This is a genomic window from Gemmatimonadaceae bacterium, from assembly GCA_036504815.1.
Classification (GTDB): Bacteria; Gemmatimonadota; Gemmatimonadetes; order Gemmatimonadales; family Gemmatimonadaceae; genus PNKL01.
This window is the reverse complement of the sequence record DASXUN010000010.1, coordinates 1-57,671: the sequence shown is the minus strand read 5'-3', so window position 1 is coordinate 57,671 and position 57,671 is coordinate 1. Positions and strand designations below refer to the sequence as shown.

The following is a 57,671-nucleotide window of genomic DNA, read 5'->3' as shown; positions in this document are numbered from 1 at the left end:
CCTCCGCGCGCATCACGCTCCCCACGCCCATCGCGCCGCGCAGCACGGCGACGCTCGAGGCGGAGTGGAACTTCAAGGCGCCCAACGCGGAGAACGGACGCGGCCTGCGCATGGGCGCGTGGGGCGACAGCCTGGTGCAGGTGGCCGAGTGGTACCCGCGCGTCGCGGTCTACGACGACCTGAGAGGCTGGGACACCGACCCGTATCTGGGCCCGTCAGAGTTCTACAACAACTTCGGCCACTTCGACGTCACCATCGATGCGCCCGCCGGATGGCTGGTGGCCGCCACGGGTTTGCTGCAGAACCCCGCCGAGGTGCTGACGCCCACGGCCCGCGAGCGGTTGTCGCACGCGCTCGAGTCCGACAGCATCCGGCCGGTGGTCACCGCCGCGGAACGCGGCCCCGGAAAGTCCACCGCCGATGGCACGCGGCTCACCTGGCACTGGGTCGCCGACCTCGTGAGCGATTTCGCCTGGTCGAGCTCCGATCGTTTCGTCTGGGACGTCACGCGCGCGACGATTCCGGGCAAGGGCGTGATCCCGGTCCATCTGTTCTACGAGCCGGGCCACGCCCCGCAGTACGTGCAGGCCGGTCCGCTGGCCAAGCATGCCCTGGAGTTCTACTCGAAGCTGTGGATTCCGTACGAGTTCCCGCAGCTCACGCTTACCGACGGTCCGGACACGGGAATGGAGTTCCCGATGTTCATCGGGTCGGCCGCCGGCGCCGCCGATCATGAGACGGGCCATCAGTGGTGGCCGATGATGGTCGGCAACAATGAGACGTGGTACGGCTTCATGGATGAGGGGTTCAACCAGTACATGAACATCCTCTCCGGCGCGGATCGCAACCGGCAGGCCGCGAACCTCGACGGGCTGGGGCAGTCGTACGGGCGCACCAGCGGCGACGAGACCGAGGCGCCGCTGATGTGGGACGCCAACTACGGCGGCCCGATGTATCGCTTCCAGGCGTACAGCAAGGCGCCGCTGATGCTCTCGATGCTCGGCGGCCTCGTGGGCGACACCGCGGTCTGGCGCGCGCAGAGCGAGTTCGCCAAGGCCTGGCTGTTCAAGCATCCCGCGCCGTGGGACTACGCCTTCTTGATGAGCCGCGCGCTCAAGAAGGAGCTGGGCTGGTTCTGGTACTACTGGCTGTTCACGACGGAATCGGTGGACGGATCGATTACCGGGGTGCGCAGCGCCCACGGCACGACGACGGTGACCGTGCGGCAGGACGGCCAGATGCCGTCGCCGGTGGTGCTGCGCGTGAAATTCGCGGCGGAAGGGCCGGACATCCGGCCGATGAAGAACGCGGTGATGACCGACGGCACGACCGCCGTGGTGACGTGGCCGGTGGACGTCTGGTTCAACGGCAATCGCACGTTCAATGCTGTGCTCGACTTCGGACCGCGCCCCATCGAGAAGATCACGCTCGATCCGTACTGCCGGTTCCCGGATCGCGATCCGTCCGACAACACGTGGCCCAAGCCGACGGTGCAGGCGGCGCCGGCCGCGGGCGGTCCACCCGGATTCGGACGGCCGCGGTGCGAGTAGCGGTTCGGTCGGCGCGGCGCGTCCGCTTCGTCCTGCTGCCGGGAGTTGTCGCGGTCCTGGCGACCTGCACCTCCTCCACCTCGCCGTCCGGTCCCGACACTTCGCTCCTGCCAGACACTGCGAAGGTACCTCTCACTGACTTGGGCGCGCGCACCTATCGCGGCTTCCAGGGCGGACTGTATCCGAATGGCGCGAACACGATGCCGAGCGTGCATGCCGCGCTCGGCGCCACGTTCGCGCGGAACATCCGGCCGCTCAACGCCGCGGGGCAGCCCGACGCCAACGGCAAGATCGTCCTGCTCTCCGTCGGCATGTCCAACACCACGCAGGAGTACTGCGGTGGCGGGCCCACCGCGTGCCAGTCCTTCTCGTTTGTGGGGCAGGCGCTCGCCGATCCGTCGTTCAACCGGGCGCGCGTGGTGCTCGCGGATGGCGCGCAGGGCGGAATGGTCATCGTCAACTGGGATGAGCCGACCGACGCCACCTATGCCACCGTGCGCGACCAGCGCCTCGCCGCCCTCGGCGTCACCGAGGCGCAGGTGCAGGCCGTCTGGCTCAAGCAGGCCACGCCCGGACCGAGCGTCTCGCTGCCGGCGGCGAATGCGGACGCGTACGCGATCGTCACGGGCCTCGGCAAGCTCGTGCGCACGCTGAAGGTGCGCTATCCGAACCTGCAGATGGTCTTCCTCTCCAGCCGCATCTACGCGGGGTACGCGCAATCCGGCACGCTGAATCCGGAGCCGTTCGCGTACGAGACGGGCTACGCCGTCAAATGGCTCATCGAGGCGCAGATCAAGCAGGGGACGGATGGGGTTCCTGATGCGCGCGCCGGCGACTTGCGCCCTGGCATCGTGGCGCCGTGGCTGGCGTGGGGACCTTACCTGTGGGCCAACGGCGCGACGCCGCGGTCGGACGGCCTCACGTGGGTGCCATCGGACTTTGCCACGGACAACACGCACCCCGGCACCGGCGCCCGGCAAAAGGTCGGGGCGATGCTCCTCGACTTCATGAAGGCATCGCCCCAAGCCAGCTGCTGGTTCGTGGCCGGCCGCGCCTGCTAGCGATCTCCGATCGTCACGGCAACAAGCGCTGTCAGGTGCGCCCGCTGTTCCGGCGTCGCCTCGGGGAGCGGCTCCAGTTGCCACTCGCGAACGGCATCAGCCGTCACAAAACGAAGTCCGAACCACTCGAGCGCCTCGGCGTAGTCGAGCTCCTCCGTGGAGAAGACCGCGCGACGGAAGAACTCGCGCAGCGAGTGTCCGGCGACCGACTCGGCGACGGCCACGAATTCGTCATGCGTGAAGCCCCGCGCGCCCGAGTACTCTGCGTACGCCTGCCGCATCACGTCGTCGAGACTCCGGGCGCCGCGGCTGGATCGACGGATGTGCGCGTCGAGCAGGAAACCGACAATCGGTCCCTTGTCGTAGTAGCTCACCGTGGTGGCCGGATCCTGCCCGACGCCCGACGTGCCGGCCGTCCAGACCTGCTGCGACGACTGCGCGAGTGTCTGCCGCAGCCGCCCGGGTGAGCGCTGCACGCTGCGGATGTGCGACGAGAGCGTCGCCAGAAAGTCGCCGGGTGAGCCGAGGCCGGCGCGCGCCACGAGCAGTTCACCGTAGTACGAGGTGAGTCCCTCCGAAATCCACAGGCTCTCGGTGCTCGGCGGATGCTCGTAGTCGAACGGGCCGAGTTCCACCGGGCGCAGGCGCTTCACGTTGAACGCGTGGAAGTACTCGTGGCTCACGAAATTCAGCCAGCGCAGGTTGCCACCCGGCGCGTCCGGACTGACGCGCGAGGTGAGCAGCGTCGAGTTGAGGTGCTCGAGGCCGCCGCCACCCGGCCGGAACAGGTTCAGGAAGACGTAACGCCGGAAGGGCAGGGATCCCCACAGCGCCGAATCCGCGCGCACGAACTGCCGAATGTTCCGGGCCGCGAGCTCACCGTCCCAGCCCGCGATATTGCCGGCATCGACGAGCACATGCCGGCTGCCGGCCACGGTGAATTCGTGTGTTGACAGCGATCCCGCGACGATGGGCGAATCGTTGAGCGTATCGTAGTCGTCCGCCCGGTATTGATTCGCCACGCCGGGTCGAACCCGTGCGAGCGCCGTCGCCGACGCCGTCCACTGCGGTGGCAATTCGAGGCGCACCTCGTGCGGGCGCCGTGCCCGCTCGGCAAGCGTGATGTACGTGGCGCTGCCATTGAAGACGCCAAGATCGTCGCCGACCCAGTTGGTTGTCACGGAACGGCTGGCACAGAGCAGCGTGTAGGTCACCGTCACTTCGCGGGCGCCTCCCGTCGCCACCCGCCACCGGTTCGGCTGCGGATGCGCGACCGCGAGCGGCGCTCCGCGGCGACCAATGGCCGCGAAGTCTTGCACCTTGCCCGCATAGTCCTCGACGCGATAGAACCCGGGGGACCAGACGGGCATCATCAGTTCGAGGGTGTCCTTGCCACGCGCCGGAATGCGAGCTTCGATGCGCGCGAGATGCGAGGCAGGATCTGGGACGCGGATCGTGAAGGTGATGGGCGGCAACTGCTGCGCAGCCAGCGAGACGGTGGCGGCCAGCAGCAAGCTGGCGACGGCGCCGGAGCGGGTCAGCGGCGCGAACCCCGTCGGGTGAGGCGAAGTGGACATGCGACTAAGATGGCGGGCGCCGGCGCGGACCCGCCACCATTTCGCGTCCTGCTGTACTGGTTATGGCGGATGCTCCGTAGGTAGCTTTCAGCGCATGGGCGCCACCCTTCTGACCACTGACACCCGCGCGGAACTCGTCTCCCGCAGCCGTCGGCTGAACCTTGCCACGCTGGGCTACAACAGTCTCGAGGGCGTGGTGGCCATCGCCGCGGGCACGGCGGCCGGCTCGGTGGCGCTGATCGGATTCGGCATCGACAGCGGCATCGAACTCACCGCCTCGTGCATCGCCCTGTGGCGACTCGGGGCCGACGCCGATCACGCGCGGCGGGATCGGGCCGAGCGCACGGCGCACCGCCTCATCGGCGCCCTGTTCATGGCGCTCGCGCTCTATGTACTGGTGGATGCCGGCCTCGCGCTCTGGCAGCGCGAAGCGCCGAGCGAGAGCCCCGTCGGCATCGCGCTGGCCGCCGCGTCCGTGCTCATCATGCCGCTGCTCGCGCGCGCCAAGCGGCGCGTGGGCATTGCGCTGGGGAGCCGGGCCCTGACCGCGGAAGCCACGCAAACTTCGCTCTGCATGTGGCTGTCGGTGATCCTGCTCGCGGGGCTGCTGCTGAACGCGGTGCTCGGCTGGTGGTGGGCCGACCCCGTGGCCGCGCTGGCCATGGTGCCGATCATCGCCAAGGAAGGTTTCGAAGGGTTGCGCGGCGAGCCGCCCTGCACCGACTGCTGTCACGACTGAGCGAGGGGAGTGATGCCAAACGCCGGGCCGGCGCGAGTTCGCGCGAGCCCGGCGTTGGTCCATCGCCCGGCGCCCATCGCCGGGTGGCCGCGAGCGCTTACGGCGCCGCGGGCTCCGCCAGCAGCTGCTTCTCGATGGACGCCACCACCGCGGCGGCCGTCGCCGGAATGGCGTTCGTCGCTTCGATGTCCTTCCCGAGCTTCTGCGCGTCGGCGATCGCCTGCGCCTGCTCGGCGTTCGGCTTCTTGCCGTTGAGCGTGAACGACCGCTCATAGTGGTACGCGAGACGATCCAGGTCGCGGGCCGTCGGCGGGATATTGTCCGCGCGCGGCCGCTGCAGCACCGCCTTCACGAGGAGCAGGTGATGGCGCGCAAGGTTGCGATCGATCTTGGTGAGCTGTGCGTCGAGGACCTTGACGTCCTTGAGGCTGCCATTGCGCAGGTCGCCCGCGAGTTTCTCGAGATTGCTCTCTGAATTCAGCAACTCGGTCCCCACCGTTTCATCTCGGCAGCGCCCCACCTGTTGGCGGACGCCAAGGCTGGCGAGCACGAGCGTATTGGCGGCGGCGCGAGGCTGTCCGGCGACGAACTCCCGCCGCGCCTTCACGAAGTCAATGTCCTCCTCCTGCGCCCGGAGGGTGGCCGGGGCCGCCAGGAGCAGGACGGCGAAGGCCGCGAACACTGAACGATTCGACATGGATTCCTCCCGATGCCGGGTACCGCGACGCATCCCGCACGGGCGCGCCCACGCGCGCCAAGACGGTGGGGAACGCCGGACCCGTACTGAAATTGTGCGGTCAGGCGGTACGAGCCGCAGTAAGGAAAGGCCCTAGAAATAGTACGAAAGAGGGACTACAGAGAGAAACAACAGAGAGACAACAGAGAAACAACAGAGAGACAACAGAGCGAGGGAGGTGGATCCCACGAGTACTGTTGTCTCTCTGTTGTATTTCCGTTGTTTCTCTGTTGTTTATCTCTTCCCTACCAGTTCAAGGATCCCCAAGCTCATCCACGGCAGGTACGTGATCAGCAGCACGCCGATCCCCGTGATGATCAGGAACGGCAGCACGTGCCGGTACAGCGCCGTCAGCGGCTGGTTGAAGCGCGACGAGCTCAAGAACAGGTTCAGCCCCACGGGCGGGAGCAGGAAGCCCATCTCCAGATTCGCGAGGAAGATCACGCCCAGGTGCACGGGGTCGATGCCGAAGGCCGTGCCCATCGGCGCGATGAGCGGCGCGAGGATGATGATCGCCGAGTAGATCTCGAGCACGCTGCCGAGAATGAGCAGCAGCACGTTCAACGCCAGCAGAAAGACCACCGGCGAGTGGATGTGCTGTTGCACCCACGCGAGGATCGCGTCGGGGATCATCGCGTCCACGAGGTAGTTCGTCAGCCCCATCGCGACCGCGAGCAGCGTCAGCACCGCGCCCATCAGCGCCGCGGACTTGAGCAACACCTCGGGGAGCGCCGAGAAGACCTTGATGTCGCGGGTGACAAAGCACTCGATGATGATCGTGTACGCGAGCGCCGCGGCCGCCGTTTCGATCATCGTGGCAGTCCCGGTGACGAACAGCGAGACGATCAGCACCGGCAGCAGCAGTTCCCACTTGGCGCCCCACGCCGAGGCGCCCACCTCGCGCCAGGCGAACGGCTTCCGTTCCCGCACGATGCGCCGGCCCACGATGATGCCGTAGCCTGCCGTGAGCACGACCAGCAGGAGCCCCGGCAGCAGGCCGGCGAGGAAAAGCTGGTCGGCGGGCACCGACGCCTCGCGGGAGCTCGCGACCACGCTGTACAGGATCACCGGCAGGCTGGGAGGGAAGAGCAGGCCGAGTGAGCCGGCGGCCGTCACGAGGCCGAGCGAGAAGCCCTCGGAATAGCCGTCCTTCTTCAGGATGGGATACACCAGCCCGCCGAGCGCGATGATCGTCACGCCCGAACCGCCGGTGAATGTGGTGAAGAGCGCGCAGACGGCGGCCACCATCACCGCGATGCCGCCCGGCATCCAGCCAAACACCGCGCGGAAGAAGCGCACCAGGCGTTCGGCCGCCGCGCTCTCGGCCAGCACGTAGCCCGCGGCGGTCAGCAGCGGGATGGCGGGGAGCGTCGGCGACGCGATGAGGCGGTACACTTCCGCCGAGACGGCGGCGACCGGCGTGCCTTCGGTGAAGAAGAAGACGAGCGCCACGCCACCCATCGCCACGAAGACCGGTGCGCCGAGGAGCGAGGCGGCGAGCACCAGCAGAGCCAGCGGCCAGACGTAGTGTGCGTGCTCGGCCGGGAGCAGGCCGACGGCGAAGGCGCCGCCGACGCAGGCGAGCGCGATGGCGCGTCCCCACCACTTGTCCGACGCGAACCACGTGAACTGCAGGGCCATCACGCCCATCGCCACCGGCATGATGATCTCGCTCATCCATTCGGGAATGCCGATGGAGAGCATCTTCGGCTCGAGCCGGTTGGCGATGACGACCTTGGCGCTGGCATATGCGAGGATGCCGACGACGGCCGCGGCCACCGAATACGACAGCAGGCGCGTGACCTGCCGCCAGATGCCCTCGCCGAAGAACTCGGCGGTGGAAAGCGTCAGGTGCTTGGCCTGCCCCGTCGCCGCCATGCCGCCCACGAAGGCCAGCCAGAGCGTGAGCTGCTGCACGTATTCCGCGGTGCCGACCAGGTGAAAGCCGCCCAGCGGACGGCCAAGCATGTCGATCAGCGGAAGCGTGGTGGCCAGCCCGAGCGTGACAACCAGGATGGCCTGTTCGGTGCGACGGAACGCCGTGAAGACGCGGCTCACTTCTTGGCCGCGCCCTGCTGCCGCCGATACTCGTCGCGGAAGCGCAGCGCGTCGTCAAACGCGTCCGCCGGCATCACGCCGCCGCGGATGATGGGATAGCCCGCCTCCACCGAGCGCCGCCACTGGTCCCGCGTGCGCGCGTCCACCGGCACGACGGTCAGGCCCGTCTTCTTCATGGCATCCACGTCGCGCTGATAGCTGTCGCGAATGGACCGCTGCAGCTTCGCCCCCGCGCTGCGCGCGGCGTCCAGCAGCTTCGGACGCAGGTCCGCCGGAATGCGCTCCCACGTCTCCTTGCGGATCACGGTGGCGCCCATGAGGATCTGGACCTTCATGTCGGTCATGTACTTCGTCTGCTCGTAGTAGCGCGTGATGAGCGCCACTTGCGGCGGGGCGAGGAAGGCCTCGAAGAGGCCGGTCTGCAGCCCCGTCACGAGTTCGGTGGACGGCGCGGGGCGCGGATCGAACCCCATCTTCTTGTACGCCTCCGTCGTCTTGGTATCGCCCGCCCAGCTGAAGAGCTTGAGCTTCTTCATCTGTTCCGGCGTCGCGGCCGCCGACTTCGTGAAGAAATGGTTCCACCCGCCGTCCGCCCAGTTGAGCACGACGAAGCCCTTGGCCGCGAACGTGGCCTCCAGTTCGGGGCGCATCTTCTCGAGCACCGCGTAGACCTCTTCGTAGTCATTGAAGGCCATCGGGATGCTCAGGGCGTAGATGCTGCGGTCAATCTCTCCCAACCCGGCGGAGGTCAGCACGCCGGCGTTGAGGGTGCCCAGGTTCATCTTGCGCACCACATCCGGATCGTCACCCTGGCGACCGCCGGGATACAGCAGCACGCGCACCTTGCCGCCGGAGATCTTGCCCCACTGATCGGCAACCTCCTTCAGGACGAGGAACCAGGACGAGTTCTCGGGAACGAGCGTGGCCATCTTCACCGTCACCGGCGCCTGCGCGCGCAGGGGCAGCGCGAACGCGGCGAGGAGGGTGAGGACGAAGACGATGGGACGGTATGTGCGAATCATTGAGTAGGCAGGTTAGTCGACGAACAGGTCGTCGATGCGGCTGAGCAGCCAGCGGGCACGCCGCTGGTTGATGACATTGGCCAGCCGCTGTTCGGGGGCCTTGTTGATGTCCACCGCGAGCGCCTGCTTGAGCAGGGACTCGAATTCCTTCTTGTTGTTCTCGGTGATGGACACCGCCTCGGCGAGGCCGACATACGGCGCGGCGCGCCGTCCGTCGGCGAGCTGCGTCGCTCGCGCGAAGTGTTCGCGGGCCTTGGCCACCGACCCGCCGGCGCTCGCGTGCGCCGCTTCCCACGTGATGAAGAAATCGTGCAGTGCGCCCATCTCGAACGACTCGTCGAGCACCAGCGCGCGGTGCATCATCTTCTCGATGGCCGTCTGGCGGATGGCCAGTTCTGCATCATTCACGTCGATCGCGAGGGCTGCGCCCCACGCGGCCGCCGTCCAGTAGAGCAGGGGCACGTCCTTCCGGGTCGCCTTCGCCACGGTCGCGTCGGCGTCGCGGATGATGCGCTCGCGGAAGCCGGGGATGTCGAGCTCCAGCCCGCGCAGCCCGTAGTCCGACGCCCGCAGGTACAGCCGCTTGGCCCGCTGCCGCATCTGCGTGGCGCGGTCCAGGTCCTGGGCCTCGGTGAAATCGGCTTCCTGCTGGATGAACGCGAAGCCGTACTGCGTGAACCCGCTGGCCGCCGCGGTCAGCAATCCCTGATGCCGCGGCGAGGCGTCAATGAGGCTCTCGATCGTCTTGAGGGCAAACGGAATCGCGTCCCGAACCAGTTCCGGGTCGTCATCCTTCGCAAACGTCGACGAACTCCCCGAAGACAGGGCGTCGCCCAACGAGTTGATGGCCATCCGCTTGATGGAGCACCCCGACAGGGTCAGGGTCATTCCAGCGAGCGCGGCCGCGCGGAAGGGTGTGCGGAACATCGCGGGTAGGTGTCTCCAGCCGTGAATTCGTCTGCGGCCCTTAAGTATGTCTGCGTGAAGGCCCTAAAGCGACCCGGGAAGGGCGGGAAGGGGCACAGGCACGGACTGCAACTGGCGGGCCCGAATGCTGCGTAACGTGCGATACAGTACGCATTTCTACACCGCAAGGATTCAGACGTTCGCGTCGAGCATCTCCATTTCTTAGAATAGGTTATGCCCGCACTCCAGCCATCCATCATCGCCGGCCTGGCGCTCCTGCTCTGGCCAGCCGCCCCCACCGCCGTCGCCCCCGTCCGCCGCGATGCGACCACCACCGCCTCCGCCCCGCGCCGCGTCGAGGCAGGGCCCCGCCAACGCACCCTGTTCGACTTCGACTGGCGATTCCGCGCCGGGGAGGTGGCGAGCGGGCAGCAGAACGGCCTCGACGACGGCGCCTGGGAGCGCGTGGACCTGCCGCACGACTTCATGGTCCTGGGCAAGGGCGACCGTGAGGTGGCGACGGCCGGACACGCCCCGAGCGGCCAGCACTTGCCGGCAGCTGTCGAGGGGCCGTTCGATGCTCGCAGTCCCGGCGGCTCGTCGCACGGCTACCTGAACGGCGGCATCGGCTGGTACCGGAAGTCGTTCACCCTCCCGCCGGCGAGCGACGGCAGGCGGGTCTTCCTCGAGTTCGAGGGGGCCTACATGAACGCCGAGGTCTGGCTCAACGGCCAGTCGCTCGGCGTGCGCCCGTACGGGTATTCGACGTTCATCTACGACGCGACGCCGTATCTCAGGCCGGCGGGGTCGGCGAACGTGGTGGCCGTGCGCGTGCAGGTGAAGCAGCCGTCGTCGCGCTGGTACTCGGGGGCCGGCATCTACCGGCACGTCTGGCTGACGATCACCGATCCCGTGCACATCGACCAATGGGGCACCGTGGTGCGCACCGCCAGCGCGTCCGGCGAACGCGCCGACCTGTCGGTGCGGCTCGACGTGCGCAACCAGTCGCCGGTGGCCGTGACTGGGCGCGCCGAGGTGAGCGTGCGCGATGCGGCGGGACGCGTGATCGCCACCGCCGACACACCGGTGGCGATCGGCGCGGACGGGCGCGCGCGCGCCGAGGTGGCGCTCGCGGTGCCGCAGCCGCGCCGCTGGTCCGTGGCCGATCCGTACCTGTATGAAGTGGAGGCGCTGGTGCGGGTGCGCGGTCGCGTGGTGGACGCGGAGCACATTCCGTACGGCATTCGCACCATTGCCTTCTCACCCGACAGCGGCTTCCTGCTCAATGGCGCGCGGCTGCCGCTGCGGGGCGTCTGCCTGCATCACGACCTGGGGCCGCTGGGCGCCGCCGCCTTCGACCGCGGCATCGAGCGCCAGTTGGAGATCATGAAGCGGATGGGCGTCAACGCCATTCGCACGAGCCACAATCCGCCGGCGCCGGCGCTCCTCGACCTGGCCGACCGGATGGGCTTTGTCGTGATGGACGAAGTCTTTGACGAATGGAAGATCAACAAGACGCGGTTCGGCTACGGCCTCTATTTCGACGCGTGGAGCGAGCGCGACGCGCGCGACATGGTGCGGCGCGACCGCAACCATCCGAGCGTGGTGATGTGGAGCATCGGGAACGAGATTCCCGAGCAGGGCGACTCGCTGCGGGCGGAGGCGATGGCGACGCGCCTCGCGACATTCGTGCGCGAGGAGGATCCCACGCGGTTCGTGACCGCGGGAATGGACAATCCCAACGGCGCCTTGCGCACCGGCTTCGCCAAGCCGCTCGACCTGTTCGGCATCAACTACCACCTGAACGTCTACCCGACGGTGCGCGGGATGAAGGCGTTCAGTTCGGAGTCGTCGTCGGACTACAGTTCGCGCGACCAGTACAACCTGGTGCTGAACCTCGACACCCTGCAGGTGGTCAACCGGCTGAACCACCATGTCACGTCGTACGATTTCGAAGGGCCGTCGTGGGGGAACAACGCCGAGGCGCAGTTCAAGGCGATGCGCGAGTATCCGTGGATCGCGGGCGAGTTCGTCTGGACCGGGATCGACTACATTGGCGAGCCGACGCCGTTCGAGTGGCCCAACCGCAGCTCGTCATTCGGCATTGTCGACATCACCGGCTTCCCGAAGGACCGCTTCTTCCTGTATCAGAGCCAGTGGCGCGCCGAGCCGATGGTGCACCTGTTGCCGCACTGGAACTGGCCGGCGACGTATGAGGGAAAGCCGATTCCGGTCTGGACGTACACCAACGCCGATTCCGTGGAGCTCTTCCTGAACGGCCGCTCGCAGGGCGTGCGCACGTGGCGCGGCGTGACGGATTTCCATCTTGCGTGGCAGGTGCCGTACGCGCCGGGGGCGCTGCGCGCGGTGGCGTGGCGCGGGGGCCGTGTGGTGGCTGAGGATCGCGTGGAGACGACGGGCGCGCCGGCGAAGCTTGAAATGACGGTGGACCGTCCGATCATTCGCGCCGACGGACAGGACCTGGCCTTCGTGACGGTGCGCGTGCTGGACGCGCAGGGGCGGCTGGTGCGCGCTGGGGGCAACAACCTGGTGCGCTTCACGCTGACGGGCGGCGGTGCGATTGCGGCGCTGGACAACGGCGATCCCACCAATCACGAGCGGTTCGTGGGGGCGACGCCGGCCGCGGCGCAGCACCGCGCATTCAACGGCCTGGCGCTCGTGGTTCTTCGCGCACCGCGCGCCGGCGCGCTGCTCACGCTCGCGGCGACGGCCGACGGGCTGGCGGGGACGAACGCGGCGGTGAAGGCGAGGTAAGCTGGCGGAACACAGAGGAACACAGAAAGCACAGAGTGGCACAGAACAACGCGGATGATGCCATGGGTCTTGCCCAGGGCGCCATCCGTGTTGTTCTGTGCCACTCTGTGTTCTTCTGTGTTCTTCTGTGTTACTCTGCTTTTAGCGTCTCGGCTCCCCGGAGCGGTGACGCGTCGGTCTTCAGCAGGTCGAGCACGATCACCTCGTTGCGGCCCGTCTTGAGGAACGACGCGGGGCAGTACAGGCGGAACTGCGGCCCGATCTCCCAGTAGCGGCCGAGGTTGTGCCCGTTCACCCAGACGACGCCCTTCTTGTAGCCGCTCATGTCGATGAAGGTGTCGGCCGGCTTGTCGAGCGTGAACTCGCCGCGAAAGAAGAGGCCGGGGCGCGTCGCGAGGGACGCGACGCCGGCGTCCGCGCGCGGCGCCGATTGGTCGCGCCGGGTCGCATGGTCGCGCAACGACGCCTCGTCGCGCAGCGCGGTCACCCACGACGACGCCAGCGGGAGCAGCTGCACCTCCCAGTTGAAAAGCGTCATGCCGGAGAGCGTCACGCGGTCGGTGATCCCTTTTCGGTCGATCATCGCCTGCGCGAAGTTGATGTGTCCCATTCCCTCGACCAGAATCTCGAGCACGGGGTTTGGTGCGCTCACCTTCGGGAGATCGAGTCCCGTCTCACCCAGTCGGCGGTCGATGGTGCCGACGAAGGCGCCATCGACGAAGACCGTCGCGTAGTCGTGCAGTTCGGTGACGACGAGCCGGCCGCTCTTCCGGCCGACGAGCGTCGTGCGATAGAGCACCAGCCCCTGATTCTGGCCGTAATGCTCGAACGGACGGGGATGCACCGCCGCGATGGGACGGGGCATGTTGTTCCAGAGCGACGCGAAGGGGCGCATCGGGAACTCTGGAATGCGGATGGAGGGCACGGGCACAGGCACGGGCGGCACGGTCTCGCCGGGCGGCAGCGACGCCGCAATCTGCGCGCGCAGCATCTCGTACTTCGCCGTGGCGCGTCCCTGTTCGTCGATCGGCGCGTCGTAGTCGTAGCTGGTGACATCCGGCTCGTAGCCCTTGCCGCCCGAGTTGGCGCCGGCCGTGAAGCCGAAGTTCGTGCCGCCGTGGACCACGTAGAAGTTGAACGACTTCTTCGCGGACAGGAGGAAATCCACTTCCTTCCGCAACTCGTCCACCGACGGCGCCGCCCACTTCTCGCCCCAGTGCGTCAGCCAGCCGGGATAAGTCTCGGACGAGAAGACGGGGACGCCGGGGACGATGGAACGCGCCAGGTCCCAGTGCTTCTCATCCGACCCGCTGTCGAGTCCCACGGCGGCGCCGGCGACGTGCCCGGCTTCGAGCATGTACGGGGTTGGCCCATCGGCGGTGAAGAACGGCACGTCCACCCCATTTCGGCGCCACACGTCCCTGAGGTGCGACATGTACCGGCGATCGTTGCCGTAGCTCCCGTATTCGTTCTCGATCTGCACCATCAGGATGGGGCCGCCCTTGGTCACCAGCAGCGGGCGCACCTGATCGGCCAGCCGCGCGATGTAGCGTTCGGCGGCCGCAATGTACCGCGGGTACATCGAACGAATACGCAGCTCGGGGTCGCGCAGCAGATACGGCGGCAGGCCGCCAAAGTCCCACTCGGCGCAGACGTACGGACCCGGGCGCAGGATCACCCACATCCCCTCTTCCTGCGCGATGCGCACGAAACGCGCGATGTCGCGATTGCCCGTGGCGAAGTCAAAACGCCCTTCGGTTTCCTCGTGATAGTTCCAGAAGACGTAGGCCGCGATGGTGTTGAGGCCCATCGCCTTCGCCATCCGGATGCGATGCCGCCAATACTCGGCGGGAATACGTGCCGGGTGCATCTCGCCCGATCGGATCTGAAGCGGCTTGCCGTCGAGCAGGAAGTCCGTCGCCGACAGCGAAAAGGTGTGGCGCGCCGGCGTCGGCGCCTGCGCCGGCGCGGAAGCGGAAGTGACGAGGGCCAGGATGACCGCGGCAGCGAGTGGCTTCATGCCCCGAATGTGCCGCACGGCGCCGGCGGCCGCGAGGTCGCGACAGCGGGCCATGGCGCGCGAGGTCGCGCTCGCGGGGCGCGAGGATTTATTCTTCCCCCATGACCATTCGCATCCTCGTGACCGGCGGCACGTTCGACAAGGAGTACAACGAGCTCAACGGCACGCTCGCGTTCCACCGCACGCATCTCGAAGACATGCTGCAGCGCGGACGCTGCAAGCTGCCCGTGTCGATCGACGTGCTGATGATGGTCGATTCACTCGAGATGTCCGACGCGGACCGCGCGCGCATCGTGCAGGCCTGCCGCGCCTGTGAGGAGACCCGCGTGGTCATCACGCACGGCACGGATACCATGGTGGAAACCGCGCAGGCCATTGCCGCCGGCGTGCCGGACAAGACGATCGTCCTCACCGGGGCGATGGTGCCGTACGCCTTCGGCAGTTCCGACGGACTCTTCAACCTCGGCAGCGCCCTGTCGTTTGCCCAGACGCTTCCCCCCGGCGTCTACGTGGCGATGAACGGACGTTTCTTCCCGTGGAACAAGGTGCGGAAGAACCGCATCCTCGGCGTCTTCGAGGCCAACGAAAGCTGACGCCGGCGCGCGTTGCTTGAGTTGCCGGCGGTGGGCAGTAGCTTAGGGCGTCATTTCTTCCGAGCCTGCCATGCGTCGCCTCGCCGTCGTGCTGCTTCCCCTCTCGCTCACCGCGCAGCCCCTCGGCGCCCAGGCGACCGCTGCGGTTGCGTCGTGGATCCACTTGGACGCGGTGCCCGGGACGGAGGCCTCCACGGCAAAGGTGCTGACCACGGCACTCACCGGCTGGCGCGCGGACCAGTGGGGGAACCTCGTGAAGCGCGCCGGCTCGGGCGCGCCGCATCGCGTCGTGGCCTGCGCGCTCGATTACTCGGCGTACGTGGTGTCCCACATCACCGACGCGGGGTACATCCGCCTGCGCCGCACCGGCGTGCCGGCGCATCCGCTGTGGAACCAGTTCCAGGAAGCGCAGCGCGTGGCGGTCATGACGGCGCGCGGCCGCGTGCCCGGCGTCGTGGCCGTCCCGAACGGACACTTCGCGCGCCAACACGCGGCCGACAGCCTGGTGGTCACGGACGGCCAGCTGTGGGTGGATCTCGGCGCGTCGTCGCGCGCCGAGGTCGAGGCGCTCGGCGTGGCGATGCTCGATCCGGTGCTTCCGGACCGTCCGCTCTGGACCTTCGCCGCGTTCGCGACTGGCCCGGCGGCCGGCGCCCGCGCGGGCTGCGCGGCGGTGGCGTCAGCGGCCGCACAGGCCCCGGCGAGCGGCACGACGACGTTCGTGCTCTCCACGCAGCGCGCGGTGGGTTGGGTGGGACTCTCAACGGTGCTCGCCGCGCTCGGGCCGGTGGACGAGGTGTCGATCGTGGACGCGGGCCGAGCGACGCGCGGTACCGCCACGTTTGGCAGCGCGCGCCTGCCGCAGGCGTTCCGTGCCCTCAACGGCCGCGTGCGTCCCGACTCAGTGGCGGTGTACACGCCCGCAGTACGGTGGCCAGGCGCGACCGTCGAGTCCATCGACAGCACCGAGGCCAATGCGCTGCGACAGTGGGTGGCGTCGGCGGCCGGTCTCGTGCACTCGCCAGCGTGGGTGGCGATTCCCGCCGACACGACCCACCGGCTCGCGCCGCGACGTGACGGCTACGGCGCGATGGAGAAGCTCTTCACCGACCTCGCGGACGTGCACGGGGTTGCCGGGCACGAACAGCGCATTCGCGAGGTGGTGCTTTCGCGGCTGCCCGCGTGGGCGCGGCAGCGAGCGCAGGTAGATTCGGCCGGGAACGTCGTGGTCGCGGCCGGCCCCGATCGCGATGCCATTGCGATGATCGCGCACATGGACGAGGTCGGATTCGAGGTCGTGCGCGTTCTCGCCGACGGACAGGTGACGCTGCGCTCCGTGGGCGGCGCCGTGCTCCCGTCGTGGGAGGGCGTGCCGGCGTACCTGCACTTCGATGCCCCGGGTGTCGAGTCATTGCGCGGAGTCTTTGTGCCGCGCGACACGGCGCGCCTGCGTGTGCCGCCGGCCCTCACCGCCTGGTTTGGTCTCGACTCAGCGGCGCTGGTGGCGCGCGGCGTGCGGCCGGGACTCAGCCTCACGGCTTACAAGCGCGCCGAGCGTCTGGCCGGCACGCGCATCACGGGGCGCGCCAGCGATGATCGCACCGGGAGCACCGCGCTGCTGACGGCGATTGCCGCCATCAAGCCCGACGCCCTGCCGCGGCGCGTCTATTTCGTCTGGACCGTGCGCGAGGAAGGCGGACTGAACGGCGCGCGCGCCTTCGGCAACCGGTATGGATCGTTGCTGCAGCGCGTGTACGCCGTGGACACCTTCGTCAGTTCCGACTCGCCGCTGGAGTCGCCGCAGTTTGCGTTCGCGCCGCTGGGCAAGGGGGCCGTGCTGCGCGGCGTGGACGATGGCTCGGTCGCGCCGCGCGCGGAGCGCGAGCGTGTGCTGCGCGTGGCGCGGGCGCACGGCATCCCCATCCAGGTCGGCGCCACGCAGGGGAGCACCGACGGATCGGCGGTCTCGCCGTGGGGCGCGCCCAACGTGGGACTCGGATGGCCGGGCCGCTACTCGCACGGGCCCGCGGAGATCTTCGACCTGCGCGACACGGCGGCGCTCGCCCGGTTGATCACGGCAATGGCCATGGCGCGCTGATCGTCGCGGACTGCCGCGGTGCGGGGGGATGCGTCATCTTGAATGATTCCCTTCCGAGGCCGACCATGCGCCCACTGCTGCTTTCCCTCCTGCTCGCGCCCGCGATCACCGCGGCGCAGACGCCCGCCGCCATCGACAGCATCGTCGAACGCGCCCTGACGACCTTCGGCAACCAGGGCGCGGCCGTCGTGGTCATCAAGGATGGGAAGGTCGTCGTCGCCAGGGGATACGGCATCAAGAAGATTGGCGCGCCGGACCGGGTCGGGCCCGACACGCGCTTCGGCATTGCGTCGAACAGCAAGGCGTTCACGGCGACCGCCATCGGCATTCTCGTCGAGGAAGGGAAGCTCGCCTGGGACGCCCCCGTGATCCGCTATCTGCCGGAGTTCGCGATGTACGATCCGTACGTCACGCGCGAACTCACCATCCGCGACCTGCTCGTGCATCGCTCGGGGCTCGGGCTCGGGGCCGGCGACCTGCTCTGGTGGCCGGCGTCGACGTACGACCGGAAGGAGATCGTGCGCCGGCTGCGCTACATCAGGCCCGAGGCAAGCTTCCGCACGGCGTACGCGTACGACAACGTGCTCTACCTCGTGGCCGGCGAAGTCATCGAACGCGTGAGCGGCCGCACGTGGGAGCAGTTCGTGAAGGAGCGGATCCTCGACAAGGTCGGGATGACGCACAGCACGGTCCGGCACAGCGACGCGGCCGGTGAGGACGACGTCGCCACGACCCACGCCGACATCGAGGGCACGGTGCGCGCCATCGCGCCGCTGACGAGCGACAACACCAACCCGGCGGGCGGCATCAACGCCGGGGCGCGCGACATCGCCAAGTGGCTGCTCGTGCAACTCGACAGCGGCCGGCTGGCTGACGGTTCGCGGCTCATCGCCGCGCGCACCGCACGCGAGATCTGGACCGGCGTGACGCCGATGGCCGCCGGCCCGGCCGCGCCGGAACTCGCCCCGCTCGGCAGGCAGTTCAACCTCTATGCGCTCGGCTTCCAGACCAACGACTTTCGCGGCCGGAAGATGATGTGGCACACCGGCGGACTGCCGGGCTACCTGTCGTGGCTCGGCTTCATCCCCGACGCGCGCGTGGCCGTGGCGGTGCTGACCAATACCGAGACGCCGATGTACGCCGCGCTCGGCTGGTCGCTGCTCGACTACGCCCTGGGGACGAAGCCGCCGTTCGATTTCGTGGGCGGGCGCGCGATGCTCGCCAAGCGCCAGCAGGACGAATTGACGATGATGCGCACCGTGGTGTCGGCGGGGCGCGATTCGCTGAGCAAGCCTTCGCTCGCGCTCGACAAGTACGCCGGCACCTACGAAGACGCGTGGTACGGCGACATCACCGTCGCGATGGTCAATGGCGCGCTGCGCATCGCGTTCGGCCACACACCGCAGTTGCAGGGGAAGCTGGTGCACTGGCAGCACGACACCTTCGTGGCACGCTGGGACGATCGCGAGATGCGCGCCGACGCGTTCGTGACCTTCCAGCTCAACCCCGACGGCACCATTGACCAGGTGAAGCTGCGCGCGGCCGATCCGGAGACGGACTTCTCGTTCGACTTCCAGGATCTCCTGCTCAAGCCCAAGCGCGCGCGGTGATGCGCCGCCTGTGCCTGGTCGCGGCGGGCCTCTGCCTGCTGTCGCGAGCGGCGCGCGCGCAGCGCGCCGTGACGGTGCAAGCCGACAACGATGCGTTCAATTTCTGGCAGATGCCCTGGGCGCGTCCCGACGAGGAGTACACCAGCGGTGTGCGCCTGGCCGTCGAGCGCGACGGCGCCGGCTGGTCGCGGCGGCTGGGTTGGGCGCTCGGCCGATGCGCGAACGGCCAGCAGTGCGCGTCGCACACCTTCGAACTGGGACAGGACATCTACACCGCGTCACGGCCGAAGGGATGGTCGGTGGCACTGCCGGGCGAGCGCCCCGACGCCGGTCTTCTCTGGATGGCGTCGACCAGTCGTGTCGCGCATCCGGGCGCCATCAATGAACTGCGCCTGACGATTGGCGTGACCGGCAAGCCCAGTCTCGCCGAGCCGATGCAACGAATGTTCCATGACATCGCGCCGCGCCTGAACCGCCCCATCACCTGGGGGCCGCAGATGCCCGCGGAGCCGGTCTTCTCGGTAGCCTTCGATCGGCGTCGCCTGATCGCCGCGGGATCGCTGGAATTGCAGCCGCACGGCGGCGCCTCGCTGGGGACGCTGCTGACCGAGGCGCGCGCCGGCATCGGCCTGCGCTATCCGAGCAGTGGCGTGCTGTCGTGGCAGCTGCCGCGCAAGGCCGGCGCGGTCTCGCTGGAATTCGCCGGCGATGCGCAGGTGCGCGGCGTGGCGCGCAACGCGATGCTGAGCGGCACTTTCTTCCGGCCAAGTCCGAGCGTGGCGCTGCGCCCGCTGGTCAGCGAGCTCACGGCGGGCCTGCGCCTGCAATGGCGCTCCCTCGAGGCTTCGTGGCTGGCGCACCAGACCGGCGCGGAGCACCGGGGCCGCACGCGACCGCACGATTGGTCCACCCTCGCGCTCTCGTGGCGGCCAACGCGCTGAGTGGGCGCGTGGCGATGACGGAACCTCGCGACGTCCCCGATGGTTGAACGGATACGCCCAGCCCCCCCTTCCGGAGGCCCCCCATGCCCGATTCGAAGCCCGAGAACCCGGCGCTGCGCGCCCAGCTGACGCCGCTGCAGTACGAAGTGACGCAGTGCAGTGCCACCGAGCCCGCCTTCCGCAACGAGTTCTGGAACCATCACGAAGCCGGCATCTACGTGGATGTCGTCTCGGGGGAGCCGCTCTTTGCGTCCACGGACAAGTTCGATTCGGGGACGGGATGGCCGTCCTTCACGCGCCCCATCGAGCCCGCGCAGGTCAGTGAGCACGAAGACCGCAGCCACGGCATGCGCCGCGTGGAAGTGCGCTCGGCCCAAGGGGACTCGCATCTCGGGCATCTCTTCCCCGATGGTCCCGGCCCTTCGGGCATGCGGTACTGCATCAACTCCGCGGCCCTGCGCTTCATTCCCGTGGATCGGCTCGAGGCAGAGGGATACGGGAAGTACCGATCGCTCTTCGCGTGAGGGGAACGCCTCTTACAGGCCACGGCGACCGCCCGTAGCGTAGAATGCATCCCGCGCGCCGCACGGCGCGCCGCCCGCCTGGTGCGGGCAGGAGGCGTCATGCACGAGGTCTTCGAGAACCGTGCCGAAGCCGGACGCCAGTTGGCCGAACGACTGTCGGCCTACGAAGGACAGCCGGGAGTGCTTGTCTTCGGCCTGCCGCGCGGCGGCGTTCCCGTCGCGTTCGAGGTCGCGATGGCGCTCGGCCTTCCCCTCGATGTCTTCATCGCCCGCAAGATCGGGGTGCCGGGCCACGAGGAACTGGCGATGGGCGCCGTGGCCACGGGTGACGTGCTCGTGCTCAACGAGGCCATCGTGGCGGCCTTTCACGTCACGCCGCCGGAGCTCGAGCGGCGCGTGCGCGTCGCCGAGTCGGATGTGCGCGTGAATGACCGGAAGTTCCGGGGCGAGCGGCCGCCGGTGGACGTGCACGGCAGCACGGTGATCCTCGTGGACGACGGCATCGCGACGGGAGCGACGGCGCGGGCCGCCGTGGCGGCGCTGCGGGCGCAAGGGGCGCGCCGGGTGATCGTGGCGAGCCCGGTGGCCGCGGTCGACAGCGAGCGGGAACTCGCGCGCGTCGCCGACGAAGTGATTGTCGTTCGCTTGCCACGCCAGTTCATCGCCGTGGGGGCGTGGTATCGCGACTTCGAACAGCTCGAGGATGCGCAGGTGCGTCTGCTGCTGGAACAGGCCGCCGCGCGCCTGCCCGAAGAGTGGCGCCACGCCGCCCATCGGCACGCGCACCTCGGGTGAGCCGGCGGTGTAGATTGCATCGTCCCCCTGCGTGAGAGGATGATGCTTCGCTCGCTCCTGCTGTCGAGTCTTGCCGCCGTCCCGCTCCTGGCCCAGGCGCCCGCGCCGGATTCCACGGTCGTGGACACGGTCGCTCCCGGCATCGTGCACACGTACCTCGTGCGCCAGTCGGGGCCGTGGCGGGTGCATGTCGTCCGGATCGACCTGCGCGACGGCGCGTACGCGGTGCGCAGCGTGCGTGCGCTCGACTCGCTCCGCGGCCGCGAGACGGTGAGTGGCATGGTCGCGCGGGCGCAGCGCGCCGGTGCCGAGGTGCGCGTGGCGATCAACGCCGATTTCTTCGACCTCAAGACCGGCGAGAGCATCAACAATCAGGTCAGCGATGGCCGCATCTGGCGGGCGCTGTCGTGGAGCGGGTCGGCGCGCTCGCCGATGCGCAGCGCCCGCGGCCAGTTCGGCATCACGCGCGACGGCCGTCCGGTGATCGACCGGTTCGTGTTCGCCGGAACGGTCCACGCGGCGCGCGTGTCGTGGGCGCTCGATGGCGTCAACACCGTGCCCGCCAACGGGCAGGGGCTCGTGCTCTGGGGGCCGGAGTCGGCGGGGAAGCCGCGCGCCGACTCTGCCCGCACCGCGCGCCAGTTGCGGGTGACGATCGTGCGCGGCAGCTGGCGCGATTCGCTGATGTTGCGGCCGCGAGGTCCGGTGACGGCGGCCGACTCGACGCCGCTGCGCCCGGGTGAGGGCGCGCTGGTGGCGTACGGCGCCTCGGCGTCCCGCCTCGACTCAATTGCCCGTGTGCCGCGCGCGTTCGATGTGCATCCGTCCTGGGTGCCGTCGGTGGGCGCGGTGGACCAGCTCGTCGGGGGCTGGCCCGTGATCCTGCGCGACGGCGTCCCGATGGTCGAGCGTTCCGCGACGCAGGAATTCACCGGCGCCAGCAACACCGACGTGCGACACCCGCGCAGCCTCATCGGGTTCGACGCCGATTCGAGCCATCTATTCCTCGTGACGGTCGACGGTCGCAGCACGGCCAGCGTGGGCATGACCCTCGCCGAGGCGGCGGAGTTCCTGCGAGGGCAGGGGGTGGAGCATGCGCTCAACCTCGACGGCGGCGGGTCCACCGTGCTCATCATCGACGGCCGGGTGGTGAATTCCCCGAGCGACACGGGCGGCGAGCGACCCGTGGCCAATGCGCTGCTGATCGAGGCCAGGCGCCACTCGCCCTAGGACATCTCGTCCGTTTCGCGTCGCGAGCGTTCCTTAAGGGCGAGCGTAGGTAGAATCCCGCACAAGCGTGCAGGAAAATTGCCCTTGTAGGCATCCTGTAGTTACCTCACTTTCGCCCCAATCCGGCGCCGTTGCCGGATCAGGTGGATCGCGTGTGCCCAGGCGTGTGGCCGGCTCTTTCGCGGCCCGTCATCTGGGGCCGCCTCGCCCGCGATCGGAACGGGACACCTCGAAAGGGGGGCTAGCCGGCATGTTCCTTCGTAACGCAGAGCCGTGGATGGATGGCTCGACGCTGGGTGAGCATCTCGAGGAGAGCGGCGTGTCGCGCCGCAGCTTCCTGGAGTTCTGCACGGAGATGGCCGTCATCCTCGGCCTCGGCAGTGCGGCCGCGCCATCGGTCGCCAAGGCGCTCGAGGCGCAGAAGCGCCCGACCGTGATCTGGCTCGAGATGCAGGAGTGCACGGGGTGCGTCGAGAGCGTCCTGCGCACCGAGGCGCCGACCATCGGCGACCTGGTGCTGGACGTCGTCTCGCTCGATTACAGCGAGACGCTCATGGCCGCCGCCGGGCACGCCGTGGAGAAGGCCAAGGCCGACTCGATGGCCAAGAACAAGGGCGGCTACGTGCTGATCGTCACCGGCTCGGTCCCCACCAAGGAAGACGGCATCTATTGCATGGTGGCGGGCCGCACCATCCGCGAGCACCTGGAAGAGGCGGCCGAGGGTGCGGCCGCGATCATCGCGCTCGGCGCCTGCGCGCACTGGGGTTCGGTGCAGGCGGCGCGTCCCAATCCCACCGGCGCCGTGGGTGTGCGCGACATCATCAAGAACAAGCCGATCATCAACATCGCGGGCTGCCCGCCCATCGGCGACGTGGTCACGGCGTCGGTGGTGCACTTCCTGACCTTCGGGCGTCTGCCATCCACCGACCGCGAGGGGCGCCCGCTGTTCGCCTACGGCAATCGCATTCACGATGATTGTCCGCGCCGGGCGCACTACGACGCCGGCCAGTACGTCGAGAATTTCGACGATGACGCGGCGCGCCGCGGCTGGTGCCTCTACCAGATGGGATGCAAGGGACCGGCGACCTACTCGCCGTGCCCGATCGTGCAGTGGAACAACCGGACCAGTTGGCCCATTGGCGCCGGTCACCCGTGCATCGGCTGCACCGAACCGTACTTCTGGGACACGATGACGCCGTTCTATCGCCGCCTCCCCGAGGTCGGCGGTTTCGGCGTGGAAGAGCGCGTGGACACCATCGGCGCCTCGCTCGCCATCGGCGCCGCCGCCGGCGTGCTGACGCACGCGGGGATGACCGTGCTCCACCAGATCCGCCGCCGCAAGTCGATGAAGCAGGTCCCGGAACATGAGCACCCCGCGACGGAGGAGAGCCACAATGGCTAGCACGAAAGTCGTCGTTGATCCGATCACCCGCATCGAAGGCCACCTGCGCATCGAAGTGCAGGCGGAGGCGGGGAAGATCAGCGGCTCGTGGGCGACGGCCACGATGTTCCGCGGCATCGAGACCATCATGACCGGACGCGACCCGCGCGACGCCTGGGCGTTCACGCAGCGCATCTGCGGCGTCTGCACCACGGTGCATGCGCTGGCGTCCGTGCGCGCCGTCGAGGACGCGCTCGACATCCGGATTCCCGCCAACGCCAACATCATTCGCAACCTGGTCCACGGGATGCAGTTCATCCAGGACCACGTCATCCACTTCTACCACCTGCATGCGCTCGACTGGGTGGACGTGGTGAGCGCCGTCGGCGCCGATCCCAACAAGGCGGCGGCGCTGGCGCGGTCCATCTCGCCGTGGCCCAACAACGACGCGGCGCACTTCGCCGCCGTGCAGGCGCGCCTCAAGAAGTTCGTCGCGTCGGGCCAGCTGGGCATCTTCGCCAATGGCTACTGGGGCCATCCGGCCTACAAGCTGCCGCCCGAAGCGAACCTCATGGCGGTCTCGCACTATCTCGAGGCGCTCGACTGGCAGCGCGATGTCATCCGCCTGCACACGGTCTTTGGCGGCAAGAACCCGCACCCGAACTTCCTCGTCGGCGGCATGGCCAGCGCCATCAACCTCGATGAGGTCGCGACCATCAACGCGGTGCGCCTGGCCGACGTGATGGGAATGATCAAGAAGGCCAAGGATTTCGTGGAGCAGGTGTACTGGCCGGACCTCGTGGCCATCGCCTCCTTCTACAAGGACTGGGGGGCGATCGGCGGCGGCGTGCCGAACTTCCTCGCCTGCGGCGAATTCCCCGAGACCGACGCGCGCGACCTGGGCTCGCTCTACTTCCCGCGCGGCATCATCATGGGGAAGGATCTCTCCAAGGTCGTCGAGTACGACCACAAGAAGGTGGCCGAGTACATCACGTCGTCGTGGTACACGTACGAAGGCGGCGACGACAAGGGGCTGCACCCGTGGGAAGGCGAGACGACGCCCAAGTACACGGGCGCCGCGAAGTACGACTTCCTGCAGGGCGAGAAGAAGTACACGTGGATGAAGGCGCCGCGGTACGAGGGGAAGCCGATGCAGGTGGGGCCGCTGGCGCGCATGCTCGTGGGCTATGCCTCCGGGCACAAGGACATCAAGGAGCTCGTGGGGCAGGCGCTCGGCAAGCTGCAGGTCGGTCCTGCCGTGCTCTTCTCCACCCTCGGCCGCACGGCGGCGCGGGGCATCGAGACGGTGCTGCTCGCCCACAAGATGCAGGAGTGGTTCAACCAGCTCATCTCCAACGTGAAGCAGGGGCAGACGGCCACGTTTACCAAGGACAAGTGGGAGCCGCACTCGTGGCCGAAGACGGCGCAGGGCTACGGGTACCTCGACGCCCCGCGCGGCGCGCTCGGCCACTGGGTGCAGATCGAGAACGAGAAGATCGCGCGCTATCAGTGCGTCGTGCCGAGCACGTGGAACTGCTCGCCGCGTGATGCGCAGGGTCAGATGGGGGCGTACGAGGCGGCGCTGGTGGACAACCATCCGCTGGCCAGGCCGGATCAGCCGCTCGAGATCCTGCGCACCATCCATTCCTTCGATCCGTGCCTCGCCTGCGGCGTGCACGTGCTCGACGCGGACGGAGGTCTGCTCGCGGAGGTCAAGGTTCAATGACGACTGGCAAGCCAAGGCCGCCGGTCCGCCCGTCGTGGTTTGACACCAAGCTGCCGCGGGCCCGCGGGGACATCACGTGGATCTACCTCTGGGGTGCGCCGCTGCGCTTCTCGCACTGGCTGTCGGCCGTGACCCTGCTCATCCTCTTCGTCACCGGACTGTTCATCAGCTTCCCGATGTGGGTCACGGCGGGGGAGGCGAGTTCGCACTTCCTGATGGGGCGGTTCCGCTTCATCCACTACACGGCCGCCGCCTTCCTGGTCTTCGGCGGGATCATTCGCGTCTACTGGATGTTCGCGGGCAACCAGTTCGAGCGCTGGCCGGCGCTGTGGCCGTTCACGCGCACGAACCTGCGCCATGCGCTGACGATGCTGAAGTCGTACGCGACGCTCAACGCGGACATCCAGCCGCACTTCGTGGGGCACAATCCGCTGGCGCAGGGCGCGTACACGACGATCTACGTGCTCACCACCATCATGATCTTCACCGGGTTCGCCATGTACGGGCAGTCGAATCCGGGCGGGTTCTTCTACACGATGTTCGGGTGGGTGCCGTCGCTGCTGGGCGGGCTGCAGCACGTGCGGCTCCTGCACCACTCGATCGCGTGGTTCTACCCGATCTTCTTCTGCATTCACATCTACCTGGCCATTCGCTCCGACTACCTGGAGCGGGCCGGCGTCGTGTCGTCCATGCTCACGGGGGGCCGCTTCGTCGCGTCGCACGAGAAGTTCGAGGACTGCGACCTTGGCGACCAGCCGGCGGTCCCGTGGCACACCGGAGAGCATCCCGTTTGGGTGAAGGAACCGTAGTCATTGGCGTCGGCTCCCCCGTGATGGGGGACGACGGACTCGGCCTGCATGTGCTCGAGCGCCTGCAGGCCGAGTGGGTCTTCGCCCCCGAAGTCCGCCTGATTGACGGCGGCACCTGGGGGATCGCGCTGCTGCCGGACATCGAGGATGCCGCGCGCCTGATGTTCCTGGATGCCATCAACACCCAGCGGCATCCGCCCGGGACGGTGCTGCTGCTCGAGCGCGACGCGATCCCGCTGGTCACCGACCACAACAAGCTGTCCCCCCATCAAGTGGACCTCCGCGAGGTGCTGGCGGTGGCCGAATTCCGGGGCACGCTGCCCGACGAGACGTGCGCGGTGGGGGTGGTCCCCCATGTGGTAGACATCGCCACCGAGCTCTCGCCGGTGGTCCAGTCGGGCGTGGATGCCTGTATCGCCCAGGTGATCCAGCGGCTAACATCATGGGGGCACACCTGCACGCGCCGCGCACGGGCCGACGTCCCATCCGATGCATGAACTGAGCTTGGCTATCGAGATCGGTCGCCTCGCCGAGGAGAAACTCGGCGCGTCGACGTCGCGCTGTGTCGCGGTGGGGGTGGAGGTGGGAACGGAGAGCGGCGTGGAACCTTCCGCGCTCGAGTTCTGCCTGGAGGCCGTCTTCAGCCACCCCCCGTGGGCCGGCGCCCGGCCCGTGCTCGAGCGGCCGCCCGGCGACATTTTTCAGGTGACCTGGTTCGAGATCGAGGACGATGACAGTCCGCAAGATTGAAGTCCGCGAGCGCGTGATGGCCCGCAACGACGAACTCGCGGCGCAGGTTCGCGCCCGGCTCGCCGCCCATGGCGTCACGGCCATCAACCTGATGTCGTCGCCCGGGGCGGGAAAGACGACGCTCCTCGAGCGCACCCTCGGCGAGCTGGCCGAGTCACTCGATATCGCGGTGGTCGCTGGCGACTGCCAGACACAGAACGACGCCGACCGGCTGGCCGCCCACACGGGGCGCCTCGTGCAGGCCATCGTCACGGGCGGCGCGTGCCACCTCGACGCGCTGCAGGTCAACGACGCGCTCGACCACATTGATCTCGACCGGACGCGCCTGCTGATCATCGAGAACGTCGGCAACCTCGTTTGCCCGGCCTCGTGGGACCTGGGCGAGAAGGCGCGCGTGGTGCTGTTCACGGTCACGGAGGGCGAGGACAAGCCCCTCAAGTACCCGAAGATGTTCGAGAAGGCCGACTGGGTGGTGCTCACCAAGACCGACCTGCTTCCGTATGTGCCGTTCGACGCCGAGCGCGCGGTACGCTACTGCCTGCAGGTGAATCCACGACTGCGCTTCATTCATGTGTCGGCGATGTCCGGGGACGGGATGAACGAGTGGTTCGACTTCCTCCGTCAATCGGTCGCGCCGCTGGCGAACATCTGATGACCGCCTCCCCCGCGCTCTCGGCGCGGCACCTCACGGTGACCGGCGTCGTACAGGGCGTCGGCTTCCGGCCCTTCGTGCATCGGCTGGCGGCGCGCTTCGGGCTGTTTGGCTGGGTGCGCAATGTCGCTGGCACGGTGGAGATCCGGCTCGAGGGATCCTCGGACCAGTGCGACGCCTTCGAGGCGGCCCTGCGCGCCGAGGCCCCGCCCGTGGCCCGCATCGACATCGTGCACTCGGCGACGGTCGATGCGGACGGCGCGACGGCGTTCGCGATCGTGGCGAGCGAGGACGCCGACACGCTGCGGCCGGTGCCGCCGGACATCGCCACCTGCGCGCCGTGCGAGCGCGAGCTGTTCGATCCGAACGATCGACGCTACCGGCATCCGTTCATCACGTGCACCGATTGCGGACCGCGCTACACCATCGTCGACCGCCTGCCGTACGACCGCGAACGCACCTCGATGAAGGCGTTCGCGGCCTGTCCCCGCTGTGCGGCAGAGTACGCGACACCCGATGACCGCCGCTTTCACGCCGAGACCGTCGCCTGCCCGGACTGCGGTCCGCGGGTCTGGTTTGAGGAGACGGATGGCGAGGCGCGCGCGGAGAGCGACGCGGCCATACTGCGGGCGGCCACCGCGCTGCGCACGGGCGCGGTCGTCGGACTGCGCGGACTGGGCGGTTTCCACCTGGCGGTGGATGCGAGCAACGATGCCGCGGTGCGCCGGCTGCGCCTTCGCAAGCAGCGAGATGCGAAGCCGCTGGCGGTGATGGTTCGCACGCTGGACGACGCGCGCGCCCTGGCGCATGTGAGCGAGCGGGAGGCGGCGGCGCTGAAGTCGAGCGCCGCGCCCATCGTGCTGCTGCGGCCGCGCGACGGCGCGCCGCTCGCACCGTCGCTGGCCCCCGGACTCGACCGGCTGGGCGTGATGCTTGCCTATACGCCGCTGCACCACCTGCTGCTCTCGGCCGTGGACCGTCCGCTCGTGATGACGAGTGGCAACCTGAGCGAGGAACCCATCGCCATTGGGCTCGCCGAGGGGCGCGTGCGGCTGCGTCCGCTGGTGGACGCCTTCCTGCTGCACGATCGGGAGATCCTGTCGCGCTGCGACGACTCGGTCGTTCGGATCGCAGGGCCGCACGCGATCCTGATGCGACGCGCGCGCGGCTACGCGCCACTCCCCATCGCGCTGCCGGTGGCCACGCCGGCGCCGCTGGTCGCCGTGGGACCGCACCTCAAGAACACGTTCACGCTGGCGCGCGACGGACAGGCGTTCGTCAGTCCGCACATCGCCGACCTCGACGGGCTCGAGGCCATCGAGCACTGGCAGCAGACGTACGCCCGGTATCGTGATCTGTTCCGCGTCGATCCCACGGTGGCCGTGCGCGACTTGCATCCGGGGTATCTCTCCACGCGCCTGGCCGAGGAGCTGGGCCTGGCGCGCGTCATCGCGGTGCAGCACCACCATGCGCACGTCGCCGCGGTGGCCGCCGAGCACGGCGTGACCTCGCCGGTGGTCGGATTGGCCTTCGATGGCACCGGTTACGGCGACGACGGGCATACCTGGGGCGCGGAAGTGCTCGTTGCCGACCTCGCGGGCTACCAGCGCGTCGCGCAGCTGCGGTATGTGCCGCTTCCCGGCGGAGACGTTGCGGCCCGCGAGCCGTGGCGCGTGGCGGTCGGCTACGAATCGCTGGCCGGAGGTCAGTCGGACGCCTTCTCGCTCGCCTACCAGGGCATCCCGCTTTCGCTGCGCGCGGGCGTGCGGCAGCAGGTCACCCGCAAGGTCAACGCGCCGCTCGCCTCATCCGTGGGGCGCCTGTTCGATGCCGCCGCCGCCGTACTCGGCGTGCGGCAACACGCCTCGTTCGAGGGGCAGGCGGCCATGGAACTCGAGGCGCTGGCCGGCGACCTGCACGCCGCGCCGCTGCCGTTTCCGACGTACGAGGAAGACGGCCGGATGCAGCTCGACCCGGTGCCGTTGCTCATGGCGCTGGGCGAAGGGCGCAAGCACGGCGTGGACGTCGCGCTGCTGTCGGCCCGGTTCCACGAAAGCATCATCGAGGCCATGGTGGACCTCGCGCGCCTCATCGCGGGCAGCTTCGGCGTCGACACGGTGGTGCTGAGCGGCGGCGCGTTCCAGAACGCGAGGTTGCTGACCAACGTCGCCCGCCGGCTCTCCGAAGCGCGCCTCCGCGTGCTCGTGCCGCGGACGCTGGGCCCCAATGATGGCGCCATCAGCTACGGCCAGGCCGCCATCGCCGCCTGGACGTTGTCCCGGGAGTGAGCAGCAGGTATTGTCTCGCTTCCCGTCGGTTCTGTCCCGTTCCTGCACTCATCCCCCGTCCCCACGCCTCTACCTCCTCCCCGTTCCTCACTCACATGTGCCTCGGAATCCCCGGAAGGATCGCTTCGATCCGCGATGATGCGGGCCTCACGATGGGCGTCGTCGACTTTGGCGGCGTGCGCCGTGAGGTCTGCCTGCAGTACGTGGCCGACGAGGTGGCGGTCGGTGATTACGTGATCGTGCACGTGGGCTTTGCCATCACGAAGGTGGACGAGGAGGAGGCGCGCCGCACCTTCGAGGTGCTCAAGGAGATGAGCCAGCTCGAGGAGCTCGAGTGGATGGCGGAGGTGGCCGACGCGTCGCTCAGCCGCACGCAGAAGCCGGATGTGCAGGGTGCAGGGGAGTCGTTGTGAAGTACCTCTCGGAGTACCGCGACGCCGACATCGCCAAGTCACTGATCGCGCGTATCAAGGCGCGGGCGACGCGCCGCTGGACGCTGATGGAGGTCTGCGGCGGGCAGACGCACACGATCGTGCGCCAGGGACTCGACGAGCTGCTCGAGGGCGCCGTCGAGATGATCCACGGCCCGGGCTGCCCGGTCTGCGTCACGCCGCTCGAGCAGATCGACAAGGCGCTCGCCATCGCCGCGCGTCCCGAGGTGATCTTCACTTCGTTCGGCGACATGCTGCGCGTCCCCGGCAGCGACTGCGACCTGCAGCAGGTGCGCGCGCGCGGCGGCGCGGTGCGGGTCGTCTACTCGCCGCTCGACGCGCTGGCGCTCGCCCAGCAGCACCTTGACAAGGAAGTCGTCTTCTTCGCCGTCGGCTTCGAGACGACGGCGCCGGCCAACGCGATGGCGGTCTGGCGCGCCCGGGATCTCGGCGTGAAGAACTTCAGCGTGCTCGTCTCGCACGTCACCGTGCCGCCCGCGATCACCGCCATCCTCGAGTCGAGCGACAATCGCGTGCAGGGTTTTCTCGCGGCGGGGCACGTCTGTGCCGTGATGGGGTGGGAGGAATACGAGCCCATCGCCACGAAGCACCGCGTGCCGATCATCGTGACGGGATTCGAGCCGGTGGACATCCTCGAAGGGATCTGGATGGCGGTCGACCAGCTCGAGGCGGGGCGGCACGAGGTGATGAACCAGTACGTGCGCTCGGTGCGCCGGCAGGGCACTCCGCCGGCGCGCGCGCTCGTGGCGCAGGTGTTCGAGCTCGCCGACCGGCAGTGGCGGGGCATTGGCGAGATCCCGATGAGCGGACTGCGCCTGCGCGAAGAATTCGCGGAGTACGACGCGGAACGGAAGTTCGGCGTCGGCGGGCTCAAGGTCACCGAGCCCGCCGACTGCCGGGCGGGCGATGTCCTCACGGGACGCATCAAGCCGCCGCAGTGCGCGGCGTTCGGCACGATCTGCACGCCCGAACGGCCGCTTGGCGCTCCGATGGTGTCCACCGAGGGTGCCTGCTCCGCGTACTACAACCTCGCCAAGTATCGGGCCACCGACGCGGCGGAGGCGACGTCGTGACCAAGCGCCCGCCGGTCAATCCCGCGCAGCTCAGCTGTCCGGTGCCCCTCGAGCAGTCCGACCGCGTGCAGCTGGGTCATGGATCGGGCGGCAAGCTGAGCGCACAGCTGGTCGCGCGCCATTTCCTGCCGCATTTCGAGAATGCCGCGCTGTCACAGCTGGGCGATGCCTCCGTCGTCACCGTCGGCGGCGCGGAGCTGGCCGTCTCCACGGACTCGTTCGTGGTGCACCCGGTGGAGTTTCCGGGTGGCAACATCGGCACGCTCGCCGTGCACGGCACGCTGAACGACGTCGCGATGATGGGGGCGCGTCCGGTCTGCCTCACCGCGGGCTTCGTGCTCGAAGAGGGACTCTCGCTCACCCTGCTCGATCGCGTGATTGACGAGATGGCGCGCGCGGCGCGCGCGGCGGGGGTGCCAATTGTCGCTGGGGACACCAAGGTCGTCGATCGCGGGAAGGCTGATGGCCTGTACATCAACACCACCGGCATCGGCGTCCTCGATCCGACGTTCCGGCCGGCGCCGGCCCGCGCGGAGGGCGGGGACGCGATCCTGGTCAGCGGCGCCATCGCACGGCATGGCATGGCCATCATGGCGGCGCGCGAGGGACTCGCCTTCGAGAGCGCGATCACGAGCGACACGGCGTCGCTCGCGCCGCTCGTCGACGCGCTTCGCCCACTGGGTGGGGACGTGCACGTGTTGCGTGATCCCACCCGTGGCGGCGTCGCCAGCACGCTCAATGAGATCGCCGTCTCGTCGAATGTGGGGATCGAGATCGACGAGACGGCCCTGCCGGTGCCGGGGGACGTGCGCGCGGCGTGCGAGATGCTCGGCCTCGATCCGCTGTACGTGGCCAACGAAGGCGTGATGGTGGTGTTCGTCGCCGAGGCCCAGGCCGAGGCGGCGCTGCGTGCCTTGCGCTCCCACCCCGTGGGCGCCGACGCCGTGCGCATCGGCCGCGTCGTGACGGCGCACCCGCGCATCGTCGCGCTGCGAACCCCGCTCGGCGGGACGCGCGTCGTGGACCTGCTGCCCGGCGATCAGCTGCCGCGCATCTGCTAGCGGTCGGAGCGGTCGGCGCGTTCGCAATCGGCGGGCCTTGAGCGGGTGCCGTCAGCGGGCGAGCTTCCGTGACACCGCCTGATCCGGAGGATCCGTGTCGCACGCACCTGGCTTTCTGGCCCTCATCGAGTCCCTGCGTCCGCACGTCACGGAAGTGACGCTCGCCCAGGCGCGCGCGCGTCAGGCGGCGGGCGCCCACCTCGTGGACATTCGCGAGCAGAGTGAGTGGGCCGCGGGGCACGCGGCGGGCGCGACATATCTGGGCAAGGGCGTCATCGAGCGCGACATCGAGGCGACGATTCCCGACAAGGATGCCGAGATCATCCTGTACTGCGGCGGCGGCTACCGCTCCGTCATCGCTGCCGACTCGCTGCAAAAGATGGGTTACACGAAGGTCAGCTCGATGATGGGCGGCTGGCGCGAGTGGAGCGCCAGCGGCGCTCCAACGGAATAGCATCCGCCATCGGCCATCCGCCGACTTCCCCCGCCGCACCGACTGGACGCCGCGAACACCAGCCCTAACTATACACGGTATGCCGAACAGCATCCTCGATCCGCGTTCGCGCGCCGGCCTGCTGGCGCGGATTGACCAGCTCGACCCCGCGACCCCAGCGCGCTGGGGACGGTTTACGGCGCCCCGGATGGTCTCGCACCTGATCGAGTCGGTTCGCATGGCGCTTGGCGAGTTGCCGGTGCGGCGCCGGCGGTCCATACTCGGCAATCGGCTGGTGCGCGCTCTCGTGATTCATGTACTCCCCTTTCCCCGGGGGGCGCCGACGGCCGGGGAACTGCTCGCCCGAGCGCCCGCATCGTGGGCGTCGGACATCGCCACGCTCAAGACGCTGATCGACCGTGCCGCCGCGCATCCGCCGCACGGTGTCTGGCAGCCGCATCCGGTTTTCGGCATCCTCTCCGACGACGACTGGGGCGTGCTCATTTACCGTCACACCGCGCATCATCTTTCGCAGTTCGGTGCCTGAACCTTCGTCCCCAACCCGGAGCAACCCGTGATCAAGGAATTCGTTGCGTTCCTCAAGCAGTACGGCGTGGTCGGGCTCGCCATCGCGGTCATCATCGGCGGGAAGCTCAACGACCTGGTCACCGCCGTCGTGGGCGGCCTGCTGATGCCGATCGTCGGCCGCATCACCTCGGTCGCCGGCGGCGACTGGCGGACGCTCGTTGTGCCGATTGGCGGCATCAACTTTGAATTCGGCAAGGTGCTGGGCGCGGGCATCGACTTCATCATCGTCGCCCTCATCGTCTTCTGGATGGCGAAGAAGATCCTGAAGGAAGAAGTGGTCGCCAAGAAGTAGTTCATCGCGAGGCCATCGTGACGACTGGCGAGCGACTCGCGGACCAGCTGCGGCGCGCCTGGAACGGCGCGCCGTGGCATGGTCCGTCGGTGCACGAGATCCTCACGCGCCTCACGGCGCAGGAGGCCGCGTCCCGGCGGGCCCGTGGCTCGCACACCGCCTGGGAATTGCTGAAGCACCTCACGCTCTGGGCCGAGGTCCCGCTGCGGCGCTTCGACGATGCCGCAGCGGCCGCCACGGAGGAACAGAACTTCGCGCCGCCGTCGTCGACGACGGATGCGGACTGGCAGCGCGACGTCGCCGCGCTTGGCGAGGTCATCGAGCGCCTCGCGGTGCGCGTCGAGCGCATGCCCGACGCCGCGCTCGATGCGCCGGTGGGTGACCGCGGCTACTCGCACACGTTCATGGTGGATGGCATCGCGCAACATCTCGCCTATCACGCCGGTCAGATCGCGATACTGGCCCGGGCCGAACGTCGCAGCGAGTCGTCCTAGGCGATCGGTGGTGCGGCCGCGCCGGCCGCATGCCTCGGCAGGAACACTTCGACCGTCGTGCCTTGGCCAACGGCGCTCGACGCGTACACGAAGCCGCCATGCTGGCGCACGACTCCATAGACCTCGGCGAGACCCAATCCCGGTCCTTCGCCGACGCCCTTGGTGGTGAAGAACGGCTCGAAGGCCCGCCCGAGCGTGGTCGCGTCCATGCCCGCACCGTTGTCACGGACGCGCAGCCGCACGAAGTCGCCCCGCGTCGCATCGGGATGTGAGGCAGCGCGCGCGGCGTCGACGGTCAGGTTGTCAGCCAGGAGCGTGACGGCGTCGGCCCCCGCCTCCCGCGCGTTGACGCACAGGTTCACGAGCATTGCGCAGAACTGCGCGGCGTCCATTCGCACCGGCCACAACGAACCGTAGGGTTGCCAGCGCAGGCTGATCGCGTCGCCCAGCGCGCGCTGCAGCGCCGGCTGCTCGCTCGTGATGACTCGGTCGAGATCGAGCGCGGCGGGCACCACCGTCTGTCGCTGCGCGTACGCGAGCAGCTGGCGGGTGAGCCGCGCCGAACGCCGCGCCGCGGTCTGGACCTCCGTGAGGTTCTCGCGGAGCGGGGACGTCGAGTTCTCGCTCGTCAGGGCGAACTCCGTGTTGCCGAGGATGACGGTGAGCGCATTGTTGAGGTCGTGCGCGATCCCGCCCGCCAGACGGCCGATGCTTTCCATCCGTCGTGCCTGTTCCAGTCGCGCTTCGTAGGCGGTGATGGCCTCCTCCGCCTCGCGGCGCGCGGTGATGTCGAACACCGTGCCGCGCAGTCGCACGATGTCCCCGTTGGGCGCGCGCACGGCAATGCAGGTCCCCTGCTGCGTCCGGCGTGCGCCATCTTCGCGCAACACCTGCAGGACCATCTCAAACCGGGATCCGTCGATGGCGGTGGTCCGGAAGCCGGCTTCGAGCTGTCGCCAGTCGTCCGCCGGGAAATAGGCGGCAAGTTCGTCCAGGGTGAGGTTGGTCCGCGTCGGATCGCGCCCCATCATCCGGCAGAGCCCCTCGGACACGATGACCTGCCGAGTGCGCATGTCCATCTCCCAGCTGCCCAGCTCCGCGAGTTCTTCCGCCTCCCGGAGCCGCCGCTCACTCTCCCGCAGGCGTTCCACCGCGAGGCGCCGTTCGATGACCAGTCCCGCCTGATTGCCCACGGCGGCGAGAAACGCCAGGTCGCGTTCGGAGTAGGCATCCTCGCGCTCGTAATGCTGCACCACCAGCACGCCGATCACGCCGGCGGGCGTGCGAACGGGAACACCCATCCAGGCCGGCGAGAACGGGCCGGTGAGTTCGACCTCGCCCCGCGCGACAAGGTCGCGAAAGACCGAAGGGGTGATCAGTGCCGGCCTGTCGGTTCGATAGACGTAGGCCGTGCCACTCAGCGGAATCGCCACCGGCTGCGTGGGCGCCTCGCCGCGCTCATCCGCGAAATACGGGAAGCTGAAGCGCCCTGAATCGCGATCGTACAACGCGACGAAACAATTCTCGGCGCTCAAGACGCGTCGCAGCGACTGGTGCATCAGCCGCAGCAGCCCGCTGAGGTCGGATGAGGAGGCAATGCTCTGGGCGATCTCACGCATCACGTCGCGTTCGAGATCGGCGCGGCGGCGCTCGGAGACGTCGCGGAACGACCAGACCCGGCCGATGCGTGCGCCGTCGGCGATCATCGGCAGCGAGTAGCGCTCGAAGACGCGGCCGTCCTTGAAATGCAGCTCGTCCTCGTCCTCGGCGCTGGTGGCATACAGCTCCTCGACCTTTGCCAGGAACGCCGCCGGGTCGACAAGCTGATCCAGTACGAACTGCAGCAGCGCGCGGTCGTCGCCGCGCGCCAGCAGCGACGCCGGAATGCCCCAGAGCTCAGCGAAGCGTCGGTTCGCCTGCACGATCTTGCCTTGGTCGTCCACGACCAGGAGACCGTCCACCGTGGCCTCCAGGCTCGCCCGCAACTCCGCCTCGCGCTCGCGCAGCAGCGAGTTGGACTTGGCAATATCCACGCTGTGGGTCTTCAGCGGGCGCAGGAAGACCAGGGTGACGAGCGGAAAGACCAGCAGCACCAGCAATCCCACGTCGAGCAACGCGTGGAGGGTCCACGGCAGGGTGGAGCGCGAGTCGAGAAACCGCATGATGCCGAATTCGGCAACCACCATCACCGCGACCAGCGTCACGAACAGACGCCGCTCCGAAGCGATCCGACGGAGTAATGAGAGTTGCGGCACTGCTCCTCACTTCCGAGTGCGACCGACAGTGCGCGGCAGAACGACCGGCGCCGCGACGCCAGCCTGCCACGGCGTGACCGACTGGCGCACGGAAGATAACGTAACAGGCGCTGGCTGGCGTGACGCCGTGTGGCGCCAAAGTGCCTATTCGCCGCGTCGCTTGGCCCGCGCGGTGGGTGCCGCCTCGAGTGGATTCTCGGGCCAGTGATGCTTGGGGTAGCGGCCGCGCAGGTCCTTGCGCACGTCAAAGTATGAGCGTGCCCAAAAGCCGGCGAGGTCCCGCGTCACCTGCACTGGGCGGTGCGCCGGTGAGAGCAGGTGCAGCGTGAGCGGCACGCGCCCGCCGCCAATGCGCGGCGTGTCGGCCAACCCGAAGAGCTCCTGCAGGCGCACGGCAAGCGCCGGCGCCGCGGCATCCGCGTAGTCGATCGGCAGTCGTGACCCGCTGGGCACCACGCAATGGGTCGGCGCCAAAGCGTCCAGACGCTCCCGCAACTTCCAAGGAAGGCGCGATATCAGGGCATCGGCGACGTCCACGCGGGCCAGAGCGTCCAGCCGACCATTCGCCTGCAGGGCAGGGAGCAGCCAGTCGTCGAGCGTGGCGTGCAGCGACGCGTCGCTGACGTCTGGAAACTCCGGGTCGCACCCGCGCGCGAAGGCGAGGCGTTCGCGGAGTCGCTTGGCGCGTTCATCCCATCGCAGCACGGCGAGACCTTCGTCCCGCACCACGGCCGCGAGCGCCGCGGCCGCCTCGTCGGCCGAGGGCGCGTCGAGGCGGCGCTCGCGCAGGGATATCGCGCCCAGGCGCGTCACCCGCGACAGTCGCAGCACGCGCCGCGCGCCGTCCCAGTGGCGGACGATCTCGTCCACGGCGTGCGGCATGAAGTGCGTCGTCACGTCGGCGGCGGTCACCGCCGCGGCCATCCAGATACGGCTCTCGCGCGGATCGCCGTCCACGTCGGCCACGGCGAGCCACTCGGCGGCGCCGAGCGTCTGGGGAACCGCAAATGCGGCGCCGCGCCCGTTGCGCAGCAGGTAGCGCCCGGGCTCGCCGATGCGCTGGCGGGCGAGGCGGTCGGGATACGCGAAGGCCACCAACAGTCCCACTGCGTCGGTCATCGCATCGGTCCACGGCCGCGCCCGCGAACCATCTTGTCCGTCGCCACGCGACAATCCGAGTCCGCGCCCGAGCGCGTCGGCCTCCTGCCGCACGCGCTGTGCCCGCGCGCGGTCCGTGCGACGGGCGCGAGCGAAGTCGGGGTCACGCAGGGCGCGCACCCGGTCGGCGAGGTCGGCATCGCCCGCGGCGGACTCGCGGTCGAAAATGTCGCGCTCCCCCAGCAGCGCCGCCACGTCACAGGCCAGCGCGCCGTGGCCCAGGTCGTGTCCGCGCGCGACGAGGTGCGCCAGGCGTGGATGCGCCCCGAGCGCCGCGATCCGCCGTCCATGCGCCGTGATCCGCCCGCGGTCGTCGAGCGCATCGAGATCACGCAGCAGCCCCTGCGCCTGCTGCAGCGCCCCCTCGGGGGGAGCGTCGAGCCAGCGCAACGAGCCGGCATTCTCGATGCCGGCGGCCGCGAGCTCCAGCGCCAGCGGCGCGAGATCGGCCTCGAGAATCTCCGGCGTGCGCTGCGCCAGCAGTTGCGCGTCCTCGCCCACGGCCCAGAGTCGCACGCAGGTTCCCGGTGCAACCCGCCCCGCGCGCCCGCGGCGCTGGTCCGCCGAAGCGCGCGAGACGCGCGTCGTCACCAGCCGCGCCATGCCGCTGCGGGCGTCAAAGCGCGGCACGCGCGACAGTCCGCTGTCGATCACGACGCGCACGCCCTCGATGGTCAAGCTGGTCTCGGCGATGGCCGTCGCCAGCACCACCTTGCGGCGGCCCGGCGCGCTGGGGCGAATGGCGCGATCCTGTGCCTCGAGCGGCATCGCACCATAGAGCGGAATCACGTCCACCGTGGGGTCGAGCGCGTCGAGCAGCACGGCGGCGCGCGCGATCTCACCCTGGCCGGGGAGGAAAACAAGCACGTCGCCTTCGTCCGCGGCGAGCGCGGCGCGCGCCGCCGCCGCTGCGGCGCCCTCGATGCGTTCACCGTCGCGCGCTGGCCGGTACCGTGTCGTCACCGGATGCAGGCGTCCCTCGCTGCGGATGACCGGAGCCTCCCCGAGCAGCGCCGCGATGGGTCCCGCATCGATGGTCGCCGACATCACCGCGAGGCGCAGGTCGTCGCGCACCAGGGCCCGCGCGTGCAGCGTCAGCGCAAGCCCGAGGTCGGCGTGGAGGTTTCGTTCGTGGAACTCATCGAACAGCACCGCGGCGACGCCGTCGAGCATCGCGTCATCGCGCAGCATGCGGGTCAGCACGCCCTCGGTGACCACCTCCACCCGCGTGCGCGACGAGACCCGTGACTCGAGGCGCACCCGATAGCCCACCGTGCCGCCCACGTCCTCGCCCAGCAGGCGGGCCATGTGGTGCGCGGCGGCGCGCGCGGCCAGGCGACGCGGTTCGAGCACGAGCAGCCGGCCGGTGCACCACGGTTCGTCCATCAGCGCCAGCGGCACGCGCGTCGTCTTGCCCGCGCCGGGCGGTGCGACCAGCACGGCACGGCCCACGGTGCGCAAGGCTTCGCGCAGCGCGGGAATGACGTCGTCGATGGGAAGTCGGGGCGCGCTCACGGCCAGGGGAAGGATCGCACCGGGGCGGGTTCCCGTCACGGGCATCGCCGCGGTAACTTAGGGTGGGGTCACCACGCAGTCCACGACGCTCCCCTCCCTTCGCATGTTCTCCAACATTCGCGACCGCCTCTTCGTCTCCATCACGCTCGGCGTCCTCGCCGGTGACATCGTCACCAAGCGGATCGCCGAGGCGTCGCTGCCGCTGCACCAGCCGCAGGCGGTCATCGGCGACGTCCTGCGCTGGACGCTGACGTACAACACCGGCGCGGCGATGAACATGCACCTGGGCCCGTCGTCGCGGGTGATCTTCTCGGTCGTCGCCATCGTGATGATCGCGGTGATCGTGCGCATGTGGCGCGGCCTGCCGCCGACGTCCACGTGGCTCGCGGCGTCGCTGGGGATGATCGTCGCCGGCGCGGCCGGCAACCTCGTCGATCGCCTGCGCAGCGCACAGGGCGTGGTGGACTTCATTGACGTCGGCATCGGCAGCGCGCGCTTCTGGACGTTCAACGTGGCCGATTCGGGCGTGACGGTGGGCGCCGTGATCCTCGCGATCCTGACGTGGCGCGAACCCGTGGCCGCCGATGCCGTGGCGCCCAAGGACGAGGACGCGCCGCCGCCGGCGTGATGCACCGCCTCTCCGCGCGACGGCGCGCGGCATAGATTCGCCGCATGACGACCGCCTTCATTGCGGGGGCCACTGGCTACACGGGCCGCCATGTCACCGAACGACTGGCGCGCGAAGGCGTGCGCACGGTGGCGCATGTCCGCCCGGATTCGCCGGCGCTTGGCGCGTGGACGTCGCGCTTTGCCGCCGCGGGCGCCGCCGTCGACGCGACGCCGTGGACCGACGACTTGGCGCGCACGATGGCGCGCCTGCGCCCGGACCTGGTCTTTGCCCTGCTCGGCACCACCCGGGCGCGGGCCGCGCGCGATGAGCGTGCGACGGGCGTCGCGGCCGGCTACGAGGCCGTGGACTACGGGCTGTCGGCGTTGCTGCTGCGCGCGGTGCTGGCGGCCGGCATTCGCCCCCGATTCGCCTACCTCTCGTCCATCGGCGCCCGGGAGTCGAGCCGCAATCCCTATCTCGCGGTGCGCGGACGCTTCGAGCGCGAACTGCAGGAGAGCGGCCTGCCGTATCTCATCGTGCGGCCTTCGTTCATCTCGGGGAGCGATCGCGACGAACGGCGCGTCGCCGAGCGCGTGGCGTCGGTCGCCGCAGATGCGCTGCTGCGGGCCGTCGCCGGACTGGGCGCGCACCAGCTGCACGACCGCTGGGCGACGCTCTCCGGCGATGCCCTCGCGGCCGGAATGGTGCGCCTCGCGCTCGACGCTCCCGACGGACGCGTGATTGCCGACGCCGCCGACGTCCGGCGCGCGCTGCGGACCGCCGCCGCATGAGCAAGCGCTACGATCAGGAGTACTTCGACCGCTGGTATCGCGATCCGCGGCACCGCGTGAACACGCCGGCCGGTGTGCGACGCAAGGTGCGCCTGGTGCTCGGCATCGCCGAGGCCCTGCTCGAGCGGCCCGTGCGCTCGATCCTCGACGTCGGCTGCGGCGAGGCCGCCTGGCGGTCGCATTTCCTCGACGAGCGTCCCAAGGCCGAGTACGTGGGGATCGACTCCAGTGAGTACGCCGTCGCGCGCTTCGGGCGCACGCGCGGCATTCGCACCGGGACGTTGGGCACGTTGGGACAACTGGGCCTCACCGAACGCTTCGACGTGATCGTCTGCTGCGACGTGCTGCAGTACATCCCCGCCGAGGAACTCGGACCGGGGCTGCGCGCCGTCGCCGGACTGCTCGCTGGCGTCGCCTACCTCGAGGCCTTCACGAGCGGCGACGAACTCGAGGGCGACAAGCGGCACTGGCATCACCGGACGCCGGACTGGTACCGGCATGCCTTTCGCGATGCCGGCCTGACCGCGATGGGCATGCACTGCTACGTCGGTGACGCGCTGCGCGGATCGACGCTCGCGCTCGAGCGCGCGGAGTAGCGGCATGCACCGCGCGGCAGGCCTTCGCCCCGGACGGCCGTGATGGAGCTGAAGATCTGCTGCATCGCCTCGGTGCAGGAAGCCGAGCTTGCCCTTGCCCATGGCGCCACCGCGCTCGGCCTGGTGTCGGCCATGCCGAGCGGTCCCGGCCCGATTCCCGACCTCGACATTCGCGTGATCGCCCGCGCGATGGCGGGACGTGCGCGGCGATTTCTCCTGACCAGCCGCACCGATCCGGCGGAAATCGCGCCACAGGTGCGCGAGGCCGGCACCGATACCGTGCAATTGGTGGACACGCCGACGCCGCAGGCCGTGCGCGCCCTGCGCGCGCTGCTGCCGGGCGTGTCGCTCGTTCCGGTCATTCACGTGCGCGGACCCGAGGCCATCGAGACGGCGCTGGCACTCGCCGAAGACGCCGACGCCCTGCTCCTGGATTCGGGCAACCCCGCGGGCGCCGTGCGCGAACTCGGCGGCACCGGACGCACGCACGATTGGTCGGTGAGCGCCGAGCTGGTGCGCGCTGTCGCCCCGCGGCAGGTCTTCCTGGCAGGCGGGTTGCGTGCGGACAACGTCGCGCGAGCGGTGCGGGAGGTGCGCCCCGCGGGCATCGACATCTGCTCGGGCGTTCGCACCGGCGGCGCCCTGGACGCCGCCAAGTTGCACGCGTTCACGACGGCGCTGCGCGCGGCGGTCGTCGAGCGTTAGCTTCAGGGAGCCACTCTCACACCTCGCTTCATGAACCTCGCCGACATGCGCAAGCAGTACTCCACCGTGGGCGTGTCCCGCGAGGAACTGCACGACGATCCGGTGGAACAGTTCCGCGCCTGGTTCGACCAGGCATGCCAGTCGGGCATTCCCGAGCCGAATGCGATGTCGCTCGCCACGGCCGGGCGCGACGGCCGCCCGGTGGCGCGCACGGTGCTGCTCAAGCAGTACGACCGGCGCGGCTTCGTCTTCTTCACGAACCTCGAGAGTCGCAAGGCGAAGCAGCTCGCGGAGAATCCGCACGCGGCGCTGCTCTTCCCGTGGGTGGCGCTCGAGCGTCAGGTCCTCATCACCGGTCCCGTCGAGCGGGTCTCGGTGGCGGATGCGACGGCGTACTTCCTCACGCGGCCCGTCGGCAGTCAGCTGGCGGCGTGGGCCTCGCCGCAAAGTTCCGTCATCTCGTCGCGGCAATTGCTCGAGATGAAATGGGACGAGATGAAGCGCAAGTTTGCCGACGGCAAGATTCCCCTCCCGTCGTTCTGGGGCGGCTATCGCGTCATCCCCGAGACGTTCGAGTTCTGGCAGGGGCGCATCAACCGCCTGCACGACCGGTTCCAGTACACGCGGCATGACGGGCGCTGGGTGATCGAGCGGCTGGCTCCGTAGCGGCTTCGGCGGATTTCTTCACCACGGAGGCACGGAGCACGACCTGAGGGCCACGGAGAACTACCACAACTGGGGGTCACGACGGCGCGCCAAGCAGTACGCTGCGAGGCGCGTGCGGTTGCTCCAAGCACTTGCAGGTCCTCCGTGGCCCTCAGGCAGTCCTCCGTGTCTCCGTGGTGAAAGAAGTCAGCCGAAAGCAAAACGGGCGCCCCGAAAGGCGCCCGTTCGTGCACGGCCGGATCGCCGCCGCTTACGGCTTCACGATCTTCGCATCTTCCACGATGACCGCGTACTTGTAGCCCGCGCCGAAGTCCTTGCTCGTCTTCACCGTCCCGCGGATGGTGATCGTCTTTCCCTTGGCCGTCTCGTCCATCGTGGTCACGGTGATGTCGTTCGTCGCCTTCGCCGCGTCGCCGCTGCCGTCCTGCAGGTGGATCCAGTTCTTCCCCATCACCTGCGCATTGTACTTCACGACGGTGCCGCGGATGCTCACCACCTTGCCGGCCAGCGCGTCCTTCTTGGCGAACGCTTCGGCGATGGTGTAGGCGTCGGGTCCCGTGGCCTTCTCCACCTTGCCCACCGTCACCGGCTCGGCGGCCGTCGCCGGCACGCCGGCGTGCGGATTCGCGCCCGCCGCGCCGCCCATCGGCGCGGCCGCGCCGGCGCCGTTGGCGGCGGCATCACTGCCGTCGGGCGTCAGCGTGCCGAAGTAGATCTCGTCGAAGGTGCGCTTGAGCGACTTCGATTCGAACTTCGTCATCAGCATCGGATTGTACACGCGGACGGTCTCGCCCTTGGCGACCTTCGTCTGCGGCACGGCCGCCCACGTTTCGCCCTGCGTGGTCTTCACCTTCAGGTAGCTGTACGGCGGCGCATCGAGCTTCTCGAGCACCGGGCCGGCGAGCGCGCCGGCCGGCGCGGCCGCGTCGGCGGCCGCGGCGCCCGGCGCCGCTGGCGCCTGATTGAGCGGCACCTTCTCGGCGTCCGCGTTCTTGTCCGACGAATAGCAGCCGGCGACGACGGCCGCCAGCAGCAGGGTAAGGGCGCCACGCATGCCAAGCACTCCTGGAATGTTCGAGTTGAGTCCTGCTGGTCCAGCGTCCTGAATGTAAACGGCGGCCCCCGGGCGAAGCTACGCCTGCTCCGGCGTGGTCCCGCGCCGGCGGGCCCGCGCCATCGTGAAGATGAGCGAGACCGCGAGCAGCACGGTGCCCAGCACCAGGAATGACGCAATCCGGTATGCCGGCGAGAGTTGGAAGATCCCCACCACGATCATGTACAGCGCGGTCAGCAGCAGCGTGCAGTGTCCCATCCAGCGGTACTTGGGGCTGCGCACAATCAGGTTCATCGCATAGTACGCGAGGGCAATCGCCACCCACGACACCGGGACCCACGCGCGCGACACCAGGTGGTAGAGCGCGTATGGGAAGATCACGAAGGCGCTCGCGAGGTAGGCGTTGCGCATCAGTTCCGTCTTCAAGTCCAGCCGCTCCGCCTGCCAGTGCAGGATGCGCGCCGTCAGCAGCGCCACGATGCCGAATCCAATGCTGATCCCCGTCTCCCGATCGGCGACGAGGACATACGCGAAGACAATGCCTAGGTAGACGAAGAAGTTGCCGAGGACGATCAGCTTCGAGCGGAACCAGAGCGCGGTGGCGACCACCACCAGGCTCTGCCCCGAGAGCCAGATGAAGAGATTCGGAACCGGCACCATCCGCGCCAGCGCCACCGTGAGCGCCAGATACCCGGTCATCGCGTAGAAGAAGGTCGGGATCTGGCTTGCCTCGCTCTGCCAGAAGGCGAGTCCGAGTCCCAGGAAGGCGGCCGTCGCCGCCAGATGCGCCGGGCCAAAGAGCGCGCGGTCGGCGCCAAGCGTCGCGAGCGTGAATAGCGCATAGCCGAGTCCGCAGTTCAGCAGCACGGCGAGGATCGTGGCCAGGTCTTCCTCGCCGCGCGTGCGCCGGCGGTACGACGCCATCGCGTTGATGAGGGCGTAGAGCAGCACGAAGAAGACGGCGGCCGTCGGCCTCGTCTCGAGCGCCACGGCGCGCCCCTGCCACGGCCGGTTGATGAGCCACAATCCGAAGGTGAGGTACCCGGCCGGGATGAGCACGATCTGCAACCACGGCCATTCCCACGCCACCACGGCCCATGCCCCGGTCGCGAGCAGCAGCGCCGTCCCCGCCAGCAGCAGCCACGACGCGCCGATGGCGAGCACCGTCACGCCGCCCGTCACGATGGCGAGCGCCATCAGCCAGGCGGAGCGGCGGTACATCGCGCCGGCCACGTTGGCCACGGCGATGGCCAGCAGCAGCAATCGTCCGGCATTGCCGTCGATCGACAGCGCATGCTCGGCGCCGAAGAAGTAGAGCCGCAGGATGGAGAAGTAGAGCAGCGCCATGCCGGCGCCGCGGAAGTAGCCGGCCACGAGCTCGAACGTGCGGTGCCAGCGGAATCCGAGCGCCGCGAGCGTCAGCGCGATGGCCGCGCCCGCCGCTGACGGCAGCCAGGACGGCAGGCCGGGGAAGGGGAGCAGCAGCGTGAGGCCGACCCCGCACGCAAGCACGAGAATGCCGACGCTGGCCAGCCAGTTCTGTCCCACGACGAACTCGAAGTCCGGCTCGCTCGCGATTGTCGGCGCGCCCGACGAGACACTTGCGTCATCAGCTAACGCGATATCGGACGCGTCGCCATCCGGGGTCGCCGCGTCGAGCGGTGGCAGGGCACAGTGCGTCTCGAGCCGCGCGAGGCGCCGCTCGAGCGACCGAACGGTCGCGACGAGATCGGGGTCCGGCAGCTGCGGGCCTGCATGCGTCATCGCGCTTCCTCCGTCGGACAGCAGCGAACGGACCGTCCAACGGGGCGCGTGAACGCCCCGTCAGCAGCGGGCCGGGCCCGCATGGACCCGGCCGTCCGGCTATGGCCAGCGAGTACAGCCTGTTGACGCGATGCGGTGGTGCGGCCTACGGCGTGGGGCGCAGGCTCACGGCCTTCACCTTCTCTTTCTTGCCTTCCTTCTCCGCCGGCGGCGTGTTGTGGCAGTCGGCGCACGGCCCGTCCTGCCAGTCGTTGCCGATGTCCACCGGATGGATGTACTTGAGCCCCTCGATGGACGTCTGCGCCGGCTTGCCCGCCACCTGCTGTCCAATGATGGAGTGGCAGGTGTTGCAGTCCTTCGTGAGCACCTTGCCGTTCTGGTCCACGTGCTTGCCGTCGTGGCAGCGGAAGCAGCCCAGGAAGTACATGTGCCCGATGTTGTCGGGGAAGTTCTTCCAGTCGGCCCGCATCGAGGGGAAGTAGTTCTTCGCGAAGAGGTTCTGCACCTCGGTGATCATCCGCTCGATCTGCGCCGGCTTCGTCTGGAGCAGGGCCGGGAAGTTCGCCTGGTAATACTCGGTGATCGCGGTGCGGATGCTGTCCTTGCCGATGGCGGCGGTCGAGTACGACTCCTCGAGCACGTGCACGGCCAGGTCCTTCGCGCTGGGCAGCTCGGGGTCGATCCAGCCGAGCGTCATCAGGTGGTTGACCATGCGCGACGGATTGCGATACTGGTGCGCTGGACGGTTGTGGCAGTCGACGCAGTCCATGCGGCGGCTCTCGCCCCGGGCCGAATCCGCCGGCGTGAAGGCGAGCTCGGTGCTCTTGAAGATCCGCTCCGTGCCGTCCGGCCCCACGCTCTTGACCCACGGGATGATCTGCCGGCGATCGTCCGTGGCGACGTAGTAGACCTTGTTCCGGATGTTCATGTGCCAGTGGATGCCGGACGTCGGTCCCGCTTCCTTGTTGCCGCCGCCGACCTTGATGAGCAGGTCGATGGTGGACTTCACGTTCTCCTTGCCGACCGACTGGAAATACGTCTGGCGCATCAGCTTCTGGCTGAAGAACTGGCTCGGCCAGTGGCACTGCTCGCAGGTCTGTTGCGCCGGGCGCAGGTTGTGAATCGGCGTCTCGATGGGACGCGGGAATTTGTTGAACGCCACCGAGTAGAGCTGGTAGCTCCCCGACAGCTTCGACTTCACGAACCAGCCGGCGCCCGAGCCGATATGGCACTTCACGCAGCCGACGCGCGCGTGCGGCCCGTTCTGGTAGGCGGTGTACTCCGGCTCCATCGGCGTGTGGCAGCTCGTGCCGCAGAACTTGTCGGACTCCATCGCGTGGTAGGCCTTGAAGCTGCCGACGCCCGTCGCCAGCACGAGGATGCTGCCGAGCACGAAGACAATCGCGATCCCCGACTGGTGCTGCGGGTTCGCGAGGTCGATGGAGGGGAAGTGGCGTTCCTTGTGCCTGCCGAGCTTGATCAGCCGGTTCTCGCGCAGGATGCCGAAGACTGCCACGGCCACGCCAAACAGCAGAATGCCCGGCACGATGATGTATGCGAGCACGCCGACGTAGGGGCTCGGATCCTTCGCCAGCCACTCGTTGATCGCGAGGAATCCGATGATCACGAAGCAGATCGACGTGATGGAGACGCCGAGGAGCGTGATCGGATTCGTGAACGATGCGGGCAGTTTGGAACGCATAGGCGATGAGCTCCTGGGTGGTCGCGCAAAAGCCGACGAGCTGATCGGCAATATTGCCTACGTAGTGCCCGTTGCACAGGCAGAAGCATCCCCTTTTTTCGCTTCGGAATTCCCCCCGCACGGCTGTGGGGGATTCCCGTACGTAGAGACCGCATTATCTGGATTTCACACAGCTGTGCAGATGTTGAGATTTCTTCGCAACCGAGGTGGGTACAAAGAAGTAGCAGGACGCTCGGTTCATCGTTCACGGCAGGACGAACAAGGGGAGCACTACATGAAGCGCACGTTTGGTCTTCTGGCGTTGATCGCCGCGGCCGTCGTGGTGCCCAGCGTCGCCGGCGCACAGAACACGTATGTCGGCGTGAAGGGCTGCACGATGTGCCACAAGTCGGAGAAGCAGGGACTGCAGCTCGCCATCTGGGAGAAGTCGAAGCACGCCGGCGCCTTCACGACGCTGACGACCGACAAGGCGAACGAGATTGCGAAGGCGAAGGGGCTGGCCAAGCCGGCGGCCGAGTCGCCCGAGTGCCTCGAGTGCCACACGATCAAGGGCGGCCCGGATGCGGCTGATCCGAAGCAGGGCGTGCAGTGCGAGAGCTGCCACGGCGCCGGCTCGGGCTACAAGGCGATGGCGACGATGAAGGCGAAGGATCTCGCGGTGAAGGGCGGGCTCGCGGCGTGGGCCGACAAGGCCGCGATCGAAGCCATGTGCAAGACCTGCCACAACGAGAAGAGCCCGACGAACAAGCCGTTCAACTTCGACGAGCGCTGGAAGGAAATCGCGCACAAGAAGCCGGCCGCGTAAGCGGCTTCAGTCTCCCCCCACCCCGCCCAGTTGAGAGAAGAGCCAGCATATGATTCGCCGTCTGTTTGTCCTGTTCCTCGTGCTCGGAACCTTCACTCAACTGGGTGCCCAGGCAGCCCTCGCGCAGACGCGCGAGGACTGCCTGCAGTGTCATAACGACAAGACCCTCACCAAAGAGGGCGCGAACAAGAAGACGATCTCGCTGTTCGTGGACGAGAAGATCCTCAACAAGTCCACGCACGAGAAGCTCGCCTGCGTCTCCTGCCACGTCGGGTTCAACCCCGAGGAGCTGCCGCACAAGGCCGAGATCACGCCGGTCAACTGCGCGCGCTGCCACGGCAAGGCGGCGCTCAAGCACCCGTTCCATCCCGAGCTCAACCGGGCCGTCTCGCAGGGGAAGCTGCCCAAGACCCTCTGCCAGACCTGCCACGGCCGGCACAACGTCGCCTCGCCGAAGACGCCCGGCGCCCCCTTCTCCCGGGAGCGCCTGACGCAGGACTGCGGGCAGTGCCACCAGAAGGCGGCGGAGCACTTCCCGTCGTCGGCGCACGGCCAGGCCCTGGCGAAGGGCGTCAAGGGCGCCCCGACTTGCCTCACCTGCCATCGCGGCGTCGGCTTTGTCTTCGGAAGCGCCGATTCGCTCACGGTGAAGCTGAACCAGAACAAGCTCTGCTTCGGCTGCCATCTCGACAACGCGGACGTGCGGGCGCGCACCTCGCCGACGGCCGGCTTCATCGCGGGCTACGACAACAGCGTGCACGGCCAGGCGCTCGAGAAGAGGGGGATGGCCGACGCCGCGAACTGCGTGAGCTGCCACGGCAGCCACGACATGAAGCGCGGCTCCGACAACTCGTCGTTCGTGGCCCGCCAGAACATCCCGAACACCTGCGGCAAGTGCCATACGCAGATCGCCGCGGTCTACAAGACGAGCGTGCACGGGGTCGAGGCGGCCAAGGGGAACGACGACTCCCCGGTCTGCACCTCGTGCCATGGCGAGCACACGATCCTCGGCAAGAAGGATCCCAAGTCGCGCACGGCGCCCACCAACGTCTCGGCGCAGGTCTGCCAGCCCTGCCACGCGTCGGTCGCGCTCTCGGCCAAGTACGGGCTGCGCAGCGATCGCTTCAAGACGTTCACCGACAGCTACCACGGACTCGCGAGCCGCGGCGGCTCGCTCTCGGTCGCCAACTGCGCCAGCTGCCACGGCGGACACGACATCAAGCCGTCCTCCGATTCGACGTCGCGCGTCAGCAAGGCGAACCTCAAGGTCACGTGCGGCCGGTGCCATCCGGGCGCGAGCGAGCGCTTTGCGCAGGGCTCGGTGCACATCACGCTCACCCAGGAGCAGGAACCGATCCTGTACTGGGTGGCGATGGGCTACATCATCCTCATCGCGCTGATCATCGGCGGCATGCTGGTGCACAACCTGCTCGACTTCATCAAGAAGTCGAAGCACAACCTCAAGGTGCGCCGCGGGCTGATTGACGCCGAGCATGGCGGCCACACGCTGTACCTGCGCATGTCGCTCAACGAGCGGCTGCAGCATGCCACGCTGGTCATCAGCTTCGTCACGCTGGTGATCACCGGCTTCGCGCTCAAGTTCCCCGAGGCGTGGTGGGTGGCGCCGCTGCACCGGAACCTCCCGGGCGTCTTCGACCTGCGCAGCCTGGTGCACCGCATCGCCGGCGTGATCATGCTGGTGGCGAGCGTCTACCACGTGTACTACCTCGCCTTCGTCCCGCGCGGCCGGCAGCTGGTCAAGGACCTGTTCCCGGTGCCGCAGGACCTGTTCGACGCCATCGACATGGTGAAGTACAACCTGGGCTGGTCGTCGGTGCGGCCAAAGTTCGGGCGCTTCAGCTACATCGAGAAGAGCGAGTACTGGGCGCTGGTGTGGGGCAACATCGTGATGGGCGCCACGGGCATCATCCTGTGGTTCGACAACACGTTCATGAACCTGCTGACCAAGCTCGGCTGGGACATTGCCCGCACGGTGCACTACTACGAAGCGTGGCTGGCGACGCTCGCCATCCTCGTCTGGCACATCTACTTCGTGATCTTCAACCCCGACATCTATCCCATCAACCTCGCGTTCTGGAAGGGGACGCTCACCGAGCGCGAGATGCTCGACGAGCACCCGCTGGAGCTCTCGCAGCTCCGCGCCCAGGCCGTCGAGGACGAGGATGATGACGAACCGGGCGTGAAGCCCGCGTAGCCGAGAGACCGAGCCGCATGAAGGCCGTGCCATGACCAGACTGAGGGCCGCGCTCCGCGCCGGCCTGCTCGCATGCGCGCTGCTCCTGCTCGCGGGGGGCGGCACGCGGGCGCTGGCGCAGGGGAACGACGACTGCCTCTCCTGCCACAACGACAAGGGGCTCACCAAGAAGCGCGACGGCCGGACGGTGTCGCTCTTCGTGGACGAGACGAAGTTCAAGGGCTCGGTGCACGGCAAGACGAGCTGCACCGACTGCCACGCCGACCTCAAGGGGAAGGAACTCCCCCACGACGAGACGCTGAAGCCGGCCCAGTGCCGCAGCTGCCACGAAGCGGAGCAGGTGCAGCACGACGGGTCGCTGCACGGCAAGGCCATCGCGCGCGGCGACCCGCTGGCGCCGAAGTGCAGCAGCTGCCACGGCAACCACGAGATGGTGCGGCGCAGCGACCCGCGGTCGCCGGTGCAGCCGTCGCGCATCCCGTACCTGTGCGGGCGGTGCCACTCCGAGGGCGGGCGCGTGCAGAAGGAACGCACGATCCACCAGTCGAACATCATCAACAACTACACGGAGTCGATCCACGGCGAGGCCCTGATGACGAAGGGACTCACCGTCGCCGCGACGTGCGTCTCGTGCCACACGGCGCACTCGATCCGCAAGCACACCGACCCGAAGTCGTCCATTGCGCGCGCCAACATCGCGGCCACCTGCTCCACCTGCCACGCCGCGATCGAGAACGTGCACCGCAAGATCATCGAAGGCAGGCTCTGGGAGCGCGAGCGGCACGTCCTGCCGGCCTGCGTGGACTGCCACGAGCCGCACAAGGCCCGCCGCGTCTTCTACGACCAGGGGATGGCCGACCGCGACTGCCTGCGGTGCCATGAGCAGGAGGGGATCCGGGCGTCCAAGGACGGGCGCACCCTGCGCGTCAAGCTCGATTCGCTGTCCAACTCGATCCACAACAAGATCCGCTGCAGCCAGTGCCACACCGGCGTCTCGCCCTCGCGCCTGCGCCCCTGCGAGACGATCACCGCGAAGGTCAACTGCGCGTCGTGCCACGCCGAGGTCGGCGACCTCTACCGCGTCAGCACGCACGGCCAGCTCGAGGCCCGGAAGGACCCGAACGGGCCATCGTGCAAGCAGTGCCACGGCACGCACGGCGTGCTGGGCAAGGCCAACCCGCAGTCGCCCATCTTCCCGACCCAGATCCCGACGCTCTGCGGCCAGTGCCACCGCACCGGACAGAAGGCCGCGCTCCACTACCGGGGCGCGGAAAAGCAGATCATCGAGAACTACGCCGAGAGCATCCACGGCAAGGGGCTGCTGGAGAGCGGGCTCGTCGTCACCGCGACGTGCACCAGCTGCCACACCGCGCACAGCGTGCTCCCGCACGACAGCACCACTTCGAGCGTCAACCGCCACAACCTGCCGCAGACCTGCGGACGCTGCCACGAGGGGATCGCCAAGCAGTTCGCCCGCAGCGTGCACTCGGAACTGGTCACCAAGACCGACCAGAAGCTCCCCGTCTGCGAGGATTGCCACTCGGCGCACACCATCGGGCGCACCGACGCCGAAGGGTTCAAGCTCAAGATCATGGGGCAGTGCGGCACCTGCCATAAGGACATCACCGAGTCGTACTTCGAGACGTACCACGGCAAGGTCTCGCGGCTGGGCTACACCAAGACGGCGCAGTGCTACGACTGCCACGGCTCGCACGACATCCTGCGCGTGGACGACGTGCGGTCGAAGCTCAGCCGGCAGAACGTGGTGCAGACGTGCCAGAAGTGCCACGCGGGCGCCAACCGGCGCTTCGCCGGCTACCTGACCCACGTCACGCACCACGACCTCCACAAGTACCCGGTGCTCTTCTGGGTCTTCTGGGGGATGACCTCGCTGCTGGTCGTCACCTTCACCGTCGGCGGCGCGCACACGCTCATGTGGCTGCCGCGCGCGCTCAAGATGCGCCAGGAGTTCGGGCGGCATCCGGCGGCCCAGGAAGGCGAACTCGAATACGAGCGGTTCTCGCGGCTCAACCGCATGCTGCACATTGCGATGATCGTCAGCTTCATCAGCCTGGCGCTCACCGGCATGACCCTGAAGTTCTCGTACACCCAGTGGGCGGCGTTCGTGTCGCGCACGCTGGGCGGCTTCGAGTCGGCGGGCTTCATCCATCGCTTCGCGGCGGTGATCATGGTGATCGTCTTCGTGACGCACCTGGTCGACCTCGTGAAGCGCAAGCAGCGCGATGGCACGAGCTGGAAGGACCTGGTGCTCGGCCCCGGGTCGATGATGTTCAACAAGCGCGACCTCATGGAGCTGATCGGCTCGGTGAAGTGGTTCCTTGGCAAGGGCAAGCGGCCGGCGTACGGCCGGTGGACCTACTGGGAGAAGTTCGACTACTTCGCCGTGTTCTGGGGCATCTTCGTCATCGGCTCCACCGGGCTCACGCTCTGGTTCCCGACCTTCTTCTCGCGCTTCCTCCCCGGCTGGTTCATCAACGTCGCCACGATCGTGCACAGCGACGAGGCGCTCCTGGCCACGGGCTTCATCTTCACCATCCACTTCTTCAACACGCACCTGCGGCCGGAGAAGTTCCCCATGGACCTCGTGGTCTTCACGGGGCGCATGACGGTGGAGGAGCTGGAGCACGACAAGCCGGACGAGTACGCCGAGCTGGTCCGCACGGGCAAGCTGGAGGAACACCTCGTGGTGCCCTACCAGCCCATCGTGATCCGCGCGATTCGCTTCTTCGCCTGGACCGCGCTGGCGCTCGGCACGCTGATCGTGATCGGGATCCTGTACGCGATGATTTTCTCGTACGCCTAGAGGCGGAGTACGACAGAGTACGACAGAGTACGACAGAGTACGACAGAGTACGACAGAGTGGCACAGAGCACCACGGTAGCGCACTGTGCTCAGCCGAAAGGGGAGGACCGCTGCACGCGGATCCTCCCCTCTGTCGTACTCTGTCGTACTCTGTCGTACTCCGTCGTACTCTGTCGTTACTGCCTATCATCCATGGGGACAAAGTGCAACAGGAAGACGCGTTCCTGATCGGTGAGGCTGCCGAGCCCCGTGGCGCTGATCTTGTCGAGGATCCGGTTCACCTCGTCGCGGTTGACCTCGTGGACCTTGGAGACGTCGACGCGGCGGACATCGCCGATGGCGCCCACCACCCGGCCGGCGCCCTCGGCCTTCTTCTTGAACCGCGCGGCGGCGGATCCCCACCGGATGAAACGCAGGTAGAGGAAGGCGCCGGCGTAGCCGCCGAGGTGCGCGAAGTCGGCGGCGCCGCTGCGCGAGCCGCCCATGCCGCTCCAGATGGCCAGCACCGTGGTGATCACCACGAGCCAGCGCGCCTCGAGGGGGAGGATGCCCCAGATGTAGATCTGCTCGCGCGGCCAGAAATGCGCGAAGGCGAGCATGATGCCGAAGATTCCGGCCGACGCGCCAATGACGCCGGCGTACGGCGCGAAGACGAACGAGAGGAGCGCGCCGCTGATCCCCGCCACGAAGTACAGCGTGAGGAAGCGCTGGCCGCCGAGCCGCGCCTCGATGCGCGGGCCGAAGAAATACAGCCCGAGCATGTTGAAGAGCAGGTGCGTGAAGCCGCCGTGCAGGAACATGTACGTGACGATCGTCCACGGATGCGTGAAGACGAGCATCGGGACGAAGACCAGCGGCTCCATCAGGCTCGGTGCGGTCAGCTGCACGAAGAAGGCGGCGACGTTGGCGATCAGCAGGCGCTGGACCCAGGGGGTCACGACAAGACTCCTCCACACGGTGACATTCGGCGGCGTGCACCCCACGGGCGCTCGCCCTGACCGAAAGAAACGTCTAAGGTTAGGGGACGCGTTCCCCCCGGCCTCACGAAGACTACCTGACCCGGACGACGTTATGAAGTTCCGCACCGCCCTCGTGCTGGCTTGGCTCCTCGCTCCCGTCACCCTCCCGGCCCAGGGACGGACCGCCGCTCCGGCGAAACCCGCTGCGTCTTCCGCGGCCCCCGCACGCTCGGCCGCGCCGGCGCCGTCCGCACCCGCCGGCTGGACGCTCGTCTGGCGCGACGAGTTCAATGGACGCTCCCTCGACACGACCCGCTGGAACGTGTTGCTGCGCGAACAGAGCAAGCACGACGAACTCCAGTACTACCTTCCCGACGAAGTGTACCTCGAGCGGGGCGCGCTGCGCATCCGCAGCCGGGAGCGGGCCTACGGCACGATGAAGTACACCAGCGGTCGCCTGGACACGCGCGGGAAGTTCGCCCCCATCTACGGCCGCTTCGAGATTCGGGCGAAGCTTCCCGTGGGCAAGGGCCTGTGGCCCGCCCACTGGCTCTATCCGCAGAACCGGAACTGGCCAATGGAAGCGCTGATGCAGCGCGAGGTCGCCGAGGGGCGCGAGCGCCTGATCCCCGAGGAACGCCCGTGGTACAGCGAGATCGACATCATGGAGTACCTCGGCCACGAGCCCAACGTGCTCTATGGAACGCTGCACTACACGACGTTCAAGGGGGAGAAGAAGTCCACGTCGGGGACGTGGCGCGGCGACGCCGACTACTCGGCCGACTTCCACCTCTACGTGCTCGAGTGGGAGTCCGACTCGCTGCGCTGGTACATCGATGGCCACCTGATGCACGCGACGGCGACGGGCGTTCCGCACACGCCGCACTACCTGATCCTCAACACGGCGGTGGGCGGCGGCTGGCCGGGGAATCCGGATGCGACGACGCGATTCCCGCAGTACCACGACATCGATTACGTCAGGGTGTATCGGAGGGCCAGGCCCTTCTAAGGGCAGGGGCACGGGCACGGTGGGGTGCACGGGGTAGGGGGGTGCTGCGGTATGGATGGGTGCTTGACGGGCCCCAGCTTCCATTCTATTATCCGGATATACGGATGAGTACCCTCGACACGCCTGCGGTCTTTGACCGCCTCGCCGCCATTTCCGACGCCACCCGCGCGCGGCTGCTCGCCTGTCTCGAGCGGCACGAGCTGACCGTCGGCGAGCTGCAGGATGTCCTGCAGCTCCCGCAGTCCACGGTGAGCCGCCATCTCAAGGTGCTCGCCGACGCCGGCTGGGTGGCGTCGCGAGAGGCGGGGCCGAGCAACCGCTACCGGATGGCCGGACGCGAGCTGGACGCGGGGGCGCGCCGCCTGTGGCATTCGGTGCGCGACGAGGTGGTGCGGCATCCGGCGTCGCAGCGCGACCTCGCGCGTGTCCACGAGGTGCTCTCGCGGCGTCACGTGAAGTCGCAGGAGTTCTTCGCATCGGCGGCCGGGCAATGGGATCGCATGCGCAGCGAACTCTTCGGCGCGCGTCCCGAACTCTACGCGCTGCTGGGCCTGCTCGACGCCTCGTGGACCGTCGCCGACCTGGGCTGCGGCACGGGCCAGCTGGCCGAGGCGATCGCGCCGTTCGTGCAGCGCGTCATCGGCGTGGACGAGTCCTCGGCCATGCTGCGCGCGGCGCGCGCCCGGCTGCACGCCGTGGAAAACGCCGAGGTGCGCCCGGGCACGCTCGAGGCGCTGCCGCTCGACACGCGATCGGTGGACGTGGCGGTGCTTTCGCTCGTCCTGCCCTACGTGGCCGATCCGGTACCCGCACTCGCCGAGGCGCACCGCGTGTTGCGGCCTGGCGGCAAGGCGCTCATCGTGGACATGCTGCCGCACGAGCACGAGGATTACCGCCAGACGATGGGCCACCTCTGGCTCGGCGTGGACGGTGCCCAGCTCACACAGTGGGCGTGCGCAGCCGGTTTCGCTGCCACGCGCGTGCAGCCGCTGCCGGCCGTTCCCGGCGCCAAGGGTCCGTCGCTGTTTGTCGCCGTGCTCACCACGCCGGTAAGTCCGGCGCGGAGGAAGAGGCCGTAGCGCAGTGTCGCTAGCGCGTTCTGCCATCCGCCATCCGCCATCTGCCATCCGCCATCTGCCATCTGCCATCCGTCAGCCGTTCGCCGTGATCCGTCCTCCGCCATCCTTCCGCCTCCCCACCAACCAACCGCTCGCTCTATGACGACCATCGCACATCCTTTCGAGGCCGCAGTTGATGCCGGCCGCACGCCATTCAAGGTCAAGGACATCTCGCTTGCCGCGTGGGGGCGCCAGGAAATCCGCCTCGCCGAGTACGAGATGCCGGGGCTGATGGCCCTGCGCGCGGAGTATGGCGCGAGCAAGCCGCTCACCGGCGCCAAGATCATGGGTTCGCTGCACATGACGGTGCAGACCGCCGTGCTCATCGAGACGCTCTCCGCCCTCGGTGCCGACGTGCGCTGGGTGTCGTGCAACATCTTCTCGACGCAGGATCATGCGGCCGCGGCCGTGGCCGTCGGTCCCACCGGGACCATCGAGCATCCGCGCGGCGTGCCGGTCTTCGCGTGGAAGGGCGAGACGCTCGACGAGTATTGGTGGTGCACCGAGCAGGCGCTGATGTGGCCGGATGGCTCGGGCCCGAGCCTGCTGCTGGATGACGGCGGCGACGCGACGCTGCTGGTGCACAAGGGCGTCGAGTTCGAGGCCGCCGGCAAGGTGCCGGCGCACAACCCGGTGAGCGACAGCGAAGAGTACGGCGTCATTCTCGGCCTCCTCGCCGCCGAATTCAGGAAGAACCCGCAGCGCTGGACCAAGGTCGCGGCCGGGCTGAAGGGCGTCTCCGAGGAGACGACCACCGGCGTGCACCGCCTCTACGAGATGATGAAGGCCGGCACGCTCCTCTTCCCGGCGGTGAACGTCAACGACTCGGTGACGAAGTCGAAGTTCGACAACCTGTACGGCTGCCGGCACTCGCTCACCGACGGCATTTTGCGCGCGAGCGACGTGATGCTCGCGGGCAAGGTGGCGGTGGTGCTCGGTTACGGCGACGTCGGCAAGGGATGCGCGCAGGCGCTGCGCGGGCAGGGCGCGCGCGTCGTGATCACCGAGATCGACCCCATCTGCGCGCTGCAGGCGGCGATGGAAGGCTATCAGGTGGCCACGCTCGACGACGTCGTGAAGACCGCCGACATCTTCGTCACGTCCACGGGCAACCTCGACATCATCACCGTGGAGCACATGGCGCAGATGAAGGACAAGGCGATCGTCGGCAACATCGGCCACTTCGACAACGAGATCGACATGGCCGGGTTGAAGACCTACCCGGGCATGACGCGCAACAACATCAAGCCGCAGTTCGACGAGTGGATCTTCCCCGACGGCCACTCGGTGCTGATCCTCGCCGAGGGGCGCCTGCTGAACCTCGGCTGCGCGACGGGACATCCCAGCTTCGTGATGAGCTGCTCGTTCACCAACCAGGTGGTGGCGCAGATCGACCTGCACCTGGCGGCGCAGGGCAAGCCGACGGTGAGCGGCACCCAGTATGACGAGCGCAAGGTCTACACGCTCCCCAAGAAGCTCGACGAGAAGGTGGCGCGCCTGCACCTCGACAAGCTGGGCGTCCACCTGACGACGCTGACCGCGAAGCAGGCGGCGTATATCGGGGTGCCGGTCGAGGGGCCGTACAAGGCGGAGCATTATAGGTACTAAAGAGAAACAACAGACAGACAACAGAGAAACGACAGAGAAACAACAGAGAGACAACAGAGGGGCGCGGCTGAGGCCGCGCCCGT

The 57,671-nt window shown here is 68.5% G+C and carries 48 protein-coding genes (1 of these 48 running past the window's edge); 36 read left to right on the top strand and 12 right to left on the bottom strand.

All coding sequences use genetic code 11. The annotated features are described in order from the left end of the window. Both VGJ96_04425 and VGJ96_04420 read left to right on the top strand, forming a co-directional pair. Positions 1–1,550 carry the 3' portion of a M1 family metallopeptidase gene (locus VGJ96_04425; protein HEY3286351.1) on the top strand. Its footprint begins 496 nt before the window's first position, so only the last 1,550 of its 2,046 coding nucleotides appear in the window; the start codon falls outside the window, past its left edge; it ends in the stop codon at positions 1,548–1,550. A 140-nt stretch (positions 1,551–1,690) separates the two neighbouring features. Continuing rightward, entirely contained in the window at positions 1,691–2,611 is a 921-nt protein-coding gene (locus VGJ96_04420; GenBank protein ID HEY3286350.1) for a hypothetical protein, read from the top strand. On the opposite strand, the gene VGJ96_04415 is transcribed toward VGJ96_04420, so the two are convergent. Then, complete coding sequence (locus VGJ96_04415) at positions 2,608–4,188, bottom strand: hypothetical protein (protein ID HEY3286349.1); 1,581 nt, start codon at positions 4,186–4,188, stop codon at positions 2,608–2,610. The two genes, VGJ96_04420 and VGJ96_04415, sit on opposite strands and share 4 nt — an antisense overlap. 94 nt (positions 4,189–4,282) lie before the next feature. Here VGJ96_04415 and VGJ96_04410 point away from each other — a divergent pair, with 94 nt between their 5' ends. After that, on the top strand, positions 4,283–4,927 hold the full coding sequence (locus VGJ96_04410) for a cation transporter (GenBank protein HEY3286348.1): 645 nt from the start codon (positions 4,283–4,285) through the stop codon (positions 4,925–4,927). 97 nt (positions 4,928–5,024) lie between these two features. Here the strand turns inward: VGJ96_04410 and VGJ96_04405 are convergent, their stop codons facing one another. The 4 genes from VGJ96_04405 to VGJ96_04390 form a co-directional block, all read right to left on the bottom strand. Further along, complete coding sequence (locus tag VGJ96_04405; GenBank protein ID HEY3286347.1) at positions 5,025–5,624, bottom strand: hypothetical protein; 600 nt, start codon at positions 5,622–5,624, stop codon at positions 5,025–5,027. A 273-nt stretch (positions 5,625–5,897) separates the two neighbouring features. Further along, complete coding sequence (locus tag VGJ96_04400; GenBank protein ID HEY3286346.1) at positions 5,898–7,721, bottom strand: TRAP transporter large permease subunit; 1,824 nt, start codon at positions 7,719–7,721, stop codon at positions 5,898–5,900. After that, the gene (gene dctP, locus VGJ96_04395) at positions 7,718–8,743 is read right to left on the bottom strand and encodes a TRAP transporter substrate-binding protein DctP (protein HEY3286345.1); all 1,026 of its coding nucleotides are present in this window, start codon (positions 8,741–8,743) and stop codon (positions 7,718–7,720) included. Before dctP ends, VGJ96_04400 begins: the two co-directional genes overlap by 4 nt. 12 nt (positions 8,744–8,755) lie before the next feature. After that, positions 8,756–9,670: a TRAP transporter TatT component family protein gene (locus VGJ96_04390; protein ID HEY3286344.1), complete on the bottom strand. Its 915-nt coding sequence runs from the start codon at positions 9,668–9,670 to the stop codon at positions 8,756–8,758. Positions 9,671–9,883: 213 nt separating this feature from the next. Between VGJ96_04390 and VGJ96_04385 the strand changes: the two genes are divergently transcribed. Then, positions 9,884–12,424, top strand: coding sequence for a glycoside hydrolase family 2 TIM barrel-domain containing protein (locus VGJ96_04385; protein HEY3286343.1), 2,541 nt, complete (start codon positions 9,884–9,886; stop codon positions 12,422–12,424). Positions 12,425–12,554: 130 nt separating this feature from the next. On the opposite strand, the gene VGJ96_04380 is transcribed toward VGJ96_04385, so the two are convergent. After that, on the bottom strand, positions 12,555–14,498 hold the full coding sequence (locus tag VGJ96_04380) for a glycoside hydrolase family 35 protein (GenBank protein ID HEY3286342.1): 1,944 nt from the start codon (positions 14,496–14,498) through the stop codon (positions 12,555–12,557). Between the two features lie 47 nt (positions 14,499–14,545). Between VGJ96_04380 and VGJ96_04375 the strand changes: the two genes are divergently transcribed. The 21 genes from VGJ96_04375 (at position 14,546) to VGJ96_04275 (ending at position 34,234) form a co-directional block, all read left to right on the top strand. Continuing rightward, positions 14,546–15,037 (top strand): asparaginase domain-containing protein, encoded by a 492-nt coding sequence (locus tag VGJ96_04375; protein HEY3286341.1) that lies wholly within the window; start codon positions 14,546–14,548, stop codon positions 15,035–15,037. A 70-nt stretch (positions 15,038–15,107) separates the two neighbouring features. After that, on the top strand, positions 15,108–17,135 hold the full coding sequence (locus tag VGJ96_04370; protein ID HEY3286340.1) for a M20/M25/M40 family metallo-hydrolase: 2,028 nt from the start codon (positions 15,108–15,110) through the stop codon (positions 17,133–17,135). A 65-nt stretch (positions 17,136–17,200) separates the two neighbouring features. Then, positions 17,201–18,745 carry a serine hydrolase gene (locus tag VGJ96_04365; protein HEY3286339.1) on the top strand — a complete coding sequence of 515 codons (1,545 nt, stop codon included), beginning with the start codon at positions 17,201–17,203 and terminating at the stop codon, positions 18,743–18,745. Beyond that, positions 18,745–19,686 carry a lipid A deacylase LpxR family protein gene (locus tag VGJ96_04360; GenBank protein HEY3286338.1) on the top strand — a complete coding sequence of 314 codons (942 nt, stop codon included), beginning with the start codon at positions 18,745–18,747 and terminating at the stop codon, positions 19,684–19,686. The genes VGJ96_04365 and VGJ96_04360 overlap by 1 nt, the downstream gene beginning before the upstream one ends. Positions 19,687–19,769: 83 nt before the next feature. Further along, the gene (msrB, locus tag VGJ96_04355) at positions 19,770–20,210 is read left to right on the top strand and encodes a peptide-methionine (R)-S-oxide reductase MsrB (protein HEY3286337.1); all 441 of its coding nucleotides are present in this window, start codon (positions 19,770–19,772) and stop codon (positions 20,208–20,210) included. A 99-nt stretch (positions 20,211–20,309) separates the two neighbouring features. Beyond that, the gene (locus tag VGJ96_04350; protein ID HEY3286336.1) at positions 20,310–21,005 is read left to right on the top strand and encodes a phosphoribosyltransferase family protein; all 696 of its coding nucleotides are present in this window, start codon (positions 20,310–20,312) and stop codon (positions 21,003–21,005) included. Positions 21,006–21,047: 42 nt separating this feature from the next. Continuing rightward, complete coding sequence (locus VGJ96_04345; GenBank protein ID HEY3286335.1) at positions 21,048–22,235, top strand: phosphodiester glycosidase family protein; 1,188 nt, start codon at positions 21,048–21,050, stop codon at positions 22,233–22,235. 250 nt (positions 22,236–22,485) lie between these two features. Continuing rightward, positions 22,486–23,637, top strand: coding sequence for a hydrogenase small subunit (locus tag VGJ96_04340; GenBank protein ID HEY3286334.1), 1,152 nt, complete (start codon positions 22,486–22,488; stop codon positions 23,635–23,637). Beyond that, positions 23,630–25,342: a nickel-dependent hydrogenase large subunit gene (locus VGJ96_04335; GenBank protein HEY3286333.1), complete on the top strand. Its 1,713-nt coding sequence runs from the start codon at positions 23,630–23,632 to the stop codon at positions 25,340–25,342. Before VGJ96_04340 ends, VGJ96_04335 begins: the two co-directional genes overlap by 8 nt. Further along, positions 25,339–26,151 carry a Ni/Fe-hydrogenase, b-type cytochrome subunit gene (gene cybH, locus VGJ96_04330; GenBank protein ID HEY3286332.1) on the top strand — a complete coding sequence of 271 codons (813 nt, stop codon included), beginning with the start codon at positions 25,339–25,341 and terminating at the stop codon, positions 26,149–26,151. The genes VGJ96_04335 and cybH overlap by 4 nt, the downstream gene beginning before the upstream one ends. Positions 26,152–26,174: 23 nt before the next feature. Beyond that, positions 26,175–26,648 (top strand): hydrogenase maturation protease, encoded by a 474-nt coding sequence (locus tag VGJ96_04325; protein HEY3286331.1) that lies wholly within the window; start codon positions 26,175–26,177, stop codon positions 26,646–26,648. Next, a complete protein-coding gene (locus VGJ96_04320; protein HEY3286330.1) occupies positions 26,641–26,901 on the top strand; it encodes a hydrogenase/urease maturation nickel metallochaperone HypA in 261 nt (86 codons plus the stop codon). Before VGJ96_04325 ends, VGJ96_04320 begins: the two co-directional genes overlap by 8 nt. Continuing rightward, complete coding sequence (gene hypB, locus VGJ96_04315; protein ID HEY3286329.1) at positions 26,882–27,553, top strand: hydrogenase nickel incorporation protein HypB; 672 nt, start codon at positions 26,882–26,884, stop codon at positions 27,551–27,553. Before VGJ96_04320 ends, hypB begins: the two co-directional genes overlap by 20 nt. Further along, entirely contained in the window at positions 27,553–29,841 is a 2,289-nt protein-coding gene (gene hypF / locus VGJ96_04310; GenBank protein HEY3286328.1) for a carbamoyltransferase HypF, read from the top strand. Before hypB ends, hypF begins: the two co-directional genes overlap by 1 nt. Positions 29,842–29,936: 95 nt before the next feature. Then, positions 29,937–30,254 (top strand): HypC/HybG/HupF family hydrogenase formation chaperone, encoded by a 318-nt coding sequence (locus VGJ96_04305; protein HEY3286327.1) that lies wholly within the window; start codon positions 29,937–29,939, stop codon positions 30,252–30,254. Beyond that, positions 30,251–31,366 carry a hydrogenase formation protein HypD gene (hypD, locus tag VGJ96_04300; GenBank protein ID HEY3286326.1) on the top strand — a complete coding sequence of 372 codons (1,116 nt, stop codon included), beginning with the start codon at positions 30,251–30,253 and terminating at the stop codon, positions 31,364–31,366. The genes VGJ96_04305 and hypD overlap by 4 nt, the downstream gene beginning before the upstream one ends. Continuing rightward, entirely contained in the window at positions 31,363–32,427 is a 1,065-nt protein-coding gene (gene hypE / locus VGJ96_04295) for a hydrogenase expression/formation protein HypE (protein ID HEY3286325.1), read from the top strand. The genes hypD and hypE overlap by 4 nt, the downstream gene beginning before the upstream one ends. 94 nt (positions 32,428–32,521) lie before the next feature. After that, positions 32,522–32,881, top strand: a complete 360-nt coding sequence (locus VGJ96_04290; GenBank protein HEY3286324.1) for a rhodanese-like domain-containing protein — start codon at positions 32,522–32,524, stop codon at positions 32,879–32,881. Between the two features lie 79 nt (positions 32,882–32,960). Beyond that, entirely contained in the window at positions 32,961–33,407 is a 447-nt protein-coding gene (locus VGJ96_04285; protein HEY3286323.1) for a DUF1569 domain-containing protein, read from the top strand. A 27-nt stretch (positions 33,408–33,434) separates the two neighbouring features. After that, positions 33,435–33,740, top strand: a complete 306-nt coding sequence (locus tag VGJ96_04280) for an MscL family protein (protein HEY3286322.1) — start codon at positions 33,435–33,437, stop codon at positions 33,738–33,740. Positions 33,741–33,757: 17 nt separating this feature from the next. Further along, positions 33,758–34,234: a DinB family protein gene (locus tag VGJ96_04275; protein HEY3286321.1), complete on the top strand. Its 477-nt coding sequence runs from the start codon at positions 33,758–33,760 to the stop codon at positions 34,232–34,234. Here VGJ96_04275 and VGJ96_04270 read toward each other — a convergent pair. Beyond that, positions 34,231–36,438 carry a GAF domain-containing protein gene (locus VGJ96_04270; protein HEY3286320.1) on the bottom strand — a complete coding sequence of 736 codons (2,208 nt, stop codon included), beginning with the start codon at positions 36,436–36,438 and terminating at the stop codon, positions 34,231–34,233. The genes VGJ96_04275 and VGJ96_04270 overlap by 4 nt on opposite strands. 195 nt (positions 36,439–36,633) lie before the next feature. Further along, positions 36,634–39,162 carry an ATP-dependent helicase HrpB gene (gene hrpB / locus VGJ96_04265; GenBank protein HEY3286319.1) on the bottom strand — a complete coding sequence of 843 codons (2,529 nt, stop codon included), beginning with the start codon at positions 39,160–39,162 and terminating at the stop codon, positions 36,634–36,636. 103 nt (positions 39,163–39,265) lie between these two features. On the opposite strand from hrpB, the gene VGJ96_04260 reads away from it, so the two are divergent. The 5 genes from VGJ96_04260 to pdxH are packed head-to-tail and all read left to right on the top strand — an operon-like array spanning position 39,266 to position 42,530. Further along, complete coding sequence (locus VGJ96_04260; protein ID HEY3286318.1) at positions 39,266–39,790, top strand: signal peptidase II; 525 nt, start codon at positions 39,266–39,268, stop codon at positions 39,788–39,790. A gap of 44 nt (positions 39,791–39,834) precedes the next feature. Continuing rightward, positions 39,835–40,563: an NAD(P)H-binding protein gene (locus VGJ96_04255; protein HEY3286317.1), complete on the top strand. Its 729-nt coding sequence runs from the start codon at positions 39,835–39,837 to the stop codon at positions 40,561–40,563. Next, positions 40,560–41,159: a class I SAM-dependent methyltransferase gene (locus tag VGJ96_04250; GenBank protein ID HEY3286316.1), complete on the top strand. Its 600-nt coding sequence runs from the start codon at positions 40,560–40,562 to the stop codon at positions 41,157–41,159. The genes VGJ96_04255 and VGJ96_04250 overlap by 4 nt, the downstream gene beginning before the upstream one ends. Positions 41,160–41,201: 42 nt before the next feature. Beyond that, the gene (locus VGJ96_04245) at positions 41,202–41,864 is read left to right on the top strand and encodes a phosphoribosylanthranilate isomerase (protein HEY3286315.1); all 663 of its coding nucleotides are present in this window, start codon (positions 41,202–41,204) and stop codon (positions 41,862–41,864) included. Between the two features lie 30 nt (positions 41,865–41,894). Further along, positions 41,895–42,530 (top strand): pyridoxamine 5'-phosphate oxidase, encoded by a 636-nt coding sequence (pdxH, locus tag VGJ96_04240; GenBank protein HEY3286314.1) that lies wholly within the window; start codon positions 41,895–41,897, stop codon positions 42,528–42,530. 250 nt (positions 42,531–42,780) lie between these two features. Here pdxH and VGJ96_04235 read toward each other — a convergent pair whose 3' ends face one another. The 3 genes from VGJ96_04235 to VGJ96_04225 all read right to left on the bottom strand — a co-directional run bounded on the left by VGJ96_04235 (position 42,781) and on the right by VGJ96_04225 (position 47,050). Beyond that, positions 42,781–43,584 (bottom strand): hypothetical protein, encoded by an 804-nt coding sequence (locus tag VGJ96_04235; GenBank protein HEY3286313.1) that lies wholly within the window; start codon positions 43,582–43,584, stop codon positions 42,781–42,783. Positions 43,585–43,662: 78 nt separating this feature from the next. Further along, on the bottom strand, positions 43,663–45,348 hold the full coding sequence (locus VGJ96_04230) for a hypothetical protein (GenBank protein HEY3286312.1): 1,686 nt from the start codon (positions 45,346–45,348) through the stop codon (positions 43,663–43,665). A 145-nt stretch (positions 45,349–45,493) separates the two neighbouring features. Beyond that, entirely contained in the window at positions 45,494–47,050 is a 1,557-nt protein-coding gene (locus tag VGJ96_04225) for a NapC/NirT family cytochrome c (GenBank protein HEY3286311.1), read from the bottom strand. A 274-nt stretch (positions 47,051–47,324) separates the two neighbouring features. Here VGJ96_04225 and VGJ96_04220 point away from each other — a divergent pair, with 274 nt between their 5' ends. Genes VGJ96_04220 through VGJ96_04210 form a run of 3 tightly spaced genes read left to right on the top strand, consistent with a single transcriptional unit; the run spans position 47,325 to position 52,894 of the window. Next, entirely contained in the window at positions 47,325–47,855 is a 531-nt protein-coding gene (locus tag VGJ96_04220) for a multiheme c-type cytochrome (protein HEY3286310.1), read from the top strand. A gap of 49 nt (positions 47,856–47,904) precedes the next feature. Then, positions 47,905–50,070, top strand: a complete 2,166-nt coding sequence (locus tag VGJ96_04215; protein HEY3286309.1) for a cytochrome c3 family protein — start codon at positions 47,905–47,907, stop codon at positions 50,068–50,070. 31 nt (positions 50,071–50,101) lie between these two features. Beyond that, positions 50,102–52,894, top strand: a complete 2,793-nt coding sequence (locus tag VGJ96_04210; protein HEY3286308.1) for a hypothetical protein — start codon at positions 50,102–50,104, stop codon at positions 52,892–52,894. A 176-nt stretch (positions 52,895–53,070) separates the two neighbouring features. On the opposite strand, the gene VGJ96_04205 is transcribed toward VGJ96_04210, so the two are convergent. Then, the gene (locus VGJ96_04205) at positions 53,071–53,832 is read right to left on the bottom strand and encodes a rhomboid family intramembrane serine protease (protein ID HEY3286307.1); all 762 of its coding nucleotides are present in this window, start codon (positions 53,830–53,832) and stop codon (positions 53,071–53,073) included. A 133-nt stretch (positions 53,833–53,965) separates the two neighbouring features. On the opposite strand from VGJ96_04205, the gene VGJ96_04200 reads away from it, so the two are divergent. The 3 genes from VGJ96_04200 to ahcY all read left to right on the top strand — a co-directional run bounded on the left by VGJ96_04200 (position 53,966) and on the right by ahcY (position 57,588). Then, positions 53,966–54,862 carry a glycoside hydrolase family 16 protein gene (locus VGJ96_04200; GenBank protein HEY3286306.1) on the top strand — a complete coding sequence of 299 codons (897 nt, stop codon included), beginning with the start codon at positions 53,966–53,968 and terminating at the stop codon, positions 54,860–54,862. Positions 54,863–54,966: 104 nt separating this feature from the next. After that, positions 54,967–55,941, top strand: coding sequence for a metalloregulator ArsR/SmtB family transcription factor (locus VGJ96_04195; protein ID HEY3286305.1), 975 nt, complete (start codon positions 54,967–54,969; stop codon positions 55,939–55,941). Between the two features lie 138 nt (positions 55,942–56,079). After that, entirely contained in the window at positions 56,080–57,588 is a 1,509-nt protein-coding gene (gene ahcY / locus VGJ96_04190; protein ID HEY3286304.1) for an adenosylhomocysteinase, read from the top strand. Positions 57,589–57,671 lie beyond the last annotated feature (83 nt).

Coding starts and splice junctions, on each gene's coding strand:
- msrB (HEY3286337.1), top strand. CDS start 19,770: ATGCCCGATTCGAAGCCCGAGAACCCGGCGCTGCGCGCCCAGCTGACG.
- VGJ96_04415 (HEY3286349.1), bottom strand. CDS start 4,188: ATGTCCACTTCGCCTCACCCGACGGGGTTCGCGCCGCTGACCCGCTCC.
- VGJ96_04260 (HEY3286318.1), top strand. CDS start 39,266: ATGTTCTCCAACATTCGCGACCGCCTCTTCGTCTCCATCACGCTCGGC.
- VGJ96_04375 (HEY3286341.1), top strand. CDS start 14,546: ATGACCATTCGCATCCTCGTGACCGGCGGCACGTTCGACAAGGAGTAC.
- cybH (HEY3286332.1), top strand. CDS start 25,339: ATGACGACTGGCAAGCCAAGGCCGCCGGTCCGCCCGTCGTGGTTTGAC.
- VGJ96_04390 (HEY3286344.1), bottom strand. CDS start 9,670: ATGTTCCGCACACCCTTCCGCGCGGCCGCGCTCGCTGGAATGACCCTG.
- hypB (HEY3286329.1), top strand. CDS start 26,882: ATGACAGTCCGCAAGATTGAAGTCCGCGAGCGCGTGATGGCCCGCAAC.
- VGJ96_04225 (HEY3286311.1), bottom strand. CDS start 47,050: ATGCGTTCCAAACTGCCCGCATCGTTCACGAATCCGATCACGCTCCTC.
- VGJ96_04305 (HEY3286327.1), top strand. CDS start 29,937: ATGTGCCTCGGAATCCCCGGAAGGATCGCTTCGATCCGCGATGATGCG.
- VGJ96_04210 (HEY3286308.1), top strand. CDS start 50,102: ATGACCAGACTGAGGGCCGCGCTCCGCGCCGGCCTGCTCGCATGCGCG.
- VGJ96_04360 (HEY3286338.1), top strand. CDS start 18,745: ATGCGCCGCCTGTGCCTGGTCGCGGCGGGCCTCTGCCTGCTGTCGCGA.
- VGJ96_04370 (HEY3286340.1), top strand. CDS start 15,108: ATGCGTCGCCTCGCCGTCGTGCTGCTTCCCCTCTCGCTCACCGCGCAG.
- VGJ96_04195 (HEY3286305.1), top strand. CDS start 54,967: ATGAGTACCCTCGACACGCCTGCGGTCTTTGACCGCCTCGCCGCCATT.
- VGJ96_04230 (HEY3286312.1), bottom strand. CDS start 45,348: ATGACGCATGCAGGCCCGCAGCTGCCGGACCCCGATCTCGTCGCGACC.
- VGJ96_04245 (HEY3286315.1), top strand. CDS start 41,202: ATGGAGCTGAAGATCTGCTGCATCGCCTCGGTGCAGGAAGCCGAGCTT.
- VGJ96_04325 (HEY3286331.1), top strand. CDS start 26,175: ATGGGGGACGACGGACTCGGCCTGCATGTGCTCGAGCGCCTGCAGGCC.
- VGJ96_04350 (HEY3286336.1), top strand. CDS start 20,310: ATGCACGAGGTCTTCGAGAACCGTGCCGAAGCCGGACGCCAGTTGGCC.
- VGJ96_04200 (HEY3286306.1), top strand. CDS start 53,966: ATGAAGTTCCGCACCGCCCTCGTGCTGGCTTGGCTCCTCGCTCCCGTC.
- VGJ96_04285 (HEY3286323.1), top strand. CDS start 32,961: ATGCCGAACAGCATCCTCGATCCGCGTTCGCGCGCCGGCCTGCTGGCG.
- pdxH (HEY3286314.1), top strand. CDS start 41,895: ATGAACCTCGCCGACATGCGCAAGCAGTACTCCACCGTGGGCGTGTCC.
- ahcY (HEY3286304.1), top strand. CDS start 56,080: ATGACGACCATCGCACATCCTTTCGAGGCCGCAGTTGATGCCGGCCGC.
- hypF (HEY3286328.1), top strand. CDS start 27,553: ATGACCGCCTCCCCCGCGCTCTCGGCGCGGCACCTCACGGTGACCGGC.
- VGJ96_04380 (HEY3286342.1), bottom strand. CDS start 14,498: ATGGCCCGCTGTCGCGACCTCGCGGCCGCCGGCGCCGTGCGGCACATT.
- VGJ96_04255 (HEY3286317.1), top strand. CDS start 39,835: ATGACGACCGCCTTCATTGCGGGGGCCACTGGCTACACGGGCCGCCAT.
- VGJ96_04250 (HEY3286316.1), top strand. CDS start 40,560: ATGAGCAAGCGCTACGATCAGGAGTACTTCGACCGCTGGTATCGCGAT.
- dctP (HEY3286345.1), bottom strand. CDS start 8,743: ATGATTCGCACATACCGTCCCATCGTCTTCGTCCTCACCCTCCTCGCC.
- VGJ96_04405 (HEY3286347.1), bottom strand. CDS start 5,624: ATGTCGAATCGTTCAGTGTTCGCGGCCTTCGCCGTCCTGCTCCTGGCG.
- VGJ96_04335 (HEY3286333.1), top strand. CDS start 23,630: ATGGCTAGCACGAAAGTCGTCGTTGATCCGATCACCCGCATCGAAGGC.
- VGJ96_04320 (HEY3286330.1), top strand. CDS start 26,641: ATGCATGAACTGAGCTTGGCTATCGAGATCGGTCGCCTCGCCGAGGAG.
- VGJ96_04385 (HEY3286343.1), top strand. CDS start 9,884: ATGCCCGCACTCCAGCCATCCATCATCGCCGGCCTGGCGCTCCTGCTC.
- VGJ96_04235 (HEY3286313.1), bottom strand. CDS start 43,584: ATGCGTGGCGCCCTTACCCTGCTGCTGGCGGCCGTCGTCGCCGGCTGC.
- VGJ96_04220 (HEY3286310.1), top strand. CDS start 47,325: ATGAAGCGCACGTTTGGTCTTCTGGCGTTGATCGCCGCGGCCGTCGTG.
- VGJ96_04410 (HEY3286348.1), top strand. CDS start 4,283: ATGGGCGCCACCCTTCTGACCACTGACACCCGCGCGGAACTCGTCTCC.
- VGJ96_04345 (HEY3286335.1), top strand. CDS start 21,048: ATGCTTCGCTCGCTCCTGCTGTCGAGTCTTGCCGCCGTCCCGCTCCTG.
- VGJ96_04365 (HEY3286339.1), top strand. CDS start 17,201: ATGCGCCCACTGCTGCTTTCCCTCCTGCTCGCGCCCGCGATCACCGCG.
- VGJ96_04340 (HEY3286334.1), top strand. CDS start 22,486: ATGTTCCTTCGTAACGCAGAGCCGTGGATGGATGGCTCGACGCTGGGT.
- VGJ96_04215 (HEY3286309.1), top strand. CDS start 47,905: ATGATTCGCCGTCTGTTTGTCCTGTTCCTCGTGCTCGGAACCTTCACT.